The sequence below is a fragment of the Falsirhodobacter sp. 1013 genome, assembly GCF_051195255.1.
In the GTDB taxonomy this organism is placed as follows: Bacteria; Pseudomonadota; Alphaproteobacteria; order Rhodobacterales; family Rhodobacteraceae; genus Falsirhodobacter.
This window is the reverse complement of the sequence record NZ_JBNJLK010000012.1, coordinates 1-56535: the sequence shown is the minus strand read 5'-3', so window position 1 is coordinate 56535 and position 56535 is coordinate 1. Positions and strand designations below refer to the sequence as shown.

General features: G+C 60.1%; 58 protein-coding genes (1 of these 58 only partly in view). 37 read left to right on the top strand and 21 right to left on the bottom strand.

The features are described from left to right. The 4 genes from hxsA to ACSHZY_RS14805 form a co-directional block, all read right to left on the bottom strand. Positions 1–48 carry the start of a His-Xaa-Ser repeat protein HxsA gene (gene hxsA, locus ACSHZY_RS14820; RefSeq protein WP_435170401.1) on the bottom strand. It extends 540 nt beyond the left edge of the window, so 48 of the gene's 588 nt are visible here — the first part of the coding sequence; its start codon is at positions 46–48; the stop codon falls past the left edge of the window. Then, positions 45–1130, bottom strand: coding sequence for a His-Xaa-Ser system radical SAM maturase HxsC (gene hxsC, locus ACSHZY_RS14815; protein WP_435170399.1), 1086 nt, complete (start codon positions 1128–1130; stop codon positions 45–47). Before hxsC ends, hxsA begins: the two co-directional genes overlap by 4 nt. Further along, on the bottom strand, positions 1123–2439 hold the full coding sequence (locus ACSHZY_RS14810) for a radical SAM protein (protein ID WP_435170397.1): 1317 nt from the start codon (positions 2437–2439) through the stop codon (positions 1123–1125). Before ACSHZY_RS14810 ends, hxsC begins: the two co-directional genes overlap by 8 nt. Before the next feature lie 859 nt (positions 2440–3298). Further along, positions 3299–6139: a PAS domain S-box protein gene (locus tag ACSHZY_RS14805; RefSeq protein WP_435170396.1), complete on the bottom strand. Its 2841-nt coding sequence runs from the start codon at positions 6137–6139 to the stop codon at positions 3299–3301. A gap of 435 nt (positions 6140–6574) precedes the next feature. Here ACSHZY_RS14805 and ACSHZY_RS14800 point away from each other — a divergent pair, with 435 nt between their 5' ends. The 7 genes from ACSHZY_RS14800 to ACSHZY_RS14770 all read left to right on the top strand — a co-directional run bounded on the left by ACSHZY_RS14800 (position 6575) and on the right by ACSHZY_RS14770 (position 12617). Next, entirely contained in the window at positions 6575–7774 is a 1200-nt protein-coding gene (locus ACSHZY_RS14800) for a sensor histidine kinase (RefSeq protein ID WP_435170394.1), read from the top strand. Between the two features lie 329 nt (positions 7775–8103). Then, positions 8104–9279: a zinc-dependent alcohol dehydrogenase gene (locus ACSHZY_RS14795; RefSeq protein WP_435170392.1), complete on the top strand. Its 1176-nt coding sequence runs from the start codon at positions 8104–8106 to the stop codon at positions 9277–9279. Between the two features lie 451 nt (positions 9280–9730). Further along, a complete protein-coding gene (locus ACSHZY_RS14790) occupies positions 9731–9973 on the top strand; it encodes a FitA-like ribbon-helix-helix domain-containing protein (RefSeq protein ID WP_435170390.1) in 243 nt (80 codons plus the stop codon). Beyond that, positions 9973–10392: a type II toxin-antitoxin system VapC family toxin gene (locus ACSHZY_RS14785; RefSeq protein ID WP_435170389.1), complete on the top strand. Its 420-nt coding sequence runs from the start codon at positions 9973–9975 to the stop codon at positions 10390–10392. Before ACSHZY_RS14790 ends, ACSHZY_RS14785 begins: the two co-directional genes overlap by 1 nt. 163 nt (positions 10393–10555) lie before the next feature. Beyond that, a complete protein-coding gene (locus ACSHZY_RS14780; protein WP_435170387.1) occupies positions 10556–11065 on the top strand; it encodes a hypothetical protein in 510 nt (169 codons plus the stop codon). Positions 11066–11074: 9 nt separating this feature from the next. Beyond that, complete coding sequence (locus ACSHZY_RS14775) at positions 11075–11521, top strand: DUF421 domain-containing protein (RefSeq protein ID WP_435170385.1); 447 nt, start codon at positions 11075–11077, stop codon at positions 11519–11521. Between the two features lie 265 nt (positions 11522–11786). Then, positions 11787–12617, top strand: coding sequence for an SDR family NAD(P)-dependent oxidoreductase (locus ACSHZY_RS14770; RefSeq protein ID WP_435170421.1), 831 nt, complete (start codon positions 11787–11789; stop codon positions 12615–12617). A gap of 146 nt (positions 12618–12763) precedes the next feature. Here the strand turns inward: ACSHZY_RS14770 and ACSHZY_RS14765 are convergent, their stop codons facing one another. The 4 genes from ACSHZY_RS14765 to ACSHZY_RS14750 form a co-directional block, all read right to left on the bottom strand. After that, positions 12764–13861, bottom strand: a complete 1098-nt coding sequence (locus ACSHZY_RS14765) for a catalase family protein (protein ID WP_435170384.1) — start codon at positions 13859–13861, stop codon at positions 12764–12766. A gap of 105 nt (positions 13862–13966) precedes the next feature. Continuing rightward, complete coding sequence (locus ACSHZY_RS14760; RefSeq protein ID WP_435170382.1) at positions 13967–14476, bottom strand: DUF4142 domain-containing protein; 510 nt, start codon at positions 14474–14476, stop codon at positions 13967–13969. Between the two features lie 11 nt (positions 14477–14487). After that, positions 14488–15519, bottom strand: a complete 1032-nt coding sequence (locus ACSHZY_RS14755; protein WP_435170381.1) for an alpha/beta hydrolase — start codon at positions 15517–15519, stop codon at positions 14488–14490. Between the two features lie 18 nt (positions 15520–15537). Next, on the bottom strand, positions 15538–17304 hold the full coding sequence (locus ACSHZY_RS14750; RefSeq protein ID WP_435170379.1) for a YbhB/YbcL family Raf kinase inhibitor-like protein: 1767 nt from the start codon (positions 17302–17304) through the stop codon (positions 15538–15540). 154 nt (positions 17305–17458) lie between these two features. Here ACSHZY_RS14750 and ACSHZY_RS14745 point away from each other — a divergent pair, with 154 nt between their 5' ends. Together ACSHZY_RS14745 and ACSHZY_RS14740 are read left to right on the top strand one after the other, a co-directional pair. Further along, entirely contained in the window at positions 17459–18547 is a 1089-nt protein-coding gene (locus ACSHZY_RS14745; protein WP_435170377.1) for a catalase family protein, read from the top strand. 276 nt (positions 18548–18823) lie between these two features. Next, positions 18824–20056, top strand: a complete 1233-nt coding sequence (locus tag ACSHZY_RS14740; protein WP_435170376.1) for a GAF domain-containing sensor histidine kinase — start codon at positions 18824–18826, stop codon at positions 20054–20056. Between the two features lie 107 nt (positions 20057–20163). Here the strand turns inward: ACSHZY_RS14740 and ACSHZY_RS14735 are convergent, their stop codons facing one another. The 4 genes from ACSHZY_RS14735 to ACSHZY_RS14720 all read right to left on the bottom strand — a co-directional run bounded on the left by ACSHZY_RS14735 (position 20164) and on the right by ACSHZY_RS14720 (position 22536). Further along, complete coding sequence (locus ACSHZY_RS14735; protein WP_435170374.1) at positions 20164–20646, bottom strand: RipA family octameric membrane protein; 483 nt, start codon at positions 20644–20646, stop codon at positions 20164–20166. A gap of 102 nt (positions 20647–20748) precedes the next feature. Next, positions 20749–21183 carry a CYTH domain-containing protein gene (locus tag ACSHZY_RS14730; RefSeq protein WP_435170373.1) on the bottom strand — a complete coding sequence of 145 codons (435 nt, stop codon included), beginning with the start codon at positions 21181–21183 and terminating at the stop codon, positions 20749–20751. A gap of 83 nt (positions 21184–21266) precedes the next feature. Beyond that, positions 21267–22115, bottom strand: a complete 849-nt coding sequence (locus ACSHZY_RS14725; RefSeq protein WP_435170372.1) for a YsnF/AvaK domain-containing protein — start codon at positions 22113–22115, stop codon at positions 21267–21269. 1 nt (position 22116) lies between these two features. Then, entirely contained in the window at positions 22117–22536 is a 420-nt protein-coding gene (locus tag ACSHZY_RS14720) for a YsnF/AvaK domain-containing protein (RefSeq protein WP_435170370.1), read from the bottom strand. A gap of 399 nt (positions 22537–22935) precedes the next feature. Here ACSHZY_RS14720 and ACSHZY_RS14715 point away from each other — a divergent pair, with 399 nt between their 5' ends. Together ACSHZY_RS14715 and ACSHZY_RS14710 are read left to right on the top strand one after the other, a co-directional pair. Then, complete coding sequence (locus ACSHZY_RS14715) at positions 22936–23313, top strand: response regulator (RefSeq protein WP_435170368.1); 378 nt, start codon at positions 22936–22938, stop codon at positions 23311–23313. Positions 23314–23432: 119 nt separating this feature from the next. Next, positions 23433–24515 (top strand): HWE histidine kinase domain-containing protein, encoded by a 1083-nt coding sequence (locus tag ACSHZY_RS14710; protein WP_435170367.1) that lies wholly within the window; start codon positions 23433–23435, stop codon positions 24513–24515. Between the two features lie 88 nt (positions 24516–24603). Here ACSHZY_RS14710 and ACSHZY_RS14705 read toward each other — a convergent pair whose 3' ends face one another. Both ACSHZY_RS14705 and ftrA read right to left on the bottom strand, forming a co-directional pair. Next, the gene (locus tag ACSHZY_RS14705; protein ID WP_435170365.1) at positions 24604–25065 is read right to left on the bottom strand and encodes a cupin domain-containing protein; all 462 of its coding nucleotides are present in this window, start codon (positions 25063–25065) and stop codon (positions 24604–24606) included. A 43-nt stretch (positions 25066–25108) separates the two neighbouring features. Beyond that, the gene (ftrA, locus tag ACSHZY_RS14700) at positions 25109–26197 is read right to left on the bottom strand and encodes a transcriptional regulator FtrA (RefSeq protein WP_435170363.1); all 1089 of its coding nucleotides are present in this window, start codon (positions 26195–26197) and stop codon (positions 25109–25111) included. On the opposite strand from ftrA, the gene ACSHZY_RS14695 reads away from it, so the two are divergent. Together ACSHZY_RS14695 and ACSHZY_RS14690 are read left to right on the top strand one after the other, a co-directional pair. Then, positions 26196–26591: a rhodanese-like domain-containing protein gene (locus ACSHZY_RS14695; RefSeq protein ID WP_435170361.1), complete on the top strand. Its 396-nt coding sequence runs from the start codon at positions 26196–26198 to the stop codon at positions 26589–26591. The two genes, ftrA and ACSHZY_RS14695, sit on opposite strands and share 2 nt — an antisense overlap. After that, a complete protein-coding gene (locus ACSHZY_RS14690) occupies positions 26588–27022 on the top strand; it encodes a GNAT family N-acetyltransferase (RefSeq protein ID WP_435170360.1) in 435 nt (144 codons plus the stop codon). The genes ACSHZY_RS14695 and ACSHZY_RS14690 overlap by 4 nt, the downstream gene beginning before the upstream one ends. Positions 27023–27099: 77 nt before the next feature. Here the strand turns inward: ACSHZY_RS14690 and ACSHZY_RS14685 are convergent, their stop codons facing one another. Then, positions 27100–27678: a TetR/AcrR family transcriptional regulator gene (locus ACSHZY_RS14685; RefSeq protein WP_435170358.1), complete on the bottom strand. Its 579-nt coding sequence runs from the start codon at positions 27676–27678 to the stop codon at positions 27100–27102. Positions 27679–27828: 150 nt separating this feature from the next. Between ACSHZY_RS14685 and ACSHZY_RS14680 the strand changes: the two genes are divergently transcribed. Then, complete coding sequence (locus tag ACSHZY_RS14680; RefSeq protein ID WP_435170357.1) at positions 27829–28935, top strand: alpha/beta fold hydrolase; 1107 nt, start codon at positions 27829–27831, stop codon at positions 28933–28935. Between the two features lie 35 nt (positions 28936–28970). Continuing rightward, positions 28971–29975, top strand: a complete 1005-nt coding sequence (locus ACSHZY_RS14675; RefSeq protein WP_435170355.1) for a hypothetical protein — start codon at positions 28971–28973, stop codon at positions 29973–29975. Between the two features lie 86 nt (positions 29976–30061). Here the strand turns inward: ACSHZY_RS14675 and map are convergent, their stop codons facing one another. The 3 genes from map to ACSHZY_RS14660 form a co-directional block, all read right to left on the bottom strand. Continuing rightward, positions 30062–30811: a type I methionyl aminopeptidase gene (gene map, locus ACSHZY_RS14670; RefSeq protein WP_435170353.1), complete on the bottom strand. Its 750-nt coding sequence runs from the start codon at positions 30809–30811 to the stop codon at positions 30062–30064. A 207-nt stretch (positions 30812–31018) separates the two neighbouring features. Next, positions 31019–31477 (bottom strand): VOC family protein, encoded by a 459-nt coding sequence (locus ACSHZY_RS14665; protein WP_435170351.1) that lies wholly within the window; start codon positions 31475–31477, stop codon positions 31019–31021. An 8-nt stretch (positions 31478–31485) separates the two neighbouring features. Continuing rightward, positions 31486–31926, bottom strand: a complete 441-nt coding sequence (locus tag ACSHZY_RS14660; protein WP_435170349.1) for a MarR family winged helix-turn-helix transcriptional regulator — start codon at positions 31924–31926, stop codon at positions 31486–31488. A gap of 408 nt (positions 31927–32334) precedes the next feature. Here ACSHZY_RS14660 and ACSHZY_RS14655 point away from each other — a divergent pair, with 408 nt between their 5' ends. The 16 genes from ACSHZY_RS14655 to ACSHZY_RS14580 all read left to right on the top strand — a co-directional run bounded on the left by ACSHZY_RS14655 (position 32335) and on the right by ACSHZY_RS14580 (position 47458). Next, complete coding sequence (locus ACSHZY_RS14655; RefSeq protein ID WP_435170348.1) at positions 32335–32901, top strand: hypothetical protein; 567 nt, start codon at positions 32335–32337, stop codon at positions 32899–32901. Next, on the top strand, positions 32898–33200 hold the full coding sequence (locus ACSHZY_RS14650; RefSeq protein ID WP_435170346.1) for a hypothetical protein: 303 nt from the start codon (positions 32898–32900) through the stop codon (positions 33198–33200). The genes ACSHZY_RS14655 and ACSHZY_RS14650 overlap by 4 nt, the downstream gene beginning before the upstream one ends. A gap of 182 nt (positions 33201–33382) precedes the next feature. Continuing rightward, entirely contained in the window at positions 33383–33817 is a 435-nt protein-coding gene (locus tag ACSHZY_RS14645; RefSeq protein ID WP_435170345.1) for a LexA family protein, read from the top strand. Between the two features lie 8 nt (positions 33818–33825). Next, positions 33826–34077: a hypothetical protein gene (locus ACSHZY_RS14640; RefSeq protein ID WP_435170344.1), complete on the top strand. Its 252-nt coding sequence runs from the start codon at positions 33826–33828 to the stop codon at positions 34075–34077. 54 nt (positions 34078–34131) lie between these two features. Continuing rightward, positions 34132–35145, top strand: a complete 1014-nt coding sequence (locus ACSHZY_RS14635) for a tyrosine-type recombinase/integrase (protein ID WP_435170342.1) — start codon at positions 34132–34134, stop codon at positions 35143–35145. Then, the gene (locus ACSHZY_RS14630) at positions 35138–37345 is read left to right on the top strand and encodes a tyrosine-type recombinase/integrase (RefSeq protein ID WP_435170340.1); all 2208 of its coding nucleotides are present in this window, start codon (positions 35138–35140) and stop codon (positions 37343–37345) included. Before ACSHZY_RS14635 ends, ACSHZY_RS14630 begins: the two co-directional genes overlap by 8 nt. A 309-nt stretch (positions 37346–37654) precedes the next feature. Beyond that, positions 37655–38140 (top strand): hypothetical protein, encoded by a 486-nt coding sequence (locus tag ACSHZY_RS14625; protein WP_435170338.1) that lies wholly within the window; start codon positions 37655–37657, stop codon positions 38138–38140. A gap of 160 nt (positions 38141–38300) precedes the next feature. Beyond that, the gene (locus tag ACSHZY_RS14620) at positions 38301–39410 is read left to right on the top strand and encodes a metallophosphoesterase family protein (RefSeq protein ID WP_435170337.1); all 1110 of its coding nucleotides are present in this window, start codon (positions 38301–38303) and stop codon (positions 39408–39410) included. Further along, positions 39407–42028, top strand: a complete 2622-nt coding sequence (locus ACSHZY_RS14615; RefSeq protein ID WP_435170335.1) for an AAA family ATPase — start codon at positions 39407–39409, stop codon at positions 42026–42028. The genes ACSHZY_RS14620 and ACSHZY_RS14615 overlap by 4 nt, the downstream gene beginning before the upstream one ends. Beyond that, positions 41982–43367, top strand: a complete 1386-nt coding sequence (locus ACSHZY_RS14610) for a DUF4297 family anti-phage-associated protein (protein WP_435170333.1) — start codon at positions 41982–41984, stop codon at positions 43365–43367. Before ACSHZY_RS14615 ends, ACSHZY_RS14610 begins: the two co-directional genes overlap by 47 nt. A gap of 9 nt (positions 43368–43376) precedes the next feature. Next, on the top strand, positions 43377–45044 hold the full coding sequence (locus tag ACSHZY_RS14605; protein ID WP_435170331.1) for an ATP-binding protein: 1668 nt from the start codon (positions 43377–43379) through the stop codon (positions 45042–45044). Between the two features lie 103 nt (positions 45045–45147). Continuing rightward, positions 45148–46194: a DUF4113 domain-containing protein gene (locus ACSHZY_RS14600; RefSeq protein ID WP_435170419.1), complete on the top strand. Its 1047-nt coding sequence runs from the start codon at positions 45148–45150 to the stop codon at positions 46192–46194. A gap of 82 nt (positions 46195–46276) precedes the next feature. Next, a complete protein-coding gene (locus tag ACSHZY_RS14595) occupies positions 46277–46513 on the top strand; it encodes a FitA-like ribbon-helix-helix domain-containing protein (RefSeq protein ID WP_435170329.1) in 237 nt (78 codons plus the stop codon). Continuing rightward, positions 46510–46938, top strand: coding sequence for a type II toxin-antitoxin system VapC family toxin (locus ACSHZY_RS14590; protein WP_435170327.1), 429 nt, complete (start codon positions 46510–46512; stop codon positions 46936–46938). The genes ACSHZY_RS14595 and ACSHZY_RS14590 overlap by 4 nt, the downstream gene beginning before the upstream one ends. A 90-nt stretch (positions 46939–47028) precedes the next feature. Further along, positions 47029–47211 carry a DUF3606 domain-containing protein gene (locus ACSHZY_RS14585; RefSeq protein ID WP_435170325.1) on the top strand — a complete coding sequence of 61 codons (183 nt, stop codon included), beginning with the start codon at positions 47029–47031 and terminating at the stop codon, positions 47209–47211. A gap of 97 nt (positions 47212–47308) precedes the next feature. Next, a complete protein-coding gene (locus ACSHZY_RS14580; protein WP_435170323.1) occupies positions 47309–47458 on the top strand; it encodes a hypothetical protein in 150 nt (49 codons plus the stop codon). Between the two features lie 127 nt (positions 47459–47585). Here ACSHZY_RS14580 and ACSHZY_RS14575 read toward each other — a convergent pair whose 3' ends face one another. Together ACSHZY_RS14575 and ACSHZY_RS14570 are read right to left on the bottom strand one after the other, a co-directional pair. Then, positions 47586–48179 carry a chemotaxis protein CheB gene (locus tag ACSHZY_RS14575; protein ID WP_435170321.1) on the bottom strand — a complete coding sequence of 198 codons (594 nt, stop codon included), beginning with the start codon at positions 48177–48179 and terminating at the stop codon, positions 47586–47588. Between the two features lie 123 nt (positions 48180–48302). Continuing rightward, positions 48303–48662, bottom strand: coding sequence for a response regulator (locus ACSHZY_RS14570; protein WP_435170319.1), 360 nt, complete (start codon positions 48660–48662; stop codon positions 48303–48305). A 263-nt stretch (positions 48663–48925) separates the two neighbouring features. Here ACSHZY_RS14570 and ACSHZY_RS14565 point away from each other — a divergent pair, with 263 nt between their 5' ends. The 6 genes from ACSHZY_RS14565 (at position 48926) to ACSHZY_RS14540 (ending at position 55629) form a co-directional block, all read left to right on the top strand. After that, positions 48926–49684, top strand: coding sequence for an alpha/beta fold hydrolase (locus tag ACSHZY_RS14565; protein WP_435170417.1), 759 nt, complete (start codon positions 48926–48928; stop codon positions 49682–49684). Further along, positions 49684–50796 (top strand): ATP-binding protein, encoded by a 1113-nt coding sequence (locus ACSHZY_RS14560; RefSeq protein ID WP_435170318.1) that lies wholly within the window; start codon positions 49684–49686, stop codon positions 50794–50796. The genes ACSHZY_RS14565 and ACSHZY_RS14560 overlap by 1 nt, the downstream gene beginning before the upstream one ends. 85 nt (positions 50797–50881) lie before the next feature. Then, the gene (locus tag ACSHZY_RS14555) at positions 50882–51970 is read left to right on the top strand and encodes a catalase family protein (protein WP_435170316.1); all 1089 of its coding nucleotides are present in this window, start codon (positions 50882–50884) and stop codon (positions 51968–51970) included. Between the two features lie 1085 nt (positions 51971–53055). Next, positions 53056–54897: a ParB/RepB/Spo0J family partition protein gene (locus ACSHZY_RS14550; RefSeq protein ID WP_435170314.1), complete on the top strand. Its 1842-nt coding sequence runs from the start codon at positions 53056–53058 to the stop codon at positions 54895–54897. 55 nt (positions 54898–54952) lie between these two features. Beyond that, positions 54953–55300 (top strand): hypothetical protein, encoded by a 348-nt coding sequence (locus ACSHZY_RS14545; protein WP_435170312.1) that lies wholly within the window; start codon positions 54953–54955, stop codon positions 55298–55300. Positions 55301–55422: 122 nt separating this feature from the next. Further along, positions 55423–55629 carry a hypothetical protein gene (locus ACSHZY_RS14540; protein ID WP_435170310.1) on the top strand — a complete coding sequence of 69 codons (207 nt, stop codon included), beginning with the start codon at positions 55423–55425 and terminating at the stop codon, positions 55627–55629. A gap of 110 nt (positions 55630–55739) precedes the next feature. On the opposite strand, the gene ACSHZY_RS14535 is transcribed toward ACSHZY_RS14540, so the two are convergent. Beyond that, positions 55740–56156 carry a DUF2726 domain-containing protein gene (locus ACSHZY_RS14535; RefSeq protein ID WP_435170308.1) on the bottom strand — a complete coding sequence of 139 codons (417 nt, stop codon included), beginning with the start codon at positions 56154–56156 and terminating at the stop codon, positions 55740–55742. Positions 56157–56535 lie beyond the last annotated feature (379 nt).

Here is a 56535-nt window from a genome sequence, read left to right as displayed (position 1 = left end):
AATGAGAAAACCTGCCGCGGCAAGCGAGGGGATCAAGAACTTTTTCATAGCGGCTCCATGATGCTGAATGAGTGTTCCGGTTTTGCCCAAGCGAAGACCCCGCTGCAGTCCTGCTTTTTGCTGCATGTCCCGCACTGGGGGAAGTAAGACTGTTTCCAATCCGATATTGTCCGAGGCGCACGGGTGCGGAGGTCTTCAGGAAGCGTGCACAAAGGCGTATTGTAGAGCCGGCACGTTATGCCATGCTGCTCGGCAATGGCGATCGCATCGCGGAGTGGTGCGGCGTTCACCGAATGGTCGAAGAAAAGCGAGGCCCAATTTTTTTTCGCGAAGCCGATGTATTCCATCTGCATGATCGCCCAGTGGTCGATATCCGGCATGTTCCAACTGAGGAAGTGCGCCAAGTCGGCGAGTAATCCGGCATTCGAGCGCATGATCACGGTTCTGATTTCGATTTCCGCACCGGCCGCCATTAGCGTCGAGATGCCGGAAAGAAGCCGATCGAAGGCACCTTGCTTGCCGACGATCTCATCATGGACTTGCGAGTCCGACGCATAGAGCGGAACGGCGAAGCGCAAACGCTCGTGGGGGAGGCTTCGAAGCTTGGCCATGTCCGAGTCTTCGAGATGCTGGGCATTGGTGAGAATATGGAACCCGAGATCCGGGCGACGGATGGCCGCTTGTTCGATCAAGCTGAAGACCCGTTCTTTGTAAAGAAGAGGTTCGCCCCCGGAAATACCGATCACGGCATCCTGCGGTGCGTGTTCCAGTGCCGCCTCGTAAACTTCGAACAGGTCGAGCTCATACTCCTTCGGGGGCTGCGAACACATGACACAGAGCTGATCGCATCGCTCAGTCACGAGCAACGTATTGTGGGCCGATTGTTGCCGGATGATCCTTTCGGCGGTTCCACGGTGCGGATTGACCAAAATGACGTCGCCAATGAGTTGATCGACGTCGGATGTCCGAACCTCGAAGGTCTCGCTGTTCATCTGGAACCACGCGCTCGAAGTATCCCGATAGATCAGGCCGGCGGCGGGCACCCTGCCGGCCTGTTCCGCCGTTCCGAGGCGGATGAGGGAGGGAAGGGAGGGTGGAAAATCGCGCACTTCGATCTTCGTGCTAGCCATGATGCACCCGATAGACGGATGCATCTAGGGAGCTCAGGCCCGCCATGCGTCCCATGATGTGCAATTCATCTTCCGGGGCGGAGGCAAGCTTGCGCATGACATGATCGAATATCGATAGATGGCGCTGACAATGTCGCGTGTCGTGTCGTGAACCGTCGATGCGACCATACCTTGACAGGTCGTCTACGAGATCCCTGCCGCAGACGGATTGATAGACGCATGTCGCGCAATCCGGATCCGAGCGGTTGTCGGCATGGACATTGAGCTGATCCACGACCTCATGGTCCAATCCCATAGCCGCATGGCCCACGCGCAGATCGATCTGGCCCGTTCTGAACAGCATGCGGGCCTCGTCGGTCGGGAAAATCGCTCCTTTCTCGTCAATGACGAGGTAGTCGTGCGCCAACCACGACGGATTGCGCAGGTCCACGTGTTCGCCCCGCCTGGGATCCAGAATGCGACGGAGGATGTAGCCGAAGTAGTATTCTCCGAGAATGGTATCGCTTTGGAGGTTGTGAGCGATAAGGGTATCGATGAAATCCAGATAGTAGCGATCCCATCTTTGATCTTCCTTGGCATCCCGGAAGGCCTTGCGGGCAAAACCTTGGTAATTGATAGGGCGGAGGAACAGCCCACTTATGCCAAGCTCGCGGGCACTTCGGATGATCTCTGAGGCCGGAGGAGGATCGAGGGGATCGAGCGTCGACACGAGGCTGACGCGATCGTTTCCAAATTCCTGAAGTGCCCTGACCAGATTGCCACGAAAATCTTCCAACTTCTTCGCATCCTGCGTCCGCAGTTGGTCGTGAGCGGCCCATGTTCCGTCGAAGGACGAACTGATCAAGACATCCGTCTTCTGCAGAAAAGACCAAGCTGCATCGGAAACTGTCTGGAGATTGGTGCAGATGACGATCTTCACGGATTTGCCCGCTGCGATCATTCGCGCGCGGAACATCTCAATGATGTCCAGACGGAGGAGCGGCTCGCCACCCTGAAATTCCAAGGTGACTTCAGGAGCCGAGGCTTCCAGAACGAAAGTCAGTATCTGTTCGGCAAGACTTTCATCCCAGTCGAAGCCTTTCGCGTGCTCGGCGACACGGGATACCTGGCAGTAATCGCAACGGATGTTGCATCGCAGGGTCGGCACCAGAATGAAGTAATTCGGCCTCGTCTTGCGGACGCTTTGCCTGAGGCGCATGCGCCGTTCGTTCAGCAGACGAAGTTGTCGCGTCTGCAGCTCAGCCTGATCCCGATATACGGGACTGTCGGTGACCAGCGGTCGACCATAAGGTCCGGCATGAACATACATGCCGTCAGAAAGAAAGCGGCTAGACGGTTCGTTCGCAAGCACGGCACAACCTCAAGGTATTCCTTAAATCGTATTACCTACCTTGGGAAGAGTCTCCACGAACCTTGCGCGTGGAAAAACTGAAATGAAGCTGTGACAATTTGCCCACTCTTCCGTGCAAAAGCTCTATCAGAAGGAGTGTCCCTGCAAACTAGCTGCCTTTCAGACAATGGAGCTGGTGATCAGTGCATGGTGACCTGGATAGGTGGACGCCCCTGAAGTATGATAATCCGCCGTATGTTGAGTGATCGGCTACAAGGCGGAAAGCTACGGATGATCAGAGCGATAAAGCCCTGCGTGATTAGGGCGAGGCGCTAAGTGGCCGAGGCCGCGAACCGCGCTGGTACATCGAGGCCCGCACACCGCCGGTCGCTTTTTCTGTCTGTGTTTCCTTGGGACTCGTGACGAGATACCAGCTGCTTTGATGCGCATTTTGCGGCAGCTTTGCCACATGCGCGGGCGCGACCACCATAAGGGTTTCTTGATTGGAGACGGCAGGATAAGGTCATTACAGCGACTGCCATCGCTGCTGTTCCTCCGGTGAGGAAGTAAACTGCCGTCCCTTCGGGGGCGGCTTTTATTGCTAGATTGCATGTATGCCGCAGCGTCCCTCCATCGACGGGAAGGGGCGAGTTCAAGAGCATGCCGATGGCGCGCTTGGCCCGCAGCCCGATCTGGGCAGATAAAGCCCAAGAGCGTTGCTCACGCCGAACAGATATAACGTTCAGGTGAGCAGCGGCCGGCATATATACCGATCGCTTTGAGATTGCATTCAAAACGGAAGGCTAAAGCCCGCCTGTGCAGCACGCCAAGCTTACAGTCAGTCCGCCTTCGGCATTGCCTGATCCAGAACGCTTCTCACCTTCTGCGCCAGTTGCGTCAGCATGTAGGGCTTCTGCAGAAAGTTCGTCCCGGGATCTAGGATGCCGTTATGGACCACGGCATTGCTGGTATACCCCGTCGCATAGATGACGGGCAGATGCGGCAGGAATTCGGCGACGGCGTCCGCCAGCTTTCGTCCGGTCATCTCCGGCATGATGATGTCCGTGAACAAAAGATCGACCTTCAGCCCGTTGCGAAGAAGCTCCAGCGCCTTGGGACCGCTGGACGCCGCGGTGACCACATAGCCCAACTCACGCAGGGCATTCTCCGTAAAACTCCGGACGCGGTCATCGTCCTCGACCAGCAAGATGGCCTCGCCTCTGCCGTCCGGCATCTCCTCCGAGCATTTTTCAGGGGTCTGATGCTCATCGTCTCCGTAGTAGCGGGGAAGATACACCTTGATCGACGTGCCCACGCCCTGTTCCGAATAGATTTTGACATGGCCGTGAGACTGGCGGACAAAGCCGAAGATCTGACTGAGGCCGAGCCCCGTGCCTTTCCCCACTTCCTTGGTCGTGAAGAACGGATCGAAGGCCTTGCTCATGACTTCCTCCGTCATGCCGGATCCCGTATCGGAAACGGCGATGAGGACGTATTGGCCCCGCGTGAGATTGTGCAAGGTGCCGTAAGCGTCGTCGACATGAGCGTTGGCCGTCTCGATCGTCAGGCGCCCGCCCTCGGGCATCGCGTCCCGCGCGTTGACCGCGAGGTTGAGTAGAGAGTTTTCCAGCTGATTGAGGTCGGCCGAGGTTTTCCAGAGACCCGCTCCCAAAACGGTCTCGACGCGTATCGCCTCCCCGAGCGTCCGGGACAGCAACTCGTTCATTCCGGAGATCATGCGGTTGCCATCGACAACCTCTGGCGACAGTGGCTGACGCCGTGCAAACGCGAGAAGGCGGTGCGTGAGGGTCGCGGCACGCTGCGCACCTTCCATCGCCCCCGCAATCAGCATATCCAGATCCTCTGTCTGCCTGCGGTTCAGCTTGCGCTGGATGAGGTTCAGGCCGCTGATGATCACCGCGAGGTTGTTGTTGAAATCGTGCGCCACACCTCCCGTCAGCTGACCGATGGCTTCCATCTTCTGGCTTTGGCGGAGCAGCGCGTCTGACTGGCGCAAGGCTCGGGTGCGCTCGACGACCTGTTCTTCGAGCGACGTGGCGAGGTTCCGCAGTTCCCGCTCGGCCCGGCGCCGCTCGACGGTCTGGCGCGTGCGTTCCGCCACGTCGCAGATGAAGTCGATATCCGACTGCGACCATATCCGGGGATTGCGGGCATGGAGGAACAGGACTGCGACGAGCGTGCCGTTTTCGCGAATGGGAATGTTCACGATGGCCGATGCACCGATGTCCAGAAGACGCGGCGCATGATCGATCGTCCGCGGATCTCGTGTGGCATCCTCGAAGAGGACGATCCTGCCCTGCTTCAGATCGTCGATGAACGATCCGTAGTCCCTGAACCTGTGGAACCCGCTGATGCTGCTGACCGCATCGGATGTCCAATCCCGGTCGATGACGACGGTTTCTCCACCCTCGTCGACCAACCCGTAGCCCACACGGTCCACCTTCAGGAAGTCCCCGAGAATCCGGGATGCCGCGTAGGCGACGTCCGCGGGATCATCCAGACCGCGGATGTTTTCCTGCAGGTCCAGCAAAGCTGCACGCTGCAGTTCCTGCGTTTTAGAGTCGTGGATGTCGGTGCATGTCCCATACCACCGCAGGACATGGCCCTTGTCGTCCCTGGACGCCTTCGCACGACCGATCACCCAGCGGTATTCCCCCGAATGATGGCGCAGCCGGTATTCGATCTCGTAGGGTTCACTGGTTTCGATCGAGTGTCGCCAGCGTGTCCACGCTTCCGTCTGGTCATCCGGATGGAAGACATCGTTCCATCCGTCGCCGTCGGTGCTGCCGGGGGTCAGTCCGGTAAATTCATACCAGCGGTCGTTGTAGAAATCGTGGTAGCCGTCGGGCCGCGTCGTCCAGATCATCTGGTCTATGGAATGGGTAATAGCGGCCAGTTCGCGCCGGCTGTCGCTGAGCTGGCGCTCCATTTCGTGCCGTTCGTCGATGTCCATGACCGAGCCCACATAGCCCAGAAACGTGCCTTCCCGATCAAAGCGCGGCTCGGCGGCATCGATGGCCCAACGATAGACCCCGTCTTTCCGGCGGAGGCGATATTCCAGCTTGAAGGGGGCATGATCCTTCAGCGCATTCAGAAAGATCTCCTCGGATCGCTGCTTGTCGTCCGGATGCGTCGCATCCAACCACCCGTAGCCTTCGGCGATCTCGGGCGTCTGGCCGGTGAAGTCATACCAGCGGGTGTTCAGATAGGTGCAGTATCCGGTCGCATCGACGACCCACATCATCACTGGCGCGTTGTCCGCCATGTTGCGGAACCGCTCTTCGCTTTCCAGCCGAAGGCGCTCGGCCGCACGTGCCGTCGTCGTCTCCTTGACGATGCACAGAACTCCCGCGACAGCCCCGTCGGCTCCGAACACCGGCGAATAGGAGATGTCGAACGTGACGGTCTCGGGCCGGCCGTGGCGCTCGATGTAGAAGGGGCGATCCTTTTCGGACACGACCTCGCCGTGATCGCGCACCCTGTCCAGAAGGGGCCGGAGGTCGTCCCACAATTCGCTCCAGTAAATCCTGGCCGGACGTCCGAATGCCTCGGGATGCTTGTTCCCGATCGTGGGGGCGTAGGTGTCGTTGTAGAGGGCAACATAGTCCGGCCCCCAGAACACCACGATTTCCGCAGCGGCCGTCTCGATCGTCTTCATCAGCATCTGCAACTCGGCCGGCCAGGTTCCCACCGGTCCGAGGGGAGAGTCGGCCGGGAAATCGGCAAGCAGCGTTGGAATGGTGGGAGAAGGCACGTCTGACCTATTCATGGCGAGGGGCGAGGAAGTGGCGGCGGAAGCATTACCCTCGCGCTGCAAAGAGGTCGAGACTTTAACTGGAAGTGGACCTTCACGGATTGAACTCGTTCGCAATCGCGGTTGTGCTGCGATCACAGGGCATTCCGTTCATCTTCGCCCCGGGTTACGGAGCGTCGGGTGTAAATCCCCGGCATGTCAAAGCACTCATGATCGCCAAGCCTTCGGCGGGCATACGATTGAACAGGCGATGATGCTTGCACTTACCAGAAATGAGGGCCAATCCGAAGCCTGAACACTTTGTCCGAAACGGACTTCCTTTAAGGTTGCAAGATCACGATGTCCTCTGACACCCCCGAAATCAGGCCGCAGGACGCGGCGGTCGTGGAACCCGAGTTCGGTGCCAGCGTGGAAGACGAGCTATCCTGGCGCTTGCGCCAGCAGGAGATCCTGTCAGCGTTCGGGCTGTTCGCCCTTCGTTGCAAGGAACGGTTCGATCTTCTGGGAGAGGCGACACGGGCCTGCGCCGACGGGATGAACGTGGACTTGTGCAAGTATCTGGAACGCGACCGGGAGGATCCGTCGCGTCTTCTGGTATGTGCGGGCGTCGGGTGGAAGGACGGCGTCGTCGGGGTGGCCACACTCGGAGCCGATCTTGAAAGCCCGGCCGGCTATGCCTTCCACACCCGCCAGCCTGTGATCTCCAATCACCTGGAGGAAGAGACGCGTTTCCGTACACCTGTCCTGATGGTCGAACACGGCGTGCGTCGGGCCCTGAACGTTCCTGTCCGCGACGGTGCGGAGCCCTACGGGGTGCTGGAGGTCGACAGCACGCAGGACGGCAAGTTCAGCCACGACGACATCGCGTTCGTGCAGGCAATGGGCAATACGGTTGCCGTGGCACTGGAGAGGCTCCGCACGGCGGAGGAGCTGGAACGTGCGATGGAGCGCGAAAAGATGCTGGCGCACGAGATGCGGCACCGCATCAAGAACCTGTTCAGCGTGGTGTCGGGTGTGATGTCGATGTCCGAGCGCGAGGCACGGAAGTCGGGCGAGCCGGAGAATGCGCTTTCCCTGGCCCGCGAGCGTATCGGTGCTTTGGAGCGGGCCGCGGATATCGGACTGCATCAATCCGAGAGCGACCGGGCCGTCACGGTTATCCTGAACCCGATTGTGCTGTCCCGTTCGGTCTTGTCTCCCTACGGGGGGCAGGTGACGGTCGAGGGCGGGACAGGAGTGCTTGACGGAAGCCTCTCCACCCCCCTTGCGCTGCTGCTGCACGAACTGGCCACCAACTCGATCAAGTATGGCGCGCTTGGGTCCGGAGACGGCACGATCAGCGTTCATTGGAGCCAGACGGAGGGTCGAATGATCATGACGTGGGTGGAGGAAGGCGGTCCGCTGATCGATGCCGCTCCCGCCCATTCCGGTTTTGGTACAACACTCGTGACAGGGATCATCTCGGCTTCGGGCGGAGCGATGTCGACGGAATGGCTCCCGACCGGACTGCGGGTGACGGTGGAGTTTCCCGTAACGTAACGGGCTGGGGGCGGGGGAAGCGTGCCGTTCCCTTAACGTTTTGGACCATTGGCTTTTGTCGCATAAGGTGCGGCCTCCAGGCCCTTTCCTGCACATCGGGAAATTCATGTCGGTCGTCTTGCGCAACAACATCAGGACGACGGGCCGCGGGAACCGCCCGATCCTGTTCTTGCATGGCTTTGGGTGCGATCAGGCTGTTGTTTTCCGCCGGGTCACGTCTCGGTTAAAATCAACAGTCCACCAGTTTTGAGACACGGCCCCGCGGTCCAGCGGAACATCTTTACTCAGCTATCGTTGATCCGCCGTGAACTCAAGGTAGGGAGAATGGCATGCGTGCACTTTGCTGGCATGGAAAAGGTGACGTCAGGGTCGATACCGTGGCGGATCCCGAAATTAAGCACCCGCGGGACGCGATTATCAAAGTTACCGCCTGCGCGATTTGCGGGTCGGACCTTCACCTCTATGATGGATATCAACCGACGATGGAAAGCGGTGATATTCTTGGTCATGAGAACATGGGGGAGGTTGTGGCCCTGGGTTCCGAAGTCACCAATCTGAAGATTGGCGACCGGGTTGTCGTACCCTTCACTATCAGCTGCGGTGACTGCTGGTTCTGCAAAAAAGGCTTGTTCTCAGCCTGTGAACGCACGAATCCCAACGCCAAAATGGCAGCCAAAGCAATGGGCCATTCTCCCGCCGGACTGTTCGGTTTCAGCCATATGTTGGGCGGTTATTGTGGGGGACAGGCCGAATATCTACGGGTCCCCATGGCGGATTTTGGGCCTATTAAAGTTCCAGATAACATCACGGACGAACAGGCGCTGTTTCTCTCTGACATCTTCCCCACCGGATACATGGCTGCGGAGAATGCGCAGATTGAAGAAGGGGATACCGTGGCCATTTGGGGTTGCGGTCCAGTAGGACAATTCGCTATTCGCTCCGCCCTTATGATGGGGGCAGGTCGTGTTATTGCCATCGATGAGGTTCCCGAACGCTTGGCCATGGCAGTTGCGGGAGGCGCGGAAATAATTAATTTCGCGGATACCGACGTTTACGACGAGCTGCAGGCACGTACCAATGGGCGTGGTCCCGATAGTTGCATAGATGCGGTCGGCTGTGAGGCGTCCGGGCATGGAGGTGTTGACGCTGTAGTTGACAAGATCAAGGCGGCCACGTTGCTTGCCACAGACCGGGTTCATGTTCTGCGGCAAGCCATCATGAGTTGCCGTATGGGCGGCACAATCTCGATCCCTGGCGTCTATGTCGGCATGGGCGATAAGATACCTATCGGCGCGATGATGAACAAGGGATTAACAATCAAGACAGGCCAGACACATGTGCAGGCTTATACCCGGCCCCTGCTGGCAAAGATCGAAGCGGGCGAGATTGATCCCAGCTTCGTTGTTACCCACCCTGCCAGCCTTGAAGACGCGCCGGAAATGTATCGGAAATTCCGGGACAAAGAAGATGGTGTCATCAAGGTTGTGATGCGCCCGCATGGATAACTGATACCAAGCAGGCGGATCATGAGTGTAGCGGCCATAATCGCGATGGCCGTCAACACCGAAGGTGGAAAGGAATTCATCGGTGTTAAATTCCATCGAGACGTGACTCGGTGGGGTGCGAACGAAAAGTTGGACTATCTTGGAGATAGTTCATGTATTCCTATGAAAAGCGAATGTGCGCAGTTGAGCTTTACATCAAGCTCGGTGAACGCGTGTGGGCGACGATCCTTGACTTGGGGTATCCATCTAAGAATGCCTTGAAGATCTGAGCTACTCCTCGGAAATCGGACACTGAAGGAAGCTACGATCTGACGTTTTCTGGTCTTCAAGGACGAAGATCTCACGTTGTTCACTGCCGCGCTGCCTACACAAACATCCAGCGAGCAGCCGCGCTCTTGATTTCAATGCAATCATTGATTAATGTTGCCATTAAGACAGAGGGCGACTGACCATGGCAAGCATCACAATTCGCAACCTAGACGACGGCATCAAGCAGCGCTTACGTGTCCGAGCAGCCGAGCATGGGCGATCCATGGAAGAGGAAGCCCGCGAAATCCTGCGCGAGGTTGTCGCTGAGCCGCGCCAGCCGGTGAACCTCGCCGCCATGATCCGTTCTCGCGTGGCCGCTTACGGCGGTGCGGATCTCTCCCTGCCGCCTCGCGAAGCGATCCGTACCCCGCCCCGCTTCGACTGATGATCATCCTGGATACCAACGTCGTTTCGGAACTGCTGCGTCCGACGCCGGAGCCGCGCGTGCTGGACTGGCTAGCTGGACTGGATGGATCGCGCATTTACCTGACGACAATCACCGAGGCCGAGCTTCGCTATGGCGTGGCGATTATGGACGAAGGCAAGCGGCGTGATGGACTGACCAAGATGATCCACCAGATCGTGCGTGAGGACTTTGCCGGACGCGTCCTCCCCTTTGATAGTCCGGCCGCAGTCGCCTTTGCGAACATCGCCGCCATCCGCAGGGCTGCGGGCCGCGAACTTGCCCAAGCTGATGGTCAGATCGCCGCCATTGCATGCGTGTGGTCTGCCACCGTTGCCACCCGAAATATCCCGGACTTCACGGGCTGCGGCATTGACCTTATCAATCCTTGGAATGCCTGAGTGAACTTTGCCAAAATCGCGGAAGGGTGGGTGGGTGTCTGCGCGTCACCTGAAGTACGATAGTCCGCCATATGTTGCGGTTTTTCCGACGCGGTAGCTGCCCTGCGGAACCGCGCCATCCCCCGGGAAGTTTCGGAATGGCAGGCTATCCGGAGCGCACCTGATGAACGAGGACATCGTCATTCCACCGATGCGGGACGACGGCCTTCAATTGGAGGAGCATCGTCGGCTTCAAAGGCGGTTCTGGACCTTCCAGCGCGTGGCCTGGTCCGTATTTGGCTTCGTCTGCGTGATCGCGCTGCTGGGTTTCACGGGCAGCGGCGGCGTCTTTCAAAAACAGACGGTCCGCTTCGACAACGCCGTCGTGGAGGTGCCGCGCGTCACCCGGTGGGAAGCGTCCGACGACCTTTCCATCCGCTTCGCCGGCATGGAGGTTCCGCCCGAGATCATCCTTTCGCAACCGTTCTTCGATCTGTTCTCGATCGAACGGATCCAGCCCGAGCCGCGGGAAACCGTCTTGATGTCGTCGGCTCAACGCCTGCGGTTCGCGACGGAAGGCGCGCCGCCGCACGAGGTTTCTATTGGCATGCGATCCGTGCATTTCGGTTGGGCCCGCTTCGACATGACCATCGGCGGCGAGACGCGGATGGTGAACATCCTCGTCCTTCCCTGAGAGGTTCGAATGGACTCCGTCATCCGCGGCTTGGCCGTCTACCTCGTTCTGCTTGTGGTCGCCCGCTTGTCGGGGCGCCGCACCCTGGCGCAATCCACGCCGTTCGACTTCGTCCTCCTGCTGATCATCGCCGAGACGACGCAGCAGGCGTTGCTGGGCGACGATTTCTCGATCGTGAACGCGTTCGTTCTCATCGTCACGCTGTTTGCCGCAGACGTGTCGCTCGCGTTCCTCAAGGGAAGATCGGCACGGTTGGCACTTTGGCTGGATGGTGCGCCGACAGTACTCATCAGCGGCGGAAAAATCGACCAGGAAGCTTTCCGCCGCGCGCGGGTGAGCGTAGCGGACGTGCTCGAGGCTGCCCGGGCGCAGCAGGGGGTCGGAACATTGGACAGGATCGACGCCGCCGTACTGGAAACCAGCGGGGGCATCAGCATCATCCTCAAGGACGACTGAACAAGAGTCCTCTCATCTCCGTTACCGTCTGCAAAAAGATCAACGGTTGATTGATGAATCGCTGAATGCACGACCGCCTTGTCGATCACGGCAGACGCGCAAGCACGAGGGTGTGGTTACGGGGTTGGCCCTTCCGTCTTACGATGTGGGCTGATTATGCTGACCCCGGACATCGTCGATTGGAATGCCAAGACGGTACCTCGCTCTCCACCGAATTTCCCATCATTCCTCTCGTGATCACCGGATAAGGAACTTCCCCTTGGAGGTGTTGTTGAAGATGCATCCGCAGGAGATTGCCATGACTATCACAGAAGCAAGGCCATTCGCCGTCATCACCGGAGGCTCAAATGGCATCGGTCTGGAGCTGGCGCGCCAGTTCTTGGACGCTGGACATGATATCCTGATCGCCGCACAAGATCGGGATCATCTGGACGCCGCCGCTGCTGCGCTGGCGAGCCATAAGGGGACAGTCACAATCCATGCGAGCGATCTGTCTACCGAGAATGGGGTGCGAAGCCTCTATGACGCCTTGGATGGCCGCGATGTCGACGTCTTGTGCCTGAACGCAGGCATCGGCCTTGGCGGGCCCTTCGCGGAAACCGATCTCGAACATGAATTCCAACTCATCGACCTGAACGTCCGCGGCACGGTCCACCTGACGAAGTTGGTGCTGCGTGACATGGTGAAACGAAACACGGGAAAACTGCTTTTCACCTCGTCCATCTCGGCCAGCCACGTGACCCCGTTCGAGGCGGTCTACGGGGCATCCAAGGTCTTCCTGCGCTGGTTCGGGGAGGCACTGCGCAATGAATTGAAAGATACGGACATCGGCGTCACCGTATTGATGCCGAATGCGACCGAGACCGATTTCTTCACGCGTGCCGACATGCTGGACACCCGCATCGGCGCGTCGGACAAGGACGATCCCACGATGGTCGCGAAGGCCGCGTTCGAGGCCCTCATGGCTGACAAGCACAAGGTCGTGCCCGGTGCCAAGAACAAGATCCTGACAGGCATCCTGGATGCAGCGCCTGCGCAGGTCGGCGCGGGCTTCCATCGCAAGCTGGCGGAGCCGGGCTCGGCTGACAAGGGCTGAATGCGAGCCCCTGCGTCATCCTTCGGCGATCATGTCCCTGCGGCATGGCTTTGGTGTCGTCTTGATAATGCACATGATGGGCGCAGTCATCCGCCCGCCGCATGTCCGGGACATGGGCGGGCGGGCGTTCCGACCTGTAGGGCCCGTCAGGTCAGGTCAGGTCGGGGCAGGGTCACGGTCGCCGGCTCGTGGATGGGGCAGCCGTTCGTGCGGGCGCGGAAACCGCTCGACATCTCGTAGGTTGCCCGGCGCACCCTATTGACGGAGCCTAGGGGCCGATGCGCCTCCAGCCCCGTCCAGACGGAAAAGCGCAGCGTCTCGTCCACGATCGCGGCACGCGCCTCGCTCCATCCCGGCTGGGGGGCCGCGCGCAGAATGGCCACCGACCGGAAGGGAGAGATCTCCTCGCCCCAGAGGACGGTCGGATCCTCTACCGGCATCTTTTCCAGATCGCGGCACAACTGCACGCGCAGGTCCCATTCGCACGGCCCCTTCGCCGCATCCTGGGCGATCGTCTCGCGAAGGGCGTCGGGGCGGCCTTTGGCATTGATCATCTCCCCCGTGTGGCGGGTAAGGGTCTGCGACACCGGGACAAGCGACAGCTTCGCCACGTGATCGCCAAAGCGGAAGGCCGTCTGCGTGTAATACGTTTCCCCAAGGGGGTGGACGTTGGGCGCGCCGCCCATCGTCTTCAGGGTCGCGCTTTCCCCGCCCACCGCCTCCAGGGCCCGTTCGGTGCCGCGAAGCACTGCCGATAGCGCCTTCTTCGCCCATTCGGCGCGGTCGGTCGTCTTGGCCAGCAACTTCAGGTTCTTCAGGAACGATGCCGCATCCGGCGCGCTGAAGACGGGGCCGTTCACCATGATGAAGTCCTGCGTGCGTCCTTCCGCACCTTCCAGCCGGGGGCCGTCGACATTCATGATCTTCAGGGCCACACCGCGCGGGACCGAGATGCTGTCGGCAAGAATGTCGCCGGGATTGGTGGAAATCCGCAAGACGGCCGGATGGCGGCCGGGATTGGCAAACAGACCTTGCGCCAGTTCGGAGGGCAGATCCGCACGCACCTCCAGCTCCGCCTCGATCAGACCGTGGCTCTTGGCGTGGACGGCCCGCACCGCGTGACCGTAATCGGCCGAGGTCGTGTCCAGAATGTCTTTCAGTACGGCGTTCAGGCCAGCGATTGTCTCGGCTTCGTCATCCGGGATCTGTTCGATGTCCGGTGTGTAGTAAATGGGGGGCTGCATCGGATCCTCGGGCTGCGGCGTGCGTGGCGGAAGGGGGTCATCTTCGGCGGCGACCCGCCGAGGATGTGAAGAAGCCGCCTCGTTTCGGGGGCGGCCTGCCGTGGATCAGGGCATCGCCACAAGATGGTCGATATGCGTCTTGTGCTCCTTCAGCACCGGCAGAGTCGTCTCGGCGAACTTCTGAAGGTCGGTGCCTTGGCCCGACGCGGCGAAGGTCGTGAACAGAGTCACGGCCTCGGCATGTCCGACGGCCTGCATCTCCTTGTAGAGCATGTCGAATTCCGCCCCCTCGGCCTCGGTCAGAAGGGCAAGCATCGCGGTGTGCTTTGGTGACAGCTCCTCCGGCACCGGCGTGTCGCCGGCGGCCGCGTGCATGTCCTCGCCCGCCTTGGTGTGGTCGGCGATCATGTCGGCGGCAAAGGTCTTCAGATCCTCCGACGTGGCTTTTTCCTGTGCCATCTCGCTCGACTGGATCTCGAACATGTTGGAGCTTGCGGCCTGTTTCACGAAAGCGGCCGGCGGGACGTCGATGACGGCCACGGGCAGGGTCGTGTCCTGCGCGAAACCGGCGACGGGAAGCAGGGCCAGCGACAGGGCGAGTGCGGAACGTTTCATGGGCGATCTCCTCAATTCTCGGCCGCGTCGAAGGCGGCGTTCAGGCCGGTGATGGCCATGTCGTTGGCCTCTTTCGCGGCGCCGACGACCTTGCCCATGCCGAAGAATTCATGCGTGACCCCGGTGAACACGCGGGACTCGACGGGAACGCCATCCTCTTCCATGGCCTTGGCCAGCGCTTCGCCTTCCGACCGCAGCGGGTCCAGTTCGGCCAGGATCACGGTGGTGGAGGGCAGGCCTTCGAAGCTCTCGTGTCCCAGAAGATTCACGCGCGTGTCCGCCGCCTGATCCGGAGAGGTGAAGACGTGCCGGATGAACCATTCCATGTCCGCCTTGCCCAGCGGCACCTGTTCGGCATTCTCGGTATAGGACGGGGTCGTCGTGTCGTTGCCGGCGATGGGATAGACCAGCAGTTCGTGCACCGGCAGTGTCGCCTCACGCTCCCGCGCCATCAGCGACACGTTGGCCGCCAGGTTGGCACCGGCGCTTTCGCCCGCGACGGCCACGCGGCTGGCATCCCCGTTGAAGCTGGCCGCGTTCTCCATCACCCAGGAATAGGCGTTCCACGCATCCTCATGCGCGGCGGGGAACATGTGCTCGGGCGCGTGGCGGTAGTCCACGGACACCGTGATCGCCTTCGTGCCATGCGTCAGGGAACGCGGAGTGGCGTCGTAGGTGTTCAGGTCCGCGATGACCCAGCCGCCGCCGTGATAGTAGACGATGACGGGGAAGGGGCCTTCGCCTTCGGGGATGTAAAGGCGGGCGGGCAGGGGGCCGTTCGCTGTCGGGATGGTGATGTCGCGCGTGGCGATCTGCCCTTCGGGCGCCGAGGGGATGCGGTTCGTCCACTGGACCGCCTTGGCGGCATCGGCCGGAGAGGCCTGCATCCGGGCCTCCCCGACGTCCAGCGTGTGCACGGGCTTCGCGCCCAGTTCGGACAGCTTGTCCAGTACGGCTTTCATGTCCTGGGAAGGCTCGGCCCAGATCGGCAGGGCGGTGGTGGCGACCAGTGCGGCGGCACAGGTCATGGCGCGGATCAGCATGGAATTCTCCGTCAGGGGTTACTTGTCGTAGGTTCCGACGATCTCGCCCTTGGCAAGAACGTGGTTGCGCAGGGCGTCCAGCACGGCCGCCCGATCCGCGGCGGGATCAAGGCCAAGCGTGGGCACGTCCAGCGCGAAGATCTGGAAGTGATAGTTGTGCGGACCATCGGTCGCCGGCGGGTTCGGGCCGGTGTAGCCGGTGGAGCCGGTCGAATTGGTGCCCTGCTTCATGCCGGCCGGATCGGGCAGGGAGGCTTCGGTGGGCATGCCTTCACGCAACGCCGTCACCGTTGCCGGGATGTCATAGGCGATCCAGTGTGTCGTGGGCTTGCGGCTGGCCGCGTCCGGATCATCCGCGATGATGACATAGGACTGCGTGCCTTCCGGCGCACCCGACCATTGCAGGGGCGGAGAGGCGTTGTCGCCATTTCGGGTGAACGCCTCGGCGACGCCCTCGTTCGCCTTGAAGGCGGAGGTGACCACAAGCGTGCCTTCCGCCTCGACGGCGTCGATCGCGACGGGCTGGGGCGCAGGGTCCATCAAGGCATTGGGAGCAGGGGCGCCCGGTCCGCCGGCGGCAGGCGTGTCGGAACTGACCCGGTAGATGATGCCCTGGCTATCATCGGCCACGAAGATCGCGCCATCGGCGCCGACAGCCACACCCGTGGGCCGTCCAAGATAGCCCCAGGCGTCGTTTTGCTGCACCAAGAAGCCCGAAAGGACGGGTTCCACCGATACGGGCTGCCCGCGTTCGTAATTGATGCGCACCACCTCGTAGCCCGAGGGCGGCCGACGGTTCCAGGATCCGCGCATCGCCACAAGGGCATCGCCCTTCCATTCGGGGAACATGGCACCGTCATAGAACGCCATCTGCATCGGCGCCGCGTGCGGGGTGTAGCCCAGCTTCGGTTCTTCCGACATGGCGGCCCAAGTCTCGAGGCTGGTGCCGGGGGGCGGATTGTCCTGGGGGTTGGCCTCGCCCATGCCGAAGATAAAGGGCCAGCCGTAGTTCTTGCCCTGCCGGATGTGGTTCAGTTCCTCGATCTGCGCCTCGTCGCCCAGCCAGTCGATGCCGTGGTCGATCCCCCACAGCTGGCCAGAGGCGGGTTCCCAGTCGAAGCCGATGGTGTTGCGCAGCCCGCTGGCGAAGATCGTGCGACTGCTGCCGTCAGGCTCCGCCCGCAGCATGGTGGCGTTTTCGGGGTTCGGCTCGGGACAGGCGTTGCAGGTGCTGCCCGCGGAGATGTAGAGCTTGCCATCCGGTCCCACCGCCAGCGTGCGGTTGGGATGCTGCCCCGCATCAGGCAGGTCGGTGATGATGCGGGTCAGGGGGCCGAAGGTGCCGTCCGCCGCCACATCTGCCACGTAGACGTCGTTGACGGTGGCCAGGAACACCCTGTCACCATCGAAAGCGATCCCGTGCATCCCGGCGCGGCTGGCCACCGTGACCGGCGCCTCCGCCTGCCCGTCTCCATCCTCGTCCCTCAACATGACGACATCGCCCACGCTGCGCCGCGTGGCATAGAGGATACCCGCATCCGACACGGCCAGCATGCGCGGATTGGTGAGGCCCCGGGCGAACACCTCCACCCGCGCGCCATCGGGGGCGGTGATCATTCCCGTCAACTGCGCATCATCCGCCACATCGATGGGTGAGGGTTCAAGGATGGAACCCTGCACGGTCACGTCCGAATACATGCCGGACTGGCCGACAGGTTGAGCGAAGGAGGCCAAGGGAACCAGTATCCCCGCCATCAGTATCGGAGCAGAACGTCGGGCGGGCATGGCAAGCTCCTCGATAATGGTTCATTCGCCTTTGAAGCGCGGGCGATCTATTATTGTTCCTCAGGATTGGTGCGGGGCGGAACTCGATCCACCGATTTCCACTTGGTTTCTCGAGACGGACATCCTGTCCTGTCGTCGCACAAGGATCCGAGGATTGACCCAGGCACCCCTTTCCTATCATCCCGGCATCGAGACGCCCGAGGCCGACGAGCAGGCCACGATCGACGGGATCATCGAAGGCATGACCGACCAGAGCCGCACGGTGCAGGAGCGGGAGGGCCATGCCGTCCGCGCCAGCCACGCCAAGTCCACCGCGCTCGTGACCGGCACGCTGGAGATCGCGCCGGACCTGCCACCCGAACTGGCCCAGGGGCTGTTCGCCGCGCCGGGCACCCTTCCGGTGGCCGTCCGCTTCGCGCAGGGACCGGGAGAGCGGCTCGGCGATCGCGTGTCCACCCATCGCGGCATGTCGGTCAAGGTGTTCGGGGCGACGGGCGAGAAGCTTGCCGGACATGCGGGCGACACGCAGGACTTCGTCCTTGCCAGCGGTGCGACCTTTCCGTCCAGCACCGCGAAGGGCTTCCTGCGGGACGGCACCGTGATCGGAAAGTCGACGGGCCTTCCCGAGGGGGTGAAAAGCGCTGTGTCCCTTGCCGCGCGCAACTTCAACCGCGTCCTGAACGCCGTCGGGGCGAACAGCCCGAAGGCGGATTTTTTCGGGCATCCGTTCTCCCACCCGCTGTCGGAACCCTATTACAGCCAGGCCCCGCTGCGTTTTGGCGCGCATGTCGCGAAGATCGCCGCGTTTCCGGTGGGCGCGGCGCAGGAGGCCTTGTCGGACTGGCGGCTGGACCCGCACGAGGACGAGGACGGCTTCCGCCATGCCACCGTCGCCCATTTCGCCCGGCACGACGTCACGTTCGAGATCCGCGTCCAGCTCTGGACGGATGCGGACACGCAACCCATCGAGGACGCGTCGGTGGAATGGTCCGAAGAGGAATCCCCCTATCGGACCGTGGCCGTTCTTCAACTGCCGCGCCAAGACGCCTACAGCCCAGCCCGTCAGGATTTCTTCCACGAGCGGATGACGTTCCGCCCGGCGCACGCCTTGCGGGATCATCAGCCGCTGGGATCCGTTATGCGGGCGCGTCTGCAGGTCTATGCCGCCCTGTCGGACTTCCGGCACGAAGAGAACGGCATCGTGGCGGTGAACCCGGTCAAGATTGAAGAGGTGCCGGTTTGAACTTTGCCGGGGGAAAAGCAGTCTTGTGAATTCGATCGGGACTTGGCGGGTGACAAGGCTGCGTTGCCTTATACTGACCATGACCTCCCATAAAACATCTGGTCAACGAATGCATGACCGAGCATGTGGCGCAGGATGCGGCATGCTCCCCAATCACGTACGGATATGACGTGTGAGGCATGACCTTCTGTTCCAGCGAAAGACATTGGGATATAAGAACGGGAAGATTGAAAGGGCCCGTGCCTGAGAGCGCAATTCCCCTGATCTGCAATGGTGATGAGTGTGAACGATCGCGAAAGTTTCGACGCTGATGAGGCTGTTGGTCAGTCCGGTAAAGTGGACGGACACGACTTCCGTGCCGATATCGTCGCCGTGCGCGACAATGTGTCGGTTCAGACGATGCTCGAAACCGTCTGCATGGCGACCGGGCTGCGTTTTGCGGCGATCGCTCGCGTGAACGAGCAACGTTGGATCACTTGCAGTGCCGTCGACTACCTCGACTTTGGCTTGACGCCCGGCGACGAACTCGCGGTGGAATCCACCCTTTGTCACGAGATCCGTCAGCATACGTCCGAAATTGTCATAAACGACGTTCGGTCCGATGATGTCTATTGCGATCATCACACCCCCAAAATTTATGGTTTCCGAAGCTACCTCTCGATCCCCATCCTTCGCCCTGATGGCACGTTCTTCGGCACGCTGTGCGCCTTGGATCCGGAGCCAAACCAGCTGCTCGACAATCGCATCCTCAAAATGGTCCGCCTATTCGCGCAGTTGATCGGCGACAGCCTGCACGCTGAAGACAAGCTTCTGGAAACTCGAGGGGAGCTTGCGAAAGAGCGCCACCTCGCAGACGTGCAGGAGCAATTTCTGGCGATCCTTGCTCACGATCTGCGCAACCCTGTGGCGGCGATCCGCTCGGGTTTGCGGATACTGGCACGTCACGCGGACCCGCAGGCGAAAGAGACGATTAGCCTGATGGATGCCACAGCGCGACGCATGGCCGATCTCGTGAACAACCTCATGGATCACGCGCGCAACAGACTGGGCGGCGGCATTGTCCTGGTTCGATCCAAGAATGCCGATCTTGCCGGAATGCTGAACCTGATTGTCGCCGAGTTTCGCGCCGTGGCCCCTGATCATGGTATCCACGCGACCATCGACATCCCGCACCCCGTCGATTGTGACCGCGCCCGTATCGCGCAACTGCTCTCAAATCTTTTGGGCAACGCCATCACGCATGGTGCCCAGGATCGCCCGATCCAGGTGTCCGCCCGTGTGGTCGACGGCATGTTCCGACTGCAAGTCGCCAACGAAGGCAAGGCCATTCCCGAGGGCAGGCTTTCCGACCTGTTTCTGCCTTTCAAGAGGGGCGGCGACACGTCGAGCCGGGAGGGCCTGGGCCTTGGCCTCTATATTGCAGCGGAAATAGCCAAGGCGCATGGCGGCGCGGTGTCTGTTGTTTCGGATGACACTAAAACAGTCTTCACGTTTGCAATGCCGTGCTGAAGTAGACAATCAAGCTTTACTCTTGTTACATCACGCAAGCATCAGACAAATATAGACTATATCTGGTTTCAATAATCTGTCATATGTTATTGAAACGCAGACGCTTCTTATTCGCCGCCTACAAATAGGCCGATCGACACGGTCGCCAGATAGATCCACGTGACGATGAAGATCCACGGGGAGCGGGTCGCGAAGCGTGAGCCCCGGTAGAAGTTGGACTTCAGGGTGGGATCGGACGGCGCGTCCTCATCATCGTTCTGGGTGGGCCAGTAGCTCGCAAGATCGCGCTTTTGCGCCATCAGCGCGTTCTGCCGGTCGTGCCAGCGGTCGATCACTTGATACGAGCTTTTGATCGACCGCTGGGCATCGATCGACAGCACCAGCCCCAGAAGGGTCATCGGAAGCGGGACAAGCAAGAGAAAAATCCCGGGCTTCGACCATCCGGCGCTCATGGACGACGCATAGGCGATGATCAGGAACGACTGCGCCGAGAGATACTCCCCCAATCGGCTGGACAGCATCTGGGACTCAAAATGGATCTCCTGCCGGTAGACTGAAAGCCTTCGGCCATTCTCTTCATGGTCGTCCATAGACGTTTCACTCATCGTTCATCCTCACCCGTTCTGCGCCCTAGCAATCCTTAGGAGCTTTGCGATCGCCCCTTCTCCAAGATGGGCAGCAGCCGACAAAGCCTACGCTCCGAAGCGGGCATCCGTGGTGATTTCGCGACCTGCCCAGGCTGGCATTACCAAAGGATAGTCCTCGCGGGGAAGCTCCACGTCGGTCGTTACGAAGCCGGCCAACGCGCCGAGGTATTCGTCAACCTGCCAGGTAACTCCGGCTACTTCGACATAGTGGCGGTTCTTCTCGATTGCAGTAGTTGATGCAAAGTCGTTGATCATCGCCTGAGCATGCGGAGCATCCAGATCTAGGTGATACTCGCTCCGGCTGCAGCCATGGCGCTGTCCTTTGAACGTCAGGATGGCCTTGGCATCGCAGATGCGGATCCAGGCCTTGCCGGTTTCGAACGTTGCGATCAGATGGTCGGTGATGTGCCATGTCCGCCGGACGCCTGCGCGCCATGCGTCCGTCTTGATGAGAAACTTGCGTTCGATTTCAACCGGCATGAACGTCCTCGGGTTTGCCGTCACACATATCAATGGAAAAGGGCCGGATGAACCGGCCCCTTGCGTAAATTCGGAAGAAACGCTCAGAGCGGCTTCTTCGGCTGACCCAGATCGTCACGATCGTCGTCGATCTCCACTTCCGTATGACGCACGCTGTCGGAGATGGTTTCGCGGTGGGTATCGCTGGTCTTGCGCAGACCGATCTCTTCCACGACACGCGCGTCTTTCGAGACGACGGCCTCTTCGCGATATTCTTCGGCCTCGATGGTCCGGTCGCGGAAGTCTTCGTCTACGACTGCTGCACGGTCGACGGGGCGGCGCTCCAGCTCGACATGGTCCTCGCGCAGCTCAACGCTTTCGCTGACCGGCTCTTCCACCGTGTAGGCACGCACACGCACATGGCCGCGGCTTGCGTCGCGCTTACCGACCCGTAGCCGCTCTTCCACGACGGGAATGGTGGCGTCATCGGTCAGATGGTCGGTGGTGGATGCCAACGTCGGCGAACCCGCACCTGCGGTCGCGTAGGAGCTAGCCCCGTAGCCACCCCAGCCTTCGGAGCGCCAGCTTTCCTCGCGCTCATCGAGGTTGACCGTGCCTTCGTCATCCAGAATGGCCTGAGCGGCATCGTATTCTGCATCGGTCAGGCCGGTCACGGTGACCAGATAACCACCGCGCGACAGCCCTTCCGCGTAGGAATAGCGATCTTCATCCGGGAAGAAGTAGTCGCCAAGCTTGTCCCAGAAGCCCTTGTTGTGGTCCGGATCCGACACGGTGCCGGTGGTGGTTTCCGTTCCTTCCACAGTGCGGATCTGGGAGGAGGCAATACCCACTTCGCGCAGCCGCTCGATGGCGCGTTCCGCGTCGGACTGGCTGTCGAACAAGGAGGAGATCGTCGTATTGCCGACGGTGTCGATATCAGTGTTGTAGGTCATATCAGGTCTCTTTCTCTTTTGGAAAAGGTGAGGAGTCTGGGGCGTCCTGAGGGGGCAACCGCTCGATGGATGCGGTCTGACGACGGATGGTGACCGGCACGTCGGAAGTCTCGCGATGCATGACGCGGCGGATGTGGATTTCTTCACGGACATAGAGTTCGCGCGTCACAATCAGTCGCTCTTCCACGACAGGAACGATCGTCAGATCTCCCTCCGTCACGACCTCGGGGGCGCGATCCACACGACGGTCCATCGGAACACGGGTAACCTCGACATGGACATCTGCCAGATCGACAGGAACCATGGTTTCGACAGCTTCGGTGTGGGTGCTGACCCGCACCCGTCCCGTGATCCGCTTCTCGGCGGTCACGGTAGCCGTCTCCTTCATCAGAGGAAGGACGTTCTTCGGCTCATCAGCCATCGCATCACCCTCTGGTCACCGGGGAAGCAACGGGGGAGCAGGTAAAGCCGTTCCCTAATCAGAACGGACATTCGCATCCATCGGCGGAATTCGCCGGGAGCGCAGGAGTGGATGTTTGCGCTTGATGCCTGAGGACGAAATCAGGTCTGTCGGGTGTGGTGCAAACAGGCAAGGTCACACAACCACGCGCTGCCAAATGGCTGGGGCACCTACTCGTAAAGACTCTGCCTCACCATTTGCACCGCGAGAGTGCAAGATTGTTTAATCGTTTGCGCGAGAAAAAAATCGGTTGCCCTGCATATTCATGCGAAACACTTTATACGGGTATGCTGGCGGAACATCTGTCCTGCCGATCTGTTCGCCAGGTCATCCGTCTGCTGTGTTCGATAAAGGCTGTCTATGACTTACCGCATCCTGATCGTCGAAGACGAGGCTCTGATCGGGCTCGATCTTGCCACTGCTTTCGAGGATGAAGGCTTCGAGACGGTGGGTGTGGCGAGTGACCTGCCGACGGCCCTGCAGATGGCAGAAAAAGGCGGCATCGATCTTGCGACCATGGATGTCCAACTGGCGCGCAATACCGATGGCGTGGAGACCGCGATCAAGCTGTGGGAATTGCATGCGATCCGGTCGGTCTTCGTCAGCGGCAGCCTTGATCCGAAGACCCGTACCTGTGCGGCCGCAGCCCGGCCCATAGGGTTCATCAACAAGCCGATAGGGTCGGAGGCTGTGGTGGCTTTCGTGAAAAAACACTTCAGCGCGGAAAACGGGGCATAGAGACGTCTGCCGTCACATTTAAAGCGTACATTCCATCGGATTGCGCTGATGCTGCAAATGCCTGATATAAAGAAGAGAAAGGCGCGGACATCACGCGGCCTAATCGGAGAGCCAAGCGTATGTCCGATCCTCTGGCGTTTCTCGATCTGAACATCCCGATGGCCCGCCGTGTCGCGGAGCATAACTGGGCATCCACATCTCTTGGGCCGATCGAGTCCTGGCCGGCCGTCCTGAAGATTACCGTCAGCCTGACGCTGCGTTCGGGCTTTGCCAAATGCCTGTGCTGGGGGCCGGATCACATCGCAATCTACAACGATGCCTTCGTGCCGACCCTGGGCGACAAGGGCGACTGTCTCGGATTGCCGTTCTCGCTGATCTGGCAAGAGGCGTGGGACGTCATCGGGCCGATTACGGCAAAGGCTCTGGCCGGGGAGGCGACCTTCATCAAGGACTTCCCGATGAAAGTGCGTCGGGATGCCAGCGGTATGGCAGAGGCCTTTTTCACCTTCTCCTACAGCCCTGTGGTGGATGAGAACGGCACGGTCTGCGGGTTCATGGACACTGTCATCGAGACCACCGATCGGGTGCGGTTTGAACGGCGGGCTGCCATCAGCAATCGTGAACTGGTTCACCGCGCCAAGAACTCTTACGCTCTTGTCACGGCCATCGTACGGCAGATTGCAAGACAGGCGACTTCCATTGAGGAGTATCGCGACAAGCTGGTGCGACGCATCACGGACATGGGCCATGCCCAGGATGTCCTGTCGCTGAAAGCGGGCGGCAAAGCGAACGTGACGGATGTGGTCCAGCACATGCGCGAACGGATCGACGGGATAGGGGCACGCATCTCCTTGTCCGGTCCGGATGTCGCGCTGAGCGACGAGGAGACGTTCGCCCTGACCCTGGCCCTTTTCGAATTGGCGACCAATTCTGCGAAATACGGTGCGCTGTCTTCCGAGCAGGGACTCATCTCGGTCGACTGGTCCCTGACCGACGCACAACCTGCCACCTTCACCTTCTGTTGGAAGGAGCAGGGAGGGCCGCCGGTCGTGTCTCCGCAACGACGAGGCTTTGGCAGCTTTCTCGTGCAACAGTTGCTGGCGGCCGAGTTCGGCGGTGAGGTCCGGGTCGAGTATCCGAAAGACGGTGTGATTTGCCATCTGACCTGTCCGCGGGAGGTTCCTTTGGCGGACCACTGCTGAGGGAAAACCGTTATTTAATAAACATAATTATGTTACAATATAACATAAAGCTTTTGAATAATTGTAGCCTATAGCCCAAAGCTGACCCTCACGGTATAGTAAGAAGAGTCGGCGTGTCTGCTCTGTCGCCGCGAGACGTAGGTGCCGAGATCACCAGGAAGATGACGTCCGAGGCGCTGTCGTTCCGGGCCTGATGAGGGGATTTCGCAGGAATTTCGATGCCGGCGCGCGCGGGCACGACATGGGTCGTTCCGTTCAGCTCCATCGTCAGGTCGCCGGAGAGAACGTAGAAGAACTGCCTCGCCTTATGATGATAATGACGAATCTCTTTCGTGTTCGCAGGCATCCGCTCTTCAATGATGAGAAGGTCGCTTCCTGAAGCCAGAACCCAGCCGTCGCAATTACCACCCCATATGTAATGTTCTGCTGTTTGTGTGCTGATCATCGGCGGACCTTCGGAGTAACTATGGTCGTCCCCTATGGGCTTTGCACATGCTGATGCAACGGCATTCTGCCGCGCAATGCCGGATAGAAAGGTCAGCTTAGTCATCCCAACGCGGCCAAGCGCAACTGGAGCACCGAGCCAAGAGGCGTTATACAAGAGGGACTTTTTCCGTCGAAAGAAAGTGTCGCCGGTAGGCTGCGGGTGGTAGGCCAGCCCGAGTGCGAAAGTGGTGACGCAACGTATGGGCTGAGCCAAACCCGACGGCCTCTGCAACCGCCCCGACGCCCAGACGGCCCCCACATAGCAAGGCCTTGGCGGCTTCCACACGTTCCGCAGTCAGCCAGTCTGCGGGTGTCATGCCAGTCGCGTCCCGGAAGCGGCGGAGGAAGGTGCGAGGACTCATCCCGCATTCCGCCGCCATCCGATCGATCCGCCAGTCTTGGTCCAGCATTTTGCGCATCCGGTCGAGGAGGGGCGCGATCTGCCCGCCTTTGTGCAAGGGCACAGGCCGTTCGAGAAATTGAGCCTGCCCGCCCGTCCGATGAGCTGGGACGACAAGGCGGCGGGCGACCGAGTTGGCGGCCTCGGCTCCGAAATCCTGTTTCACGATTTCGATCAGCAGGTCGATCCCGGCTGCGCTTCCGGCAGAGGTGAACACCTGACCGTGGCAGCGGTAGAGCGATGCGGCGTCCACCTCGATCATGGGAAATCGGGCGCGGAGCACATCGGCATAGCGCCAGTGGGTAGCGGCCACCGCTCCGTCCAGAAGCCCGGTCGCCGCCAGAACGAAGGCGCCCGAGCAGATCGACACCAAACGCGCACCGCGGGCATGTGCCGCACGAAGTCGATCCGACAGCGCTTCGGGCACGTCAACCTCCGCACCCTTCCACCCCGGCACCACGATGATATCGGCCTCGTCCAGCAGATCCGGCCCCCGGTCGGGCGTCAGGGTGAAACCGCCATGTGCGCGCAATGGTCCGGGCTCGATCGCGCTACTGGCAAAGCGATACCAACCCGGCCCCATCTCGGGCCGGTCTAGACCGAACACCTCGGCCACGATCCCGAATTCGAACGTGCAGAGGCCATCGTAAAGGAGGGCTGTGACCAGAGGTCCCGTCGTCTTGGGGCGCGGAGACAGGTTTGGCGTGATATTTACGGATACTGTCATTTCCGCCAATTGCCACAAAAGCCGCCGCCGGGCCATACCGTCACGACATTCGAGAAAGGCTATGTCCATGACCTCCGCCGTTACCGCGATCCCCGCCGCCCCGAGCGATGCCGCACGAGAGCATTTCGCCGTCGAGTTCACGTTCGAGACGGACTGCTGGGACGTTCATCACGCCCTGTCAAAAGAACCGGACTTCATCCTGCTGGATGTTCGCAGCCCCTCCCTCTATGCCGCAGGGCACATTCCCGGCGCGGTGCTTCTTCCGCATGGCAAGATCACCCGCTCGAAGATGAGCGCGTGGCCGGACGGCACCTTGTTCGTGACCTATTGCGCCGGACCTCACTGCAACGGGGCGGCGCGCGGTGCGCTGCGGCTGGCCGAACTGGGACGTCCTGTGAAGATCATGGCAGGCGGTATAACCGGATGGCTTGATGAAGGCTTCGAGTTGGCGACGGACGAATGATCCTCCGGCAGGCGGCACCGGACGACGGTACTCAACTCCTGCTAATGATCGGGGATCACGCCGCCTTCGAGCATGGTGTGGCGACGTTGTCAGCATGGGCTTTGAAGCAGGTGCTGCAGAACCCTGATCCCCCGGTTTATCTGTTCGTGGCAGAGAGCGAGAAGTTGGTCGGCTATGCCGCGCTGACATTCGATTACGCGATCTGGCATGGAGCCCGGACGGGGCATCTGGATTGCCTGTTCGTGACCGCGTCACACCGGGGGCTGGGGATCGGCAGCCGTCTACTGCAACTCGTCACGCGGGCCGCACGGGATGCGGGGGCCACCTGGCTGGAATGGCAAACGCCACGCTGGAACATCGACGCGGCGGAGTTCTACCTGCGAAACGGTGCAGATCGATTGGACAAGGAGCGGTTTCGCTTGTCGCTGTGAAGGTCCGGTTTGTCACATGATCGTCGTCCAGAGCCCGAAGCTACCATTGAGCGTCATGAAGATGAGCGGCCGCCTGATCATATTGCTGCGCCAAGCCAACCAACAATCAAAGCTGTAAAATCGTCCACGGCGGCTTGCTTGGTGACTTGCCCCCTGACCATGGCGTCGGAGAGCGCTTCTCCCGCGCCGATGATGCCGATGCAGCGGCGCGTCACAACCTCGGCTGACAGGGGCGAGAGCGGCGTCAGAGCCGCCGAGAAGAACGCGGCGTGACCTTCCAGCATTTCGCTGCGGGCGGCATCCATATCGGCATCGCCCTTCAGGGCAGCACCGATTGCATGCCATTCGAGACCGATATCTTCATGACAGTTCATGTAGGCCATGGCGAGCACCTCCGACACGTCGCCAAGGGTCGGCGGGGTCTCTTTAAGCGCATCGGCAAGCGCCTGTGTCTGGCGGTCCATGATCCCTTTGTAGAGCGCAATCATAAGGCCGGGCCGCGTTGCGAAGTGGTTGTAGGCAATCGGTCGGCTGACCCCGGCTTTCTCTGCAAGCGTTCCCAGGGTCAGGGCATCCGTGCCGTTTTCAAGCACGATCCGGCGAGCTGTTTCCAGAAGCTGGGTGCGGCGATCTGTTTTCGTTTTCTTCTGTGGCATCATCTATCCGGCTTGACGTGATCCCTCGGCATCACATAGTTACGAAATGTAACTTACATATTGTAGCACGCATGTGTGTCGGATGCCATTGCCTATACGATGCGTCTCTGTCGCATCTGCGTGCCAGCGATCAACCTGAGGATCACGCTAATGTTCAACATTTCCCGTAGGTTCCTGATGATGGGTTTGGGTGCGGTGGCGCTCTCTGCCAGCTTGCCCGCCATGGCCCGACAGGTCGCGATGCCGGCTGTCCGGATGATCCGGACGAACGGGATCGATCTGGCTGTCTACGAGGCCGGTTCCGGTCCCGCCGTAGTGCTGCTGCACGGCTTTCCCGGTCTGGCATATACGTGGCGTCACCAGATCCCTGCACTGGTCGCTGCCGGATACCGCGTCATCGCGCCGGATTTGCGCGGCTATGGGCTGAGCGACCGCCCCGAGCCGCTCGAGGCTTATGACCTTGCCCACCTTACGGGCGATATCGTCGGGATGCTTGACGAACTCGGGATCGAGCAGGCTATCTTCGTGGGGCATGACTGGGGCGGGCTGTTGTCTTGGCAGTTGCCGCTGTTCCATCTCCAGCGGGTCCGCGGCGTGGTGTCCTTCAATACGCCGCATATTCCGCATTGGATGCTGTGGCTGCACCCCGCGCTGGTCGATCCGGTGCTGCCTGAGGGCCACAATTTTGTCGCCGATCCACGTAAGGACCCGATCGCGCAGATGCGTGAGGTGTTCAGCCCCGACATGTATGTGCTGATGTTCCAGAATGGCCATGCCGCCGACGACATCATGAACACGGATCCGCGGGCAGCGTTGCGCGGTGCTCTGCGTAAAGATCTTGGCGGACCGGAGGGCTGGCCGGACCTTCCGATGGTGATCAAGAACATGGAATATTACGGGCAACCTGCACCGGCGCAACTGCCCGGTCAGGATGTGCTGACGGCCGATGAGCTCGACTTCTACGTCAGGCATTACGAGCGCACGGGCTTTACCCCCGCGAACAACTGGTATCGTAACATCTCGCGCAACTGGGAAGCAGGCCTGAATGTTGATCAGGCCATCCATGTGCCGTCACTGATGATCTCGGCGGCCAATGATGTGGTGCTTCAGGCTGCCATGACGGACGGGATGGAGGCCTACGTTCCTGACCTCGAAAAGCATGTCGTCAAGGATTGCTGGCACTGGACGCCCGAAGAAAAGCCCGAGGAATCCAACGCGCTGCTTCTCTCGTGGCTCAACCGCCGCTTCCCCGCCTGATTTCGCCAACGAACGCATTCAAAGGAGATTTGACCATGGCAGATAAAGTGCTTTTCGCCGGAGGTTCCGGTGTGGTGGGGCAAAGGGCGGCAAAAGCCTTTCGCGCCCGGCATCCAGATGTCCCGTTTCTGATTGGCGGGCGGGATCTTGGCAAGGCGGAGGCGATTGCAAAGCTTCTCGGCAACGCCGAGGCGGTCCAGATTGATACGGGGCTGCCCCGTCTTGGGCTGGAACAGGATGTCCCACTCTTGGCGATCGCAATGATGGTTCCGGATGCCGGTTTACATGGCATGCGATTGGCGCAGGATCTTGGCATTCCGTATCTGAGCATCGGCAACTGGTTGCTGGATGTGGGGGCGGAGATGGCCCAGTTCATTCGTCAGCCGGCTGCTGCACCCATCGTGCTGGCCAGTCACTGGCATGGCGGGCCGACGACCTTTCTGGCCCTGAAGACCGCTCAGGGCCTCGACAGCGTGACGTCGATCAGGATCGCCGTGGTCGTCGACGATCAGGATGAAACAGGACCGGCGGCCATCGAGGATATGGACGCCGGAGCTTCAGGCTCCTTCGGTGTTCAGGCCTACGAGGGCGGCAAGCGCGTCTGGCTGAACGGGGACGCGACCCGCAGCACGCTCGCCACGCTGGACGGTCGCACGTTGGCAGGGACAGCGTTTGCGCCCTATGACATTGCCGGCCTTGCGGCAGCGACCGCTGCGAGAAGTATCCGAATGAATCTTGGAATGGGGGCGTCCTCGAGCCGCCTGCGGCGTGACGGTGTCGGAACCGAGGTTTTGCTGGACATCGAGGGTGAGATCGGGGGCCAACAGGTGTTAAGGCATTCGACCTTTGAATTCACCAAAGGTCAGGCAACGCTCACCGGTATCAGCACCGCGCTATCCCTATCGACCGTGCTCGGCCTGGAGGAGAATGACCGCTCCGCGCCGGGTCTCTATTTCCCCGAGACGCTTATGGACCCGGACTGGTTTCTCGAACAACTCCGGCAGGCAGGTGCGACATGTGAGGTTGGAGACGGGGCCTGAACGTCGGCTTAGTCCATCCTCGATCTACCGGGGCATGAGGGACGGCAGGGCGACCTCGACGTGCCGAGCCCAAATCTGCCGTTCAATTAGCTCGGCAGCGTCACGATGAGTGGCGCATGGCGGGTTGCGACGACGGTATGTTCATATTGAACGGCCATGGCACGGGGATGACTGTGAAGGGTCCACCCGTCTTTGCTGTCGGTAGCCATGAGGCCGCCCATGGACAGGAATGGCTCTACCGTAAGAACCAAGCCGTTGTGCATCCTGCGTTTATCGCCGCGCGTGGGCCAGGTGGCGATCTCCTCGGGATACTCATGCAGCGAGCGTCCGATGCCGTGGCTGGCGAGGTTGCGGATCAGGGTATAGCCGCGGGCAGAAGCAAACTGACCGATAGCCTGACCGATGCCGGCCAGCGGTTTGCCGTGACCGACCTGCGCAATCCCGATCTGCATGGCCCGCCTACCGTCCTTGCAAAGACGATCAAGTGATGCGCGCACCGGACCAACCCGAAAGCTCGCGCCTGTGTCGGCGAAGAACCCCGCCTTCGACGCCGACACGTCGATGTTTACGAGATCCCCTTTCGCGATCACCCTGTCACCGGGGATGCCGTGAGCGATCTCCTCGTTGACGCTGATGCAGGTCGTGCCGGGAAAGTCGTAGGTGGATTTCGGCGCGGACAGGGCACCCTCGAGTTCCAAAAATTCACGCCCGATCTCGTCCAACTCGCGGGTCGTCATGCCGGGTTCGAGCGCCTTTGACATGACCTTCAGGGTGTTCGCCACGATCCGACCGATGGCCTTCACGCCGTCCAGTTCATCTTCTTTGGTGATCGTCATGACGTGCGTTCTTTCGCAAGGGAAGTTCTCGGCATCATAGCGATGAACGTCCGCAATGTCCCATCCTCGACCTACCGGGGCATGAGGGTCGGCGGTGACGACTTCGACGTGCAGAGTCCAAAGCCGCCCTTCGTGTTCCGACCCCGTCTGTCCGCGTATACCTTCCGATCGAGACTCTCGGATGCCAGTCGTTCGGTAAGCCCGGTGTCATCCGGCCGGAAGAGGCTGAAGCAGCTCTATGACGTTTCCCCACGGATCGGCGATGAAGGCCACACGCACCATCCATTCGTGATTGTCGGTGGGGTCGAGGGTGATACGAACATCACGGTTCTTCAGTTCGACCACTGCCAGATCGACGTCGTCGACCCAGATGCCCAAGTGATGCCATCCGTTCAAGAGAAAGCTGCCGAATAGCTCTCCGTCACCCGGTCGTTCCGCGGCCCCATCGCCGGAAACCAATTCCAACCGAAACGTGTCGGCGCTCTCCATCGACATTTCTGTGAATGTCATACCATTCAGATCAAAGGCGCGGACCACCTGCATCCCGAGCTTGTCCCGATACCAAGCGATGCCAGCGTCTCGGTCCCCAATACGAAGGGCAACGTGGGCAACACGGGCCGTCGAGAGCGCGGATGCCTGAATCGGGGCTGTTGCTGTATTCAGCATGATAGGTCCTATTCTATGTCGGTTGTTTTGTTTTCAGCGGTGAGACGCTGTCTCAAAATTTGCAGTAGATCGACGGCAGCGGTGATCGTGGAAACTTGCAGATCAGCGGCGAGATCATCTGCCCAGACCTGTTGACGCGCCATTGCCTGTTCATACGCGTCCAGCCCATGCTCGGTCATTGCGACGAGCTTTGCTCTGCTGTGATGCGGGTTGGGGTCGAGCCTGACCAAACCAGTCGCATTCAGGTCGTCCACCACCCGTTGCACGGATTGACGCGTCAGCCCCATGTCTCGCGCAAGATGCGCGACCGGTAGCGCAACGGGGGAGAGGGATATGGCTCCAAGCACCTGCCAGCGCGCACTGGTCAAGCCTAAGTCGCCGACCAGTGCGTCACCTGCCTCGATGAGATCACCATTCAATCTAAAGATCTCCACTATGAGATCGGTCAACGAACTGCGGAGTTGGCTTCTGGGGTGGTCTGAGGATGTAGGCTGGGATTTCATACTAGGGGCCATATAATGACAGTAGGCTGTCATTACGACACCCCGCTGTCATATTCAATAGATTGGTTTGAGACGCTCAGATGTGAGTAATCACACCTGCTTCGACCAGTGCTACATCTCGACCTAAGGCTTGGGATCCTGCGGATTCGTTGGCAATCATAATGAATGAATGACCGCTCTGTCCCCCACACGCAGACTCCGCACAGGAGATGGTCACTCAACTTCGGAGTTGCGGCATCAGCCGTGATAGCCTGATTTATGCTTTTGACGTCAGAACATAAGTTATGAACCTAATGCTTTGGCAACGCTTGCTTTATCTTCTAGTCTGTCCTCACCAAATAATGAGGAAACGACATGCTCCTGACCCGCAGCATCAGCGCCGCCCTCTTCTCGGCCGTGGCCGCGATCGCCACCCTTGCTTCACCAAATGAGGCGGAGGCTTATGACATCGACTGCAAGCTGATCCTGTGCCTAGCGGGCGGTTTTCCATCCTCTTGCGGGGATGCCTATGACCACATGATCGACCGGCTGCGCGACGGCAAATCCCCGATCGGCACCTGCCTCATGTCGGATGGCGCTGAATACGATAATTACGAAATCGACTACAGCTTTGCCAACCGCACCAGCTCCGACGCGTGGATCTGTCCCGAGGGCAAGAACAAGCATTTCAGCCGGGGCTATGACGGCGATAGCCGCGAAGTGATCAAGGCGTTCTGCTATGACGAACGCCGCCGCTTGGGCTATGGCACCAACAGCGACGAAAAGTATTACTACACAGGCGTTTCCACCCCGGAATACAAGAACATGCGGGTGCAGATCACGGTCGAACCCGGCACCGAGGCCGAATACACCAATGGCGTTCAACGGTATCAGACCAGCAACTCCTATGGCTACGGCACCCGTGTGACCTTCCGCCCGTGACGATCCGGCTCGCCATCATCGCCATTGTTGTTTCGGCACCCTGCGCTCTCGCGCAAGGGTGCTTTCCTCCCGAACAGCCCTACGCCTATGAACCTCCGACCGATGATCCTGAATTGCGTGAGATCGTGCGCAATCAGTATCAGACCTACATCGAGGAGTCGGAGGGCTACATGAATTGCCTTCAATCCGAGATCGGCCGCGCCCAAGCGGAGACCCGTGAAGTCATGAACCGCTGGGTTGAGTATTTCGGGGCGGAAGCCACGATGCGTTACGACGAAAGCGACATGTCTGTTCGCTAAGATCGGGGACGTGACTTAACCCTGCCTGCACTCAAAAACATGCAACAAGCCGTCCTGTAAACGGGTGCCTGACGGTTTGCCACATGGTCATTGTGATCGGCGGCTGCGAAATCGGAGCTTGACGCCAAGGGGGGATAGCAGGCTATCAGGGTCTGAATGTTCCTCATTCGTTCGCCCGCCTCATGACTGTAACTCTCGCCTCGCTGAATGTGATCCTCGTCGACCGGCAACTGCCGCTCGCCTCGATCAGCGTGCCTGCAGGGTTTCCATCGCCAGCCGGTGACGATCTTGAGGACACCGTGGACCCGATCAAATGGGTGGTGCGACACGAGCGTTCGACGTTTTGGTGGCGCGTCTCCGGCGACAGTCTGGAAGCCGAAGGCATCCTTGACGGCGACCTGATCGCCGTGGACCGCTCCGGCCGTCGCCGCCCTGGTCGCATTGTCGTCGCCGTGGTTGATGGACAGATCACTGTCAAGAAGCTCGCCAAGCGCAACGGCGATTGGTTTCTGGACCCGCGTGCCCGAGGTGACGGCTACGAGAGCATTGCCGTCACCGAAACGACCGAGATTTGGGGCGTCGTCGCGGGCGTCGTGCGCCGCCTCGCCATCGAGTAGGTGCGGCCATGATCCGCGCGTCTGCAGACCCGATCGCCCTCATCGACTGCAATAACTTCTACGTCTCTTGCGAACGTGTTTTTGACATGTCGCTGCGCGGCATTCCCGTAATCGTCCTGTCCAACAACGACGGTTGTGCTGTCGCCCGCAGTGACGAGGCGAAGGCTCTTGGCGTGAAGATGGGCGCCCCCGTGTTCAAGATGCGCGACTTCATGCGGCAGCACGGCATCAAGGCCCTGTCGTCCAACTACACACTCTAGTTAGTTAGGTGGAATGCCTGCGATTGTGGTATGATTTACAGGTGGAGGAATGCCATGCAGTTCGCCCCATCATTGCAACCCGCCCTCGCTCGGCATCCCCTGCTCGCCGACTGGCTTGAGCTTCTTGGCAACCTTGGCCGCGCCCGTGCCACGCTCGATGCCTACGGCCGCGGGGTCAGTCATTTCCTGACGTACTGCGAAGCCGCAAGTGTCGCCGCCGAGGCGGCGACACTTGCGGATCTCTCAGTCTATATTCGCTTCTTGTCCGAAGGACCGGCACGGATCGCCAATTCCTCGCTGCACCAGCGCTTGAGCGCCATTCGCTTGTGGTATGATCACCTGATTTATAATGGTTTACGTTCAACCAACCCCCTGCCCCGAGGGTACATCTCGCCAACGCGACATATCCCTGAGCACGCCGGCTTCAGCCGCGGGCTGGTCCCCCGCTTGGTAAAGCTTCCCTATGTACCCTCCGATCCGGACTGGGAGCGCATTCTCTCGGCCGCCGCCCTCGACACGGTGCGCAACAGGCTCATGCTGGCCCTTGGATATTACGGGGCGCTGCGGCGCGAGGAACTCGTTTCGCTGCGCGTCAGCGATCTCGATTTTGCGCACAGGCTGGTGTCGTTGCGGGCTGAAACGACCAAAAGCAAACGCGCACGGATCGTATCCTACAGCCCGCAAGTCGCGCCAACTCTAATAAGTCATTTGCACTCACTCGCGCAGAGCAAGGGAGCGGCCGGCCCAATGTTTCGCTCACATTCGGATCGCAATCGCGGCGCGCCTCTGTCGATATGGTCGTGGAGCAAGATTATCGCGCGGTGGGCTGCAGATGCCAAAGTCGAGAATTTCAGCACACATAGCTTGCGGCACCTGCGCCTCACGCATCTCGCGAGGGCGGGTTGGCCTCTCCACGAACTCTCCGCTTACGCTGGCCACGCGGACCCCAAGACGACGATGGTTTATCTCCATATTGCCGGAGCTGACCTAGCGCGGCGCATGGCGCAATCGGTTGCGCATATCGATGCGCGGGTAAGCACTTCGCTGTTCGGTTCTCTCCATGATTGATTCCGCGATCACTTCGCCCGGAAACTCATATGTGGCCTTTGACCCATCGCCCTTCGGTTTGGTCGGAGAGCTTACGGCTGATGAACTCGATGCTCTGCGCGGTCGAAGTAAAACGTGCCTTGAAGACCTCGAACGCTTGGTGCCCCGCCTTGTCGTTCCACTACTAGCAATTGCTCGAATGGGCGACGTCTCTGCCCCAAAGCGTGAGATCAGCATCAAAGCTGTCATCAAAACAGTGGCTCGCCGCCGGATCCCCTACTGGCAGTGGGATAGAGACGCGTGGCTTACACTGCTGGATCGAACATGCGGGTCTCGCCCGTACCTGACGGCGATCGCATATCACTTGGGCAGCCTGCGGGATGTATCAACTCTCCCTAAAGCTTGCCATTCAGGTATTTATGCCCGCGCGATCTACGGGTCCGATATTTTTTGGCATGAACATGCGCGGCTAGCCACCACCCTGCGCTCGCTCGGCTATAGCGCACGTCATCTTGAGCTCTTCCTGACAAGTGTACTTGGTCACCTCATGCTCGAGAACGGCGATCCTCGACTCGAAACCTTTACGGTCGACTTGTTGCAGAAGGGCCAGGACGGTCGCAATGATGGCGTCGCGCGTGCTGTCGGCAAGGTGTCGAATGGCTTAGCTGCCATGGGCATCATCGAAACTCCGTTACGAATGCGTAACTATGTTGGCTGGAAAGATAAGAACACCGATGGCGTGCCTCCAGAATGGGCGCAGTGGTGCGCCCGCTGGCGCGAGACATCAACCTTGCGGCCGAGGACTCGTGAAACCAATTACAGCTTGATCCTGCGCATCGGCCTTTGGTTGGCAAGAGAATACCCGCAGGTCCAGTCTCCTGCGGACTGGGACACATCAACATGCGCTGCGTTTCTTTCTGCGGTGGATCACATGACCGTGGGCGAATGGCGGCTAGAGTCCGCCCCGTCACGCAAAACCAAAACGCACGGCGCGGCCATTGCAGCCAATTCGAAACGCACTTTCTTGCACGCCATGAGGCGCTTCTTCATCGATATTGAGCTATGGGGGTGGGCATCGCTGCGTTTCAGCCCCCGCTATCATCTCGCGACACCCAAGTCAGTTGTCTTTAATAGCGGTGTCAAGCCGCGAGTGATTGACGATGCAATGTGGCTGCGGCTGATCTGGGCCAGCCTCAACCTCGAGCAGGACGACCTTCTGTCCGAGCGCTGGTATCCTCTGGCCCTCATCCAGGCGCTCGCTGTGGTCTGGACGCACTGCGGCCTGCGGCAGAACGAGGTATTTCGGCTCGCGGTAGGCTGCGCCAAGCCGCAGGCCGAAGACATTGTCAATGAAGACGGCAGCACCGTGCCGGCGGGCACGCTGTGCTATCTCGATGTCCCTGCGAGCAAGACTTTCCGTGCCTTTGTGAAACCCGTAGCTGTCGTCGTGAAAGAGCGGATCGATGCTTGGGCGGCGCAGCGGCCGTCTCATCAAGCACCGCTACTTGACGAACGGACCGGCGAGCGCGTCGATTTTCTATTTCAGTACCGCGGCCGCCGAGTGGGCATGTCGCTAATGAACCAGACAATCATCCCTATCCTGTGCGCTAAAGCAGGGTTGCCGCCGAGTGACAGCATGGGGACGATCACCAGTCATCGCGGTCGTGCATCGGCAGTGACCGCACTTGCCAGTGTCCCCAAGGGCATGTCGCTGATCGAGCTCATGGAGTGGTCCGGGCATACCTCGCCCCGGTCGACGATGCACTACATCCGCATTAGGCCTACTCGTCTGGCGACGTCATTCGCTCAAGCCGATCACATGGCACATATGGTGGCGGTGCTCGTCGACCATGATGCCATCGCGCGCAAGTCGAATGAGCCCTACACCTTCTACGATCTGGGCGACTCTTATTGCTCGAACCCTTTTTGGAGCGCTTGCCCGCATAGGATGGCGTGTGCCGGGTGCGACTTTAATCTTCCCAAGGCCAGCGCCCGTGCTCATGCGTTGGAAAGCCAAGATTCAATCCGACGATACCTAGAAGAGGTCCCTCTGACCGCCGATGAGCGTATTATCGTACAAGGCGATGCCGAGAAGGTCGCCAGTTTCATTAAGAAGTTGAGCAGCGTTGCGACACCGGACGGCCGAACCCCATCAGAAATTTCCCAATCGATCAATGGTTCTAACCGATCTCAGATACCTATCAAAAGTTCGGAAGGCTGATTTCGTTTTGGACAAAACCACCTTCCGTGAGGCATGCTGAGAATGGCCGGTCCTCATCCAGCACCCGCCACTCTTAAATAATGACAACGATCATGCCAGAAATGCGCAAGATTGGCCGACGGGGGAATGTCCAGTTGAGCGTAGAAAATGGCGATAGTTGCCGTTCCCGATCGTCGGTGCCGACCACTTCGGGCCGGTCCGCGGTCGACACTTGGAGGTCTGCTCACGCCGGAACCGAGTATGCGCTCGCGATCCGGCATACGGACGGTTGCGCGTCTCCAAGAGATCATTCAGAAAATCGGTTACAGCATGTATCGGCACGCAACGTTTATTCGGATGACGGATCAGGGTTGGAGAACCTCGTTGGATAATCCACACGCTGTCGCAGGGGCTTTCGCGGGACAGTTCGGAGACGCCGAATACGCTTTGAAGCGGTCCGACCGGATTCGACTAAACAGGGAGACTGCTGAGGCCGACTGGGATGCGTTCGCACGCGATCTCGGGCCTGAATTCTTCGCCGCAGTCGTTGACAAGGGCATCGCCAAGACGCTGATCAGCGAGCCGCCGCGTCGCCTGATGAAAGACCTCGTATGGGCACCCGAAATACCCCAGCCCTTAACGAACGTGCACGAGCTAATTGTTCAAGGCGTTTGCCGAGTGCGCAATAGCTACCTGCATGGCGAAAAATTCCGCGGTGGGCCGGATGGTCAGTGGGTGCGTGATGTGACGCTGATAAAGGAAGCCCACTTTGTGCTGCAAGCGGCCCTTGCTTGGCCAGGCCGCCCGGACGCCTGACGCGTTAATTAGTTCGGCTAACGGGGGTGGAAATTAGCGGAGAGGTGCTCGCTTATCTAAGGGTGCCGAGCATTGTCTTGGCGGTTAAGTACGAGCTGTCGACGGCCGAGAAATTATCGCGTCTAGTGAGGATCTGGAACGCCTGACGGGGGGAGGTATTTTGAAATTCATCCATTCTGCCGACTGGCAACTCGGCAAACCGTATGGGCGCTTCGAGCCCGAAGTCCGGGTCAGCCTTAGTGAGGCGCGGTTCGAGGCAATCGACACACTTGGGCGGATAGCGCTCGAACACGGGGCACAGCACGTCGTCGTTGCCGGCGACATCTTCGACACCGAAGGGCCGGAGGACCGGACAATCGTCCAAGCTATATCCCGGATGAGCCGTCATAGCTGTCGCTGGTGGCTGCTTCCAGGCAACCATGATTTCGCGCGAAATGGCGGGTTATGGGATCGCGTACGTCAAAGGGCGAGCGAGAATATCGTCATCTTGTCGACGCCCGAGCCGGTCGAGATCAACCCCGGCATCTGGCTGCTACCTGCGCCCCTTGAGCATCGCCACAACCTTGAAGATCCCACCGCCCGTTTCGATTCTATGGAGACGCCGGGCGCGACCCTGCGTATCGGCCTTGCGCACGGTTCGATCCGCGACTTTGGCTCGCAAGGCGAAACGAAGAACCAGATTGCTCCCGATCGTGCACGCCGATCGAACCTCGACTATCTGGCGCTCGGCGATTGGCATGGGGCACTCCGGGTCGATGATCGCACCTGGTTTGCTGGCACGCCCGAAGTCGACCGCTTTCAGCGCGACGATCCCGGACAGGCCCTCGTCGTCGAGCTGTCGACGGGTGCGGAGCCGTCCGTCACGCCGATCCGCACTGGCCGCTTCCAATGGCTTTTGCGGGACTGGATGGTCAGTGATCAGGCAGCGTTCGATGCCGAGTGCGAGTTGCTTCTCAGCGCGATCGACGCGCCCAAAACGCTTTTGCGTCTGACGCTGGTTGGTATCACCAGTCTCAGCGATCGGATTCGCATGCTGGGTCGCCTTGAAAACGACATTGGCCATCAATTGCGGCATCTCGACGTGCACGCGGATGATTTGGTGGGGCGGCCTAGCGACGAAGACATTGCGAACCTAGCCGTCGAGGGCATGCTCGGGGCGGCGGCGGCGATGCTTAATACCAAGATCGAAGGCGGCGGCGAAGATGCAGCGGTCGCGAAGCGGGCCCTTGAGCGCCTCTTCGTCGAATATAGTCGGGAGGAGCGGGCATGAGTCTCGTCATTCGCCGCATCGCGTTAGAGAATTTTCGGAAGTTCCGCGCGCCCGTTGTGATCGAGGGTCTCACCGACGGCCTCAATGTCGTGATCGAGCCGAACGAGACGGGCAAGTCGACGATTCTCGAAGCCTTGCGTGCCGCCTTTTTCGTTCGCTTTAATACGCGCAACCAGCTGGCCCAATCCTTCGCCCCCCATGGCGATGCTGTCGGTCCTAAGGTTGAGGTCGCATTTGATGTTGATGGCGCGCCCTGGTCGGTGACCAAGCATTTCCTGCGCAGCGCCTCGGTCGAAGTCTCGGGGCCTCAGGGCCGTGCGCAAGGGGAAGAGGCCGAGGCGCGCTTGAACGCGCTGCTCGGTTCGGTCCGTGATACAAGCCGGGGCGGCGATGTCGCGACATACGGCGCCCTTGGTTTGCTTTGGGTCGCCCAGACCGAGGCTTTGTCTGTGACCGCGCCCGGCCAGATCGTGCGCGACAGCGTTACTTCTACGCTCGAAGCGGAAGTCGGGTCGATTATGGGCGGCGCTGCCTATCGCCGCGTCAGGGATCGGGTCGAGGCTCAATATGCGCTCTACTGGACACCGACCGGCCAGAAGCGTGGCCGGCAAACCGACGCGCATGAGCGGCTCGACGCCGCCGAGACCACAGCGCGCGAAGCCGCGGATCGATTAGCTACGCTGGAGCGCAGCTTCTCGGAAGTCGAGGCGGCTCGCACCCGCCTGAAGATCATTCAGCGCGAGATGGCGGACAACACAGACGCGCAGACGCGTAGCGGCCTAGTCGCTTCGCTCGATATCGCACGAACGGCGGCCCAGATCCTCACCACCCGTCGTGCCGAGCAGGAAGCGGTCAACGGCAAGATGAAGGCGCTTGAGGACCTTCGGCAGCGCCACGACGATGCGACGCAGGCTTGGACGAAGGCAAACGACGCGTTGGCGCAGGCAGGCGAACAGCGTCTCGCGACTAGCGACACATTGTCGGCGGCGAAGCAGAAGGTTGTGGATGCGCGCACCGCGCTCGATTTCGCGCGCACGGACCGCCAAGCTGCGCGAACTGCCTTAGCTAAAGGCGAAGAATGGATCCGACACAGCCGTCGGAATGCTGCAATTCAGGCCGCGCGCCGGCGGCATGCTGACCTCCTGAAGCTCGAGGAACAACACAGAACCGCACAGGCGCTCTCCGACATGGCGCTCGCCCCGAAGGTCTTGACGTCGCTTGAAGCGCATGATCGCGCCGTCACTGAAGCGCAAGCGGTGGTGAGCGCCGGCGCGACCCGAATTGCGCTGTCTGGCTCAGCGGACGGAATCACGATTGATGGCGAGCCAATGGTACTCGGCGTGCACACCGTTGATCGCGAAGTGCACATCCGCATCGGTGCCGCCGAGCTTCAGATTACGCCGCCGGAGTCTGCCGCCAGCGCCGCGGAGGTCTTGGCGTCTGCGCTTCGTAAGCGGAAAGAGGCACTCGACGATCTCGGTGTCGTCGATCTTGCTGCCGCGAGGGTCCGCAACGAGATCGCCAGGGATGCCGCAGCGGATTTGCGAGCCCTGGAGGCTCGTATTGAAGCGGCCACGCCGGCCGATGATGCCCTTCAGCTTGCTGCTGGATCCGCTGCGCTCAAGCTATTCGCCACCGAGTTCGGTATGGATGAGGCCCACGTAGAGGGGGAACTTCCTGACATCGCGGCGCTCACCGACGCAATGGAGAGGGCCGATAGTGCCGCAGCCCGTGCCGAAGGGGCTCAGGACAGCGCCATCGAAGCCCTGCGTCGTGCCGAGCAGGAGGAAGCGCCGCTTGCGACTGCGGAAGCAAGGGCCACGAGCGATGTTGCCAACGCCGTCAGCGCGCTCGAGGCGATCGAGCGGCGTCCTGAATGGACGACGCTTACCGAAGATCTGGCCAAGGCGCGCGAGCAAGCCGCCGAGGCTTCGGTTAAGGTTGAAGAGGCGCTCCGTGATGCCTCTGCGCACGACGTCGCGGCGATCACGCGCAAGATCGAGTTGGTCGATGCGAGGGTGCGCACCGCCGGGGAAACCCGAACGCGGCTGGAGACCGATATCGCACGGCTTGAAGGGACAATCGAGAGTGAGGGCGGCCTTGGCCTCGCCGATCGAACAGCTGCCGCCTGTGAAGAAGTCCAAGCGGCTCGTCTTGCTCTTCAGCGCATCACTGATGACGCAGAGACGCTGAAGGTCCTGCGAAGCACCCTCGACGCCGCCCGTAACGAGACGGCGGCCAAATTTGTCGGTCCGGTGGCAGTGCGGGCGAAGCGTCATATCGAACGCCTCCTGCCTGGATGCGAGCTCACTTTTTCGGAAGATCTCGGTCTCGAAAGCGTCATCCGTGCGGGCATGAACGAAAGCTGTGGGAGCCTGTCGCGCGGCACGCAGGAGCAACTTGCCGTACTCACGCGGATTGCATTCGCCGATATGCTGTTAGAGCAGGGGAAGCCCGTGTCGCTGATCCTGGACGATCCGCTGGTATATTCCGACGATGCTCGTCTCGATACGATGATCGAGATTCTGTCGGAGGCCGCAACCCGCATGCAGGTTGTCCTTCTCACCTGCCGTGATCGCGCCTTCAGACATGTCGTTGGAAATCGGATCACATTGTGAGCTTGAAGTCATCAATTGCCGAGACGCGATCAGCGAGAACCTGGAGAGCTTCAAAAATGGGGATTTCAATGACAAACGAATGCGGACGCGATGCCCGCGTGGCAGATCACCGCAGGGGGTAATGGTGGCCGATCGGAGCGCAGTTTCAACAATTGCTGGCTATTTCTATCAATTCGATCGCTCGATCCTCAGCATCCTGGGGCTATCCGGTCCGAATGACTCGGTGGCGATAGAATGCATCGAAGATATCGACGTCCACACCGCTACCAAAACGACTGCCGTTCAGTGCAAATATTATGAGAAGTCAGAATATAATCATTCAGTTATCAAGCCCGCCATCATGTTCATGCTTTCGCATTATAAAGAGGGCCTCACGGCCGGCCGGCCAGCGATCCAGTACCAGCTCAGCGGCTATTTCGCGTCCGGGCAGGATAAGCTAGTTCTCCCGTTTGATATCGGCTTCCTAAAAACCAATTTTCTCACAACCGCATCAAAAGAAGGAACGGTAAAAAAGCATGAGGAACTTGGCGTTAGTGACGCGGAGCTTGAGGGCTTCTTGAAACTTCTGTCGATCGACGTGAATGCGGCGAAATTCGAGGATCAGTTCCGGGCGATAATCCATAGTCTTGTCAAGCAGTTCGGCTGCTCACCGTTTTCAGCAGAATTTTTCTATTATAATAGCGCCCTGCGAGTAATCAGGGAATTGGCGATCGAACCGAATGAGGCTCTGCGCGTCACAACGAAGACAGCCTTCATCAAGCGGATAGATAAATCTTCAAATCTCTTTGATGAGTGGTTCATCGCCAGGCGCGGTAAGGCCAACTATTATCGCGGGCTTCGCAATGAGTTTTTCGCAGCGGGCTTGAATGTATCTCCGGCCGAACGGCTTTTCATCATCCATCCGGCTGGCGATAGCTACAGTCGGAACACGGTCAAAACGCTTCTAAAGACGATCTCCCGGAAATATTCCAAGCTGTCTAAGCGCGACGCAAAGCCCTTTTCGCCATACGTTCTGCTCGTCGGCATTGACGATAGCGAACTTGCCGGCCTCAAGCAGGAGTTGCACAACGAAGACTTTCGCTTCGTCGACGGCTACGATTTCAAGGGTGCCCAGTTCGACGCCAAGTCTATCTCCCGGCCGGTGTCCGCCGACGCCGGTCCGGCCCTGAGACTATTCTGCAGTCTGGAGGAGGCGCGTCAGACCTTTCTGTCGTTCCAGCGCTCGCGTGAGATCTACGAGTTCTATTGCAGTGAGCCGGTTGAAGACTTTGGTGATGGTGCAATAAGCCACGCACGGTTCCAGATTCCCAGATACGAAGATGTCGATGAAATCATTTAGGGGATAAATATGAGTGATGTTAAAGCAGAAGTCGTCGCGGTTTTTCCTAACAAGGTTAAGATCGTCGTCGATGACCTCGAAAATTTCAGGATTGCTGAGGAGTCTCTCCGCGTTGGCTCCTATTTGAAGATCGCCGACAATGAGAATGCGGTACTGGTCGCCATCATTGAGAACTTCCAGATTCAGGCGCGCGACGACGGGAGGCAGGACTATGTGATCGAGGCTTTCCCGCTCGGCGTTTTACGCGATAAGAAGTTTGAGCGCGGCGGAGACGCCCTCGCGATCCCGCCGAAGACGGTCCAACCGGCGACGATCGACGATATCCGCCTGATCTATGGCAGCTCGTTGCCCGTGAAGGATCGTTTCTGCTTCTCGAAGCTTGCAACGAACAAAGAAGTCGAGGTTCCCGTCGATGGGAACAAATTCTTCAATAAGCATATTGCGGTGGTCGGTTCCACAGGCTCCGGTAAGTCCCACACTGTCGCAAAGATCATTCAGAAGGCGGTTGGGGCTAAGGGCGACTATACGCTCAACAACTCACACGTGATCATTTTCGACATCCATTCGGAGTATCACGCGGCCTTTCCGGAAGCTAATTTCATCGACAGCGCCAGCTTGGTTCTCCCCTACTGGATGCTGAGCGGCGAGGAATTGGAAGAGTTCTTTCTCGACACTGAGGCGAACGATCACAATCAGCGCAACGTGTTCAAAGATGCCGTCATCCAAAGCCGTAAGAAGCACTTCATGGGAAATGGCGACGACAAGTCTCGGATCCATTTGGACACGCCGCTCCCGTTCGACATTCGCGACGTTTTGGCTCATGCCAACTATCTCAACACCGAGATGGTCGACAGTGGCGAGGTGTATGCCCCTAGCCACAAGACGAAGGCCGGACAACCAAAGTTTACGCAAGGCAGCCTCTATGGGCGGTTGACCAACTTTGTGAATCGTCTCGAGAGCAAGATCAGCGACCGGCGCCTCGACTTCTTCCTTGGCGAGGAGTCGAAGACAATCTCTTTCGAGGAAACGCTCCGATCCATTCTCGGCTACAGCACGGGCAAGCAGCACAATGTCACCGTCATCGATCTGAGTGGTGTCCCGTTTGAGGTTTTGAGCATCACGGTTTCGCTGATTTCACGACTAATCTTCGAGCATGGCTATTTTTACAAACGCCTGCGCTGCGCCGCCGACCCACAGGAAAGCATCAACAACGATGCGCCCATTCTTCTCGTTTACGAGGAAGCACACAAATATGTGCCGAACAGCGAACTGTCGAAGTTCCGGGCGTCAAAGATGTCAATCGAGCGCATTGCTAAGGAGGGGCGCAAATATGGCGTCACCCTGCTCCTCGCGAGCCAGCGGCCCTCAGAAATCTCCGAGACAATCTTTTCACAGTGCAATAACTTTGTCGCCATGCGGCTGACCAATCCGGTGGACCAAAGCTACGTCCGCAAGTTGCTGCCGGATTCACTGGGAACGCTCATCGACAAGATGCCGGCTTTTAAGCAGGGTGAGGCGCTGCTGGTTGGAGAATCGATCGCCCTGCCGTCGATAGTCCAGATCGAGGTCTGTACGGTGGGTCCAGCCTCGAATGATATTCCCTATTGGGACCTCTGGCAGCAGAAGTGGAAGGATCTTGCAATCGACAAGATCCGCGACGAGTGGTTGCGCCGCTAATCGTGCGAAGGGTAGGGGTAATAAATATCCCCTCGCGGCATGCCCCGAGGGGATAGGCTCTTAAGAAGGTCCTCTCCGTTGTAGCGCTTGACGTCCATTCCACATAAACGGGGATCTATCGCGCCGTGTCGTGGAGGTGCTGCACGACTTTTCCCCGCGCCTTGAAGTCTATTCCATAGATGAGACGTTCGTGGACCTGTCCGGCTTTGGCGATCGCATGGTGGACCATGCCAAGGACATGCGGGCCACCGTTCGGCTGGACACCGGCATCCCCACCTGCGTCGGGATCGCGCCGACCAAGACCCTCGCCAAGCTGGCGAACTTTGCCGCCAAGAAAAACCCGATCTTCGGCAGCGTCTGCAATCTCATGGATGATACCGTCCGCGATTACGTCATGCGCCGCATCCCCGTGGGCGAAATCTGGGGTGTTGGCGGTGCCACCCAGGCCAAGTTGATGACACAGGGGATCACGATGGCTGCCGAGCTGCGTGACCTGCCCCTGCCCCTCGCCCGCAAGATCGGCGGCGTGGTGCTGGAACGTCTGGTGGCCGAACTGCGCGGCGTCGTCTGCATCGACTTCGAGGACGTGCCGCCGCAGCGCAAGGGCATGGCCGTCACCCGCTCCGCAGGTTTGCCCATGACCACCTTCGACGTGCTGGCCCAGGCCATAGCCGCCCACGCCACCCGCGCGGCCGAGAAGTTGCGCCAGCATGGCCTTGTCGCAGGCGCGATGACCGTTTTCTACCACACCAACCCGCACAAGCCCGAACGCCCGCAGCATTCTGCTTCGCGCAGCGTGCGCCTCTCGCCCATGTCGAACAACACGTTCGAGCTGGTCGAGGCTGCCATTTCCGCCGCGAGACGCGGCTGGAAAGGCGACCCCTCCGGCAACGGCCACGGATACACCAAGGCAGGTATCATCCTGGACGATCTGTTGCCCGAGCAGGATCAGCCTGCGCTTCTGTTTCCGCCCGCGCGCCCACGCGATGCGAAGGTCATGGATGCGCTCGACGCGCTCAACGACCGCTTCGGCAAAAAGACCGTTGTTCTGGGCCGTGAGGGATTTGAGACGTCATGGGCGACGAAAGCGGATCATCGATCGCCGCGCTACACCACCCGCTTGAGCGAATTGCCAGTCCTTCAGCTATGATAGCACTTTTACGTTTGTGCCATCGTTAACCCGTGATAGCATTATCGTTAAGGTGCCATCATGGAGCATGATTATGGGAAACATGACTATTCGCAACCTGCCAGATGAAGTTCACAATCATCTGCGGGAGCAAGCGACCAGCAACAGCCGCAGCATTGAGGCGGAAGCCCGCGCAATCCTCGTAAACTCCTATGTTGCCAAACATACGGGTGGCTTTGGACAGCAGCTAAGGTCGCGCTTTCAGAGCATGGGGGTCATTGGTGACGAGTTAAGCGTGACGCGCGACAAGACAGTGGGCGAAGCGGCGGACTTCTCGTGATCGTTCTGGACACGAATGTTCTGTCCGAAATCCAAAAGCCCAAACCGGATCCGAACGTGATGGCATGGCTCGATGCTCAACATCCGAGCAACCTTTTTGTCACCGCAATCACAGCCGAAGAATTGCTGTTCGGCGCATTTATCCTGCCCGTTGGGGACAGGAGGGCAAGGCTTGTTGGAACGGTGGAGGCCATGCTTGCAGATGATTTTGCATATAGAGTGCTGCCCTATGACGTAACGGCAGCGCAATTCTACGCCTCGCGTGTCTCTAGCGCCCGCGAACGCGGAATTACGATTGGTCACGCTGATGGTCAGATCGGGGCCATTGTCGCGTCTCAGAAAGCGGCAAGTATCGCGACACGCGACACTTCTCCATTCAAAGCGATGGGCGTGGATGTCATTAATCCTTGGGAGTATGAGCCGTAGACTCGGCCCTAGTGCGTCCGCGTAAAACCTGACGAAGATGAAACAAGGCAACGTGCATCCGCATTGTTCTTCTGCATGAAGGAGGAAATCATGACAAAAGAGCAAACTAGCAGAGGCCGCGCCCAGGACCGCCAGAAGGTCGCGGGCGGGCAGGATTACGAAGTCCGCTATGAGGCCGACAAGATGGACGTGTCCAAGGACGAAGTGCGTGATGCCGTGAAGTCCGAAGGCAACAGCCGCGATAAGGTCGAACGCAAGCTGGACAAGGAATGAGCCGATGACGGGCCGAGGAGGCAGATCCCGCACGATCCGGCCCGTCACCTATCAGGAGACGGGCAGCCAATATCGAACCGTCACGGACACAGACGGCATGGGCAAGGCCCTGATCGAGCATTGTGACCCGTCAGACCTCGACTATCTGGCAGCAGCCCGAGCCCGCATTGCTTATGAAGAGGGACAGGGTGATGCCGAGTTGGTCAGGGCAATGACCACAGCCGGGGTTTTCATTCGAAGCGCATGAGTCTGCTCCCTGAGCATTTCAGATACTCAATCGGGATGGGCCTATTTAGGCTGCTTGCTCAAGCAAGATTAAAAGCAGCCATTCGCCGCGCTCTACCGACAGTATTTTCGCGCTTTGGTCATGCGCTTCATACGATCAGGCGTTGCTGTTCAGATACGGCCTCTTCGACGGCCCGCGCGATCACCTTGATATCACCGATAACGTCGACGGGGCCGTCATAGGCAATGGCGTTTGCGGGCATGTTTGGCAGAGGCCAGCGCGGGGTCACGACCATCGTGCAACCTCCTGCCGTCTTGATGGTGGCAAGACCGCGTGAACCATCATCCAGCGATCCAGCCAAGACGATGCCTATGATACGCGAGCCCCCGAACTCTGCGAGGGAGTTGAAGAGCAGGTCGACAGTGCGATTGCCGTGCATCCGGACAGGATCGGGCGTCAACGTCCCCATGGTGCGAGCGATCAAGGTGAGGTGGTTCGCAGGCTCGCCGATATAGACATGTCCGGGTTGAAGCCGCTCATCTTCATCGGCAATGAGCACAGGCATGCGGCTGGACCTCTGCAGAACCTCCCGCAAATGGCTGATGGCGGTCCATGGCCGATGCAGGACGATCATCACCACGGCATCGAGATCAGACCATTCGCGCAGAAGATCGCGAAGGTCCTGAAGCCCTTCTCCACCGGAGGCTCCGACCGCGACCGTCCAAGGGGAATGCTGCTTCATTCCATACATGATACAACGAAACGGGCCTGCATGGCGAGTAGCGCCAGGTATGGTCGGTCGGCTGAATTGTGAGAGGCGGCTGATGCTCGACACGGTTGCCCGTGCAATCCAAAAAAGGGAGCTTCAGGCTGCCAGACGCCGAACGTGGGTCAAGACCTGCTCTTCCGTATAGGGTTTATCGAGAAACAATGCGCCGTCCGGCATCATGTCTGCCGTAACGCGCCGATGCCCCGACGTCACGATGATGTGGATCGGCGGCCAGCGATCGCGCACGCAGGCCGCGAGCCACAGACCATCCGGACCATCACCCATGTCGATGTCGGTAAAGATGACCCGGATATCGGTGCGGTCTTCCAGGATGCGAAGCGCATCTGCGGTATCGCGGGCTCCCACGGCTAAAAACCCCGCATCCTCAATCATGAACATGGCATCCATGCGCAACAAAAGCTGGTCTTCGACAACAAGGATGGCTGGCACGGTCATGTGGCTCGCTTCAGGTTCCGTGACGGCTCAGCCGGCCCGTTCTATTGATTGATTGTGGTTCTAGTTTCCTGAACGCCGAAGTCAGCGCATATGTTCGCGCAAGACTTCGAGCATTTTACAAGAGACTGTATCTGCAACATGGTCTCATGGGATGCAGTGGACCACAGGGTCTGCATGTCGTAGCCTTTTCTGAAGCATAAGGCTGAACAGTATCTTGAACCTCAGGACTTCGTGTGTCGTCGATTATCCGTAATAACGTGAAGATGTCCGGCGCAGGCGACCGGACGATGCTGTTCGCCCACGGCTTCGGCTGCGATCAGGCCATGTGGCGGTATGTGGCCCCGCAGTTTCATGACGACTTCAAGGTTGTGACCTTCGATCATGTCGGCGCCGGCGGGTCGGATATCGCCGCATATGACGGCGAAAAATATGCGGCCCTTGATGGATATGCCGAAGACATCTGCGAGATCGGCGACGAATTGGGCATCCGGGGCGGCATCCTTGTCTGCCATTCCGTCAGCGCGATGATCGGTGTTCTTGCCGCCATCCGCCGGCCGGACCTGTTCGGCACGCTGGTCATGGTGTGTCCGTCGCCGCGATATATCGACGATGGCGACTACATCGGCGGCTTCACTGCCGATGACATCGAGGATCTGCTGGCGGCTTTGGCCGAGAACCCGTTGGCCTGGTCTGCCTCGATGGCACCAGCCATCATGGGCAACCCGGACCGGCCAGAGCTTGGTGAGGAACTGACCGCAAGCTTCTGCCGCGTCGATCCCCGCATCGCCGCCGACTTCGCCCGTGCGACCTTCACCGCAGACAACCGCGCCGACCTGCCGAAACTTTCCGCCCGCACCCTGATCCTGCAGTGCCGTGACGATATCATAGCCGGCGAACACGTGGGGGCATATGTCCGGGACCACGTGGCAGGCAGCCAGTTGGTGCTGCTGGACGCGACCGGCCACTGTCCGAACCTGAGCGCGCCCGACCAGGTGGTCGAAGCCATCCGGAGGTTCGTGTGATGGCGAGCGATGTGGAGACGACGCAACTCCAGGAGTTGCTCGATACAGCACCCTGCGGGTTCCTCGTGATGGATGAAACCGGACGCATCGTCACCGCGAACGCCACGCTGAAAAGTTGGCTCGGAGCGTCCGATCACGGCCTCCAAGGCAAACCTGCGACGGGAATATTCAGCGTGGGCGCCCGCATCGTGTTCGAGACGAGCCTCTTGCCGGTTCTTCGACTCCGCGGGCAAATCGAGGAGGTGAGCCTTGACCTGAGGGCGCAGGACGGCAGCAAGGTTCCCGTCCTGCTCAGCGCGGACAACACAGACGATGGGCAGCACCGCTTGACGCGGCTTGTCTTCCTGCGTGCCAAGGCGCGTCGGAATTACGAGCGTGAGCTGATCAGTGCCCGCGCAGAAGCAGAAGCCCGCCTTTCGCTCGAACAGCGCCAAGGCGAACTTCGGGAACAGTTTGTGGCCGTGCTGGGCCACGATCTGCGCAACCCGGTGGCCTCGATGTCGGCTGCTACGCGGATGCTGTCCCGCGAGGACCTTAGCGAACCGGGCAAGGAAGTCATCCGCCTGATGCAGGGCAGCGTCCAGCGGATGTCGCGCCTGATCGACAACGTGCTCGACTTCGCACGCAACAGGCTGGGCGGCGGCATTGAACTCAACATCTCGAACGAACCGCTGGAAGTGCTGATCCGTCAGGTCGTAGACGAACTGCGTTCTGGCGAGCCGGACCGCGATGTGCAGACGAACTTCTCGATCCTGCATGCCGTCACATACGATGGGGAACGCATCGGTCAGATGGTGTCGAACCTGGTCGGAAACGCTTTGATCCACGGTGATCCCGCGCATCCGGTGCTTGTCAGCGCGCAGACGAGAGAAGATGGGCACCTGGAGATCTGGGTTAGCAACAAAGGTAATACGATACCGCCCACCGCCATGGAAAAACTGTTCGACCCCTTCGTGCGTGGCGGAGCGGAAGGCTACCGAAAGGGGTTGGGCCTTGGGCTGCACATCGCGTCCGAGATCGCCAGGGCACATGGTGGCCAGCTCCTCGTTTCCTCGACCGATCAGGAGACGCGCTTCACCTTCCGGATGACAGAACAAGCAAACGCCGTCTGACCTGTCCGGAACTTCAAAAGCCTCCGCCCTGTTGCACCCGGATGAAGGCGGACCGTCCGGTCCGCCGGCACAGGAGGACCCAGGATTGACCAAGGCACCCCTTTCCTACCATCCCGGTGTCGAGACGCCCGATCCCGACGAGCAGGCCACCATCGATGGCATCATCAGCGGAATGACCTCACAAAGCGAAACCGTGGAGGAGCGCGAGGGCCATACCGTGCGTGCCAGTCATGCCAAGTCCACCGCGTTGGTGACTGGCACACTGGAGATCCCGCCCGGTCTTCCCCCCGAACTTGCTCAAGGTCTTTTCGCAATATCTGGCGTCCACCCGATCGCCGTCCGTTTCGCGCAGGGTCCGGGAGAGTATCTCGGCGACCGTGTCTCGACCCATCGCGGCATGTCGATTAAAGTCTTCGACGTGCCGGGCGAAAAGCTGGCGGGACACCGAACTGACACGCAGGATTTCGTGCTTGCCAGCGGAACAACTTTTCCATCGGGGACCGCCAAGGGCTTCCTGCGAGACGGGACCGTGATCGGGAAATCCACAGGCCTGCCCGAGACGGCAAAGAGCGCCATCGCCTCCGTCGCGCGAAACTTCAACCGCGTGCTCCACGCCTTCGGGACCGAAAACGCGAAGGCGGACTTCTTCGGCCATCCTTTCTCCCATCCGCTGGCCGAGCCCTATTACAGCCAGGCCCCACTGCGTTTCGGTGCCCATGTTGCAAAACTTGGCGCATTCCCCGTGGCCGAGGCGCAACTGGCGCTGACCGACTGGCGACTGAAGCCGCACGAGGACGAGGACGGCTTCCGACACGCTGCGGTCGAATTCTTCCACGATCACGACGTGGTCTTCGAACTGCGGGCGCAACTCTGGGTCGATCCTGATGCGCAGCCCATCGAGGATGCCTCGGTGGCGTGGCCGGAAGACATCAGCCCCTACCGGACTGTGGCCATCCTGCGCATGCCGAAGCAAGACGCTTATAGTGCAGCACGACAGGACTTCTTCGACGAGCGGATGACATTCCGCCCGGCCCATAGCCTCGCCGCCCATCAGCCGCTGGGATCCATCATGCGGGCGCGCCTGCAGGTTTATGCTGCGCTGTCAGAGTTCCGGCACCGGCAGAACGGGATCGTGCCAGTTGATCCCGCCCATGTCGATGACGTGCCTGCCTAGGGCGTTCGGTCGAACGTCAGGTCGCACCATCATGAGGCGCTGCTATCGATGGCTGGCACGTGAAGACGAAGGTCAGCTTTCGGCAAGTCGCAATGCGTGATCTGAGCTCGCACGAGTGATAGCTTTGGGCTCATTTTACCTAGCACCTGTCTACTTTCATGGCGCATCCCTCGTGCCGTCCGGTCTAGGGCTGTCGCCCTAGACCTCCCTGCCCGCGTGAGCGCGCTCTAGGCTCCGGCCGGCAGGACCGGCCTCCGCCCCGAACCGGACTCGCCCCCTCTCCCTTCGCGCCGAGTGGCACCGGCCCTGTCTCTCCGAGCCAGCGCCGATGCCGCGCGAATGGTCTAGGGCGCGGCCCGTTTCGGCCCTTTCGGGTGACGATCGCTTGCGCGGCCCGCACCTTCCCACAGGATCTTTCTCGCTGTCCTTCGCGCCATGATGCGCGTCCAGCTCGTGCGACCTGATGCACAGGTGCCGTGCTTGGATAGCTGCGGGCCATAAAGATCAAAGGTGATCCGCGCAAAGGGCGCGGCTCGATTTATGCAGGGGGATTCGGCGGAGCCGAACGCCCCTGCCCCCGTGGGCCGCTGGCGCGTCCGTTCAGGGAACCGCTGGTTCCCCCGTCAACCCGCAAATGCGGCACTGCGCCTCGGCCCCTCCCCATCTTCCTCCACCTCGTGCCTCGGCTCCGTGCAGACGGGGGCCCTCCGCCGCTCCGTTGGATTTGCAAATTGCCGGGTCCCCCTCCGGCCCTCGCCGGGAGGCAGTCCGCGAAGGAGAGGCGCGGCGAACCGCGTCTCACCTTCACGGCCAGCCCCAATTTTAGAAGGGGGCGCACCAAGCCGGAAGGTCACGCAACCGACAACCTGAAAGGGGGTGAGAGAATGGCAATGGAAGTTCTGACACAGCGCATCGCGGAAGCGAGAGAGCTTGTCAGGAAGGGCGACTGCTTTGGAATCGGACGCCGCTTCCTGAACCAACACGGGGTCATCTGACCCTGCCCGTGTCGTCCCTTTTCGGGGGCGGCACACGCGAACCCTAACCCAAGATCGCAACGCCGATCAAGTCACCACGAGAGAAAAACCATGAACATGAAGCCCAACACCGACACCGCCGCCGCCGTCATCGAGTATGTGCCGCTGGCTGACCTCTACCTGTCCGACCTGAACCCGCGCCAAGAAGCCGACCCCGAGGGGATTGCGCTGCTGGCCCAAAGCATCCTGACCTGTGGACTGGTGCAGAACCTTGCTGGCCTTCGCGACGACGCGGGCCGCGTTGCTATCGTCGCAGGAGGCCGCAGGTTCCGCGCCCTTGGGATTGCCGCCGAGCAGAACCCGTCGCTGGCGATGGTGCCTGTCCGTCTGGCCCCGAACGCCATGACCGCACAAGCATGGGCCAATGCCGAGAACACCGCCCGCGAAGCCCTCGCACCTGCCGATGAAATCCGCGCCTATGGCCGGATGCGGGATGCCGGAGCCTTGGCGCACAGCATCGCCAAAGCCTTCGGCGTGACGGAGGCCCACGTTTACCGCCGCCTGAAACTGGCCGACCTGCCCGCCCCCGTGCTGGACGCGCTGGCCGCAAAGGAAATCAGCCTCGCATTTGCGACGGCCTTCACCGTGTCGAATGACGAGGCACTGACCTTGACCGTGCTGGAACAGGCCAAAGGCCGTTCCTACTACACGGAACACCAGATCAAAAACCTTCTGAACCCTGACAGCCTTCAGGATACCGACCGCCGCGCCCTGTTCGTCGGGCTGGACGCCTACGAGGCCGCAGGGGGGAGCCTGACCCGTGACCTGTTTTCCGACAAAGTGTTTTTGACCGATCCGGCTTTGCTCATTCGACTGTTTGACGAGAAGTTGCAGGCCGAAGCCGCAGACCTGACCGCCGCAGGGTGGAAATGGGTCGAGGTCGAGGCCAACGAGTCTTGGTTGTCCTATGCCGTCACGGACAAGCTGATCTGCCTTTCGCCCATGTCGGAGCCGCTGACAGAGGCCGAGTCCGAAGAATGGGACGAACTGGCGGAACTGGCAAACAGCGACGTTCTGGACGACGCGGGCAAAACCCGCATGGAGGAACTGAATGCCAAGCAAGCGCCCTACTTCACCGCCGAGCAGAAGGCGCAGGGCGGGGCATGGGTCTACGTGGACAGCCGTGGCGAGGCTTGCACGAAACTGGGCTTTCTCCGCCGCGACGATGCCGCCGCTGCCGCAGAGGCAGGGATCATTGCCCCAGATCACGCATCAAGTGCCGAAGCCGCCCCTGCCGAGAAAGGCCCCTACAGCGCGAAGCTGGTGCAGGACATGAAGGCCGTCCGCCTGAATGCCGCGCAAACCGCGCTTTTGTCCAAACCGAACCTTGTCCTTGACCTTCTGGCCTTCGCGCTGTCGCCTGAGGCGGGCCTATATCACAATATTTTGGACGTTCGCACCGGAACGCCGAGCATCGTCCCGACGCAGGAGGAAGGGCTGGAACTTGACCCACGCCTGAACCAGCGGGCGACCACGCGCAACATCAACCTTGGCGGAGCCTTTGCCGAGTTTCGGGCCAAGGGCCAGAAGCACCGCAACGCCGCCCTGACCGAAGCCGTTGCCCGCACCCTGAACTACGATTGCGGCGGATACGACGCCACGCCCCTGTTCGAGCGTCTTGAGGACGAGGCGGGCGCGTCGATCCGCGCCGTCTGGACCCCGACCGCCGCCAATTTCTTCGGGCGCGTCTCGGGCGGCACACTGGACGATCTGTTCAAAGACCTTCTGGAACAAGACGACGAAAGCCCCGCTTTCAAATCCTTCCGCAGCTTGAAGAAGGGCGCGAAGGCCGAGGCAATGGAGGCGATCTTTGCCGATCCGAAGGGCAGCGAATGGCCCGTGACCGATGCCCAAGCCGCCAAGATTGCGGAATGGGTGCCGGATTGCGCCTGACACCACCGAGGGGCGGACAGCCCGCCCCTCACCCCTACTTTTCGGGACGAAACAGATGCAGCTTTATATCGCGACCTACTGGAAAGGCACCGCTTGGACTGATCTGCATACCAACCCCCTGACGTTCAGGGAGGCACAGGACAAGGCGACCTCTGCCATGCTGAACGGATGCGGCACGACACGCCTGCGCCTTGCCGATCACGACGACACCTTGGCCGATATTTCTGCTGAGCAGATTGCCGCGCTTCATGCTTACGCCGCCCGATATGGTGCGGATTGGAAGCATTACCTTGTCATCGAGTGGCAATGCGCCACCGCGCCCGCGCTCCTGCACCGGCTCCGCAACACGCATGGCCCAAGCTGGCTTGAGGGTTTCACTCTGCCGCAGAATGCCTTAACCTGATCCAGCAATTCGGTCCTTTGGACCAGACCCTATTCCTTGTGGTGAGGAATTGACCTGCCGTCCCTTCGGGGGCGGCTTTTTTCGTCTTGCCGGATCACGATGACCGCGCCAAAGCACTTTGCATGATCGTCACCTATGATGCCCGCGCCCGCACCTTCACAATGCAGGGTCAATTCCTGATAAGCACCTATCCCATCGAGGACTTCCCGAAGTGGCTAGAGTTCTATCGGGGGATGAAGGCCGACTACCCGAAGGCCAAGGGCGCATATGATGCTACGGTCGCGGCCCTTGAAGCCTTCGCAAAGGAAATGGCCGCCACCTTGGGTTGACCCGACCCACGCCGAACCACGGGTCCGACGCGGGCCAGGTCCGGCGCTGCCCGCGCCGGGGCCGCTGCGCGGCATGTCATGGTCGGGTCGAAGTGGATCGGACGAGAGTCCTACCGCCTTGCCCCGCCGAGCGTCGGCCCAGACTCTGTTTTTGGCTCAGTGTCGGACCCATCGACGGCTTTCACCAACGATATGACGTGTTCGCGCTCGAACTTCGCCGGTAGCTCGAAGAACGGTATCGCAGCTTGTGAACAGGCGCGTCTCTTGATCTTGTCGCTTTCTTCCGCACGGATGCGACTTTGACGGGTGTTTCCGTAATGGCCCCCGCCTTGATATTCCACCACCGCCGCCACCGCCAAACTCGGATCGAGGACCACGAAATCGGCCCGCTTGGAGTTCACAGACATATAACGGCGATAGTCGCGGTTCTTCAGAAATGATCCATACGAGACTTGGCACATGAGGGTCCAGCCCGAGGGCAGTTCCCCCCGCAGCATCTTGAACAACCGTTCTTCGGTCTTGTTCATCAAAGCCGCGCGCTGAAAGGGAGGTGCGAATACAGGGGTCTTTCGCGTCAGGAAAGCTATGCCTAGAAGCGCGACAAGCGCCAAGACAACCATGGTCAGATTGTAAGATGTCGCGTCCATAGGTTAAATCCCGTTGGGTCAAGGCAGGTTGATTTCGGCGCGGTTCTATAATTACCGACCGTTGCGACTCAACCCTGCTTTAATGGCGCATCCCTCGTGCTTTCCGGTCTGGGGCTGTCGCCCTGGACCTCCCTGCCCGAGTGACCGCGCTCTAGACTACGGCCGGCAGAACCGGCCTCCGCCCCGAACCGGACTCGCGCCCTCTCCCTTCGCGCCAAATGACGCCGCCCCTGTCTCTCCGAGCCAGCGCCAGCGCCGC

Coding starts and splice junctions, on each gene's coding strand:
- hxsC (WP_435170399.1), bottom strand. CDS start 1,130: ATGGCTAGCACGAAGATCGAAGTGCGCGATTTTCCACCCTCCCTTCCC.
- ACSHZY_RS14810 (WP_435170397.1), bottom strand. CDS start 2,439: ATGTATGTTCATGCCGGACCTTATGGTCGACCGCTGGTCACCGACAGT.
- ACSHZY_RS14805 (WP_435170396.1), bottom strand. CDS start 6,139: ATGAAGACGATCGAGACGGCCGCTGCGGAAATCGTGGTGTTCTGGGGG.
- ACSHZY_RS14800 (WP_435170394.1), top strand. CDS start 6,575: ATGTCCTCTGACACCCCCGAAATCAGGCCGCAGGACGCGGCGGTCGTG.
- ACSHZY_RS14795 (WP_435170392.1), top strand. CDS start 8,104: ATGCGTGCACTTTGCTGGCATGGAAAAGGTGACGTCAGGGTCGATACC.
- ACSHZY_RS14790 (WP_435170390.1), top strand. CDS start 9,731: ATGGCAAGCATCACAATTCGCAACCTAGACGACGGCATCAAGCAGCGC.
- ACSHZY_RS14785 (WP_435170389.1), top strand. CDS start 9,973: ATGATCATCCTGGATACCAACGTCGTTTCGGAACTGCTGCGTCCGACG.
- ACSHZY_RS14780 (WP_435170387.1), top strand. CDS start 10,556: ATGAACGAGGACATCGTCATTCCACCGATGCGGGACGACGGCCTTCAA.
- ACSHZY_RS14775 (WP_435170385.1), top strand. CDS start 11,075: ATGGACTCCGTCATCCGCGGCTTGGCCGTCTACCTCGTTCTGCTTGTG.
- ACSHZY_RS14765 (WP_435170384.1), bottom strand. CDS start 13,861: ATGCAGCCCCCCATTTACTACACACCGGACATCGAACAGATCCCGGAT.
- ACSHZY_RS14760 (WP_435170382.1), bottom strand. CDS start 14,476: ATGAAACGTTCCGCACTCGCCCTGTCGCTGGCCCTGCTTCCCGTCGCC.
- ACSHZY_RS14755 (WP_435170381.1), bottom strand. CDS start 15,519: ATGCTGATCCGCGCCATGACCTGTGCCGCCGCACTGGTCGCCACCACC.
- ACSHZY_RS14750 (WP_435170379.1), bottom strand. CDS start 17,304: ATGCCCGCCCGACGTTCTGCTCCGATACTGATGGCGGGGATACTGGTT.
- ACSHZY_RS14740 (WP_435170376.1), top strand. CDS start 18,824: ATGAGTGTGAACGATCGCGAAAGTTTCGACGCTGATGAGGCTGTTGGT.
- ACSHZY_RS14735 (WP_435170374.1), bottom strand. CDS start 20,646: ATGGACGACCATGAAGAGAATGGCCGAAGGCTTTCAGTCTACCGGCAG.
- ACSHZY_RS14730 (WP_435170373.1), bottom strand. CDS start 21,183: ATGCCGGTTGAAATCGAACGCAAGTTTCTCATCAAGACGGACGCATGG.
- ACSHZY_RS14725 (WP_435170372.1), bottom strand. CDS start 22,115: ATGACCTACAACACTGATATCGACACCGTCGGCAATACGACGATCTCC.
- ACSHZY_RS14720 (WP_435170370.1), bottom strand. CDS start 22,536: ATGGCTGATGAGCCGAAGAACGTCCTTCCTCTGATGAAGGAGACGGCT.
- ACSHZY_RS14715 (WP_435170368.1), top strand. CDS start 22,936: ATGACTTACCGCATCCTGATCGTCGAAGACGAGGCTCTGATCGGGCTC.
- ACSHZY_RS14710 (WP_435170367.1), top strand. CDS start 23,433: ATGTCCGATCCTCTGGCGTTTCTCGATCTGAACATCCCGATGGCCCGC.
- ACSHZY_RS14705 (WP_435170365.1), bottom strand. CDS start 25,065: ATGACTAAGCTGACCTTTCTATCCGGCATTGCGCGGCAGAATGCCGTT.
- ACSHZY_RS14695 (WP_435170361.1), top strand. CDS start 26,196: ATGACCTCCGCCGTTACCGCGATCCCCGCCGCCCCGAGCGATGCCGCA.
- ftrA (WP_435170363.1), bottom strand. CDS start 26,197: ATGGACATAGCCTTTCTCGAATGTCGTGACGGTATGGCCCGGCGGCGG.
- ACSHZY_RS14690 (WP_435170360.1), top strand. CDS start 26,588: ATGATCCTCCGGCAGGCGGCACCGGACGACGGTACTCAACTCCTGCTA.
- ACSHZY_RS14685 (WP_435170358.1), bottom strand. CDS start 27,678: ATGCCACAGAAGAAAACGAAAACAGATCGCCGCACCCAGCTTCTGGAA.
- ACSHZY_RS14680 (WP_435170357.1), top strand. CDS start 27,829: ATGTTCAACATTTCCCGTAGGTTCCTGATGATGGGTTTGGGTGCGGTG.
- ACSHZY_RS14675 (WP_435170355.1), top strand. CDS start 28,971: ATGGCAGATAAAGTGCTTTTCGCCGGAGGTTCCGGTGTGGTGGGGCAA.
- map (WP_435170353.1), bottom strand. CDS start 30,811: ATGACGATCACCAAAGAAGATGAACTGGACGGCGTGAAGGCCATCGGT.
- ACSHZY_RS14665 (WP_435170351.1), bottom strand. CDS start 31,477: ATGCTGAATACAGCAACAGCCCCGATTCAGGCATCCGCGCTCTCGACG.
- ACSHZY_RS14655 (WP_435170348.1), top strand. CDS start 32,335: ATGCTCCTGACCCGCAGCATCAGCGCCGCCCTCTTCTCGGCCGTGGCC.
- ACSHZY_RS14645 (WP_435170345.1), top strand. CDS start 33,383: ATGACTGTAACTCTCGCCTCGCTGAATGTGATCCTCGTCGACCGGCAA.
- ACSHZY_RS14640 (WP_435170344.1), top strand. CDS start 33,826: ATGATCCGCGCGTCTGCAGACCCGATCGCCCTCATCGACTGCAATAAC.
- ACSHZY_RS14635 (WP_435170342.1), top strand. CDS start 34,132: ATGCAGTTCGCCCCATCATTGCAACCCGCCCTCGCTCGGCATCCCCTG.
- ACSHZY_RS14630 (WP_435170340.1), top strand. CDS start 35,138: ATGATTGATTCCGCGATCACTTCGCCCGGAAACTCATATGTGGCCTTT.
- ACSHZY_RS14625 (WP_435170338.1), top strand. CDS start 37,655: ATGTATCGGCACGCAACGTTTATTCGGATGACGGATCAGGGTTGGAGA.
- ACSHZY_RS14615 (WP_435170335.1), top strand. CDS start 39,407: ATGAGTCTCGTCATTCGCCGCATCGCGTTAGAGAATTTTCGGAAGTTC.
- ACSHZY_RS14605 (WP_435170331.1), top strand. CDS start 43,377: ATGAGTGATGTTAAAGCAGAAGTCGTCGCGGTTTTTCCTAACAAGGTT.
- ACSHZY_RS14595 (WP_435170329.1), top strand. CDS start 46,277: ATGACTATTCGCAACCTGCCAGATGAAGTTCACAATCATCTGCGGGAG.
- ACSHZY_RS14585 (WP_435170325.1), top strand. CDS start 47,029: ATGACAAAAGAGCAAACTAGCAGAGGCCGCGCCCAGGACCGCCAGAAG.
- ACSHZY_RS14580 (WP_435170323.1), top strand. CDS start 47,309: ATGGGCAAGGCCCTGATCGAGCATTGTGACCCGTCAGACCTCGACTAT.
- ACSHZY_RS14575 (WP_435170321.1), bottom strand. CDS start 48,179: ATGAAGCAGCATTCCCCTTGGACGGTCGCGGTCGGAGCCTCCGGTGGA.
- ACSHZY_RS14570 (WP_435170319.1), bottom strand. CDS start 48,662: ATGACCGTGCCAGCCATCCTTGTTGTCGAAGACCAGCTTTTGTTGCGC.
- ACSHZY_RS14565 (WP_435170417.1), top strand. CDS start 48,926: ATGTCCGGCGCAGGCGACCGGACGATGCTGTTCGCCCACGGCTTCGGC.
- ACSHZY_RS14560 (WP_435170318.1), top strand. CDS start 49,684: ATGGCGAGCGATGTGGAGACGACGCAACTCCAGGAGTTGCTCGATACA.
- ACSHZY_RS14550 (WP_435170314.1), top strand. CDS start 53,056: ATGAACATGAAGCCCAACACCGACACCGCCGCCGCCGTCATCGAGTAT.
- ACSHZY_RS14545 (WP_435170312.1), top strand. CDS start 54,953: ATGCAGCTTTATATCGCGACCTACTGGAAAGGCACCGCTTGGACTGAT.
- ACSHZY_RS14540 (WP_435170310.1), top strand. CDS start 55,423: ATGATCGTCACCTATGATGCCCGCGCCCGCACCTTCACAATGCAGGGT.
- ACSHZY_RS14535 (WP_435170308.1), bottom strand. CDS start 56,156: ATGAACAAGACCGAAGAACGGTTGTTCAAGATGCTGCGGGGGGAACTG.